General features: G+C 42.8%; 52 protein-coding genes and 1 other RNA gene (1 of these 53 running past the window's edge). 35 read left to right on the forward strand and 18 right to left on the reverse strand.

The features are described from left to right. The first annotated feature begins 192 nt into the window (after positions 1-192). Entirely contained in the window at positions 193-1,653 is a 1,461-nt protein-coding gene (locus Q0A12_RS08120) for a peptide MFS transporter (RefSeq protein WP_291292153.1), read from the forward strand. Positions 1,654-1,753: 100 nt separating this feature from the next. Next, on the forward strand, positions 1,754-2,611 hold the full coding sequence (locus Q0A12_RS08125) for a radical SAM protein (RefSeq protein WP_291292154.1): 858 nt from the start codon (positions 1,754-1,756) through the stop codon (positions 2,609-2,611). Between the two features lie 128 nt (positions 2,612-2,739). On the opposite strand, the gene abc-f is transcribed toward Q0A12_RS08125, so the two are convergent. From abc-f to Q0A12_RS08140, 3 genes are all read right to left on the reverse strand, one after another. Beyond that, positions 2,740-4,323, reverse strand: a complete 1,584-nt coding sequence (gene abc-f / locus Q0A12_RS08130; protein ID WP_291292155.1) for a ribosomal protection-like ABC-F family protein — start codon at positions 4,321-4,323, stop codon at positions 2,740-2,742. Between the two features lie 104 nt (positions 4,324-4,427). After that, the gene (locus tag Q0A12_RS08135) at positions 4,428-4,556 is read right to left on the reverse strand and encodes a hypothetical protein (protein WP_291292156.1); all 129 of its coding nucleotides are present in this window, start codon (positions 4,554-4,556) and stop codon (positions 4,428-4,430) included. 59 nt (positions 4,557-4,615) lie between these two features. Further along, positions 4,616-6,622: a KUP/HAK/KT family potassium transporter gene (locus tag Q0A12_RS08140; RefSeq protein ID WP_291292157.1), complete on the reverse strand. Its 2,007-nt coding sequence runs from the start codon at positions 6,620-6,622 to the stop codon at positions 4,616-4,618. Positions 6,623-6,892: 270 nt separating this feature from the next. On the opposite strand from Q0A12_RS08140, the gene Q0A12_RS08145 reads away from it, so the two are divergent. Both Q0A12_RS08145 and Q0A12_RS08150 read left to right on the forward strand, forming a co-directional pair. Beyond that, complete coding sequence (locus Q0A12_RS08145) at positions 6,893-7,654, forward strand: ABC transporter ATP-binding protein (RefSeq protein WP_291292158.1); 762 nt, start codon at positions 6,893-6,895, stop codon at positions 7,652-7,654. After that, positions 7,651-9,231, forward strand: coding sequence for an ABC transporter (locus Q0A12_RS08150; RefSeq protein ID WP_291292159.1), 1,581 nt, complete (start codon positions 7,651-7,653; stop codon positions 9,229-9,231). The genes Q0A12_RS08145 and Q0A12_RS08150 overlap by 4 nt, the downstream gene beginning before the upstream one ends. Positions 9,232-9,577: 346 nt before the next feature. Here Q0A12_RS08150 and Q0A12_RS08155 read toward each other — a convergent pair whose 3' ends face one another. The 4 genes from Q0A12_RS08155 to Q0A12_RS08170 form a co-directional block, all read right to left on the reverse strand. Beyond that, complete coding sequence (locus Q0A12_RS08155) at positions 9,578-10,060, reverse strand: universal stress protein (protein ID WP_291292160.1); 483 nt, start codon at positions 10,058-10,060, stop codon at positions 9,578-9,580. Positions 10,061-10,123: 63 nt separating this feature from the next. After that, positions 10,124-10,408, reverse strand: coding sequence for a hypothetical protein (locus Q0A12_RS08160; protein WP_291292161.1), 285 nt, complete (start codon positions 10,406-10,408; stop codon positions 10,124-10,126). Positions 10,409-10,525: 117 nt separating this feature from the next. Further along, positions 10,526-10,720: non-coding RNA, 6S RNA (gene ssrS / locus Q0A12_RS08165), on the reverse strand. A gap of 96 nt (positions 10,721-10,816) precedes the next feature. After that, on the reverse strand, positions 10,817-12,094 hold the full coding sequence (locus Q0A12_RS08170; protein ID WP_291292162.1) for a replication-associated recombination protein A: 1,278 nt from the start codon (positions 12,092-12,094) through the stop codon (positions 10,817-10,819). A gap of 176 nt (positions 12,095-12,270) precedes the next feature. Between Q0A12_RS08170 and Q0A12_RS08175 the strand changes: the two genes are divergently transcribed. From Q0A12_RS08175 to Q0A12_RS08265, 19 genes are all read left to right on the forward strand, one after another. After that, positions 12,271-12,891, forward strand: coding sequence for a DNA-3-methyladenine glycosylase (locus tag Q0A12_RS08175; protein ID WP_291292163.1), 621 nt, complete (start codon positions 12,271-12,273; stop codon positions 12,889-12,891). 17 nt (positions 12,892-12,908) lie between these two features. After that, entirely contained in the window at positions 12,909-13,397 is a 489-nt protein-coding gene (locus tag Q0A12_RS08180; RefSeq protein ID WP_291292164.1) for a DUF3013 family protein, read from the forward strand. Between the two features lie 11 nt (positions 13,398-13,408). Next, positions 13,409-14,350 carry a 50S ribosomal protein L11 methyltransferase gene (prmA, locus tag Q0A12_RS08185; protein WP_291292165.1) on the forward strand — a complete coding sequence of 314 codons (942 nt, stop codon included), beginning with the start codon at positions 13,409-13,411 and terminating at the stop codon, positions 14,348-14,350. 10 nt (positions 14,351-14,360) lie between these two features. Next, positions 14,361-15,116, forward strand: coding sequence for a 16S rRNA (uracil(1498)-N(3))-methyltransferase (locus Q0A12_RS08190; protein WP_291292166.1), 756 nt, complete (start codon positions 14,361-14,363; stop codon positions 15,114-15,116). Positions 15,117-15,120: 4 nt separating this feature from the next. Further along, positions 15,121-15,780, forward strand: a complete 660-nt coding sequence (locus Q0A12_RS08195) for a deoxyribose-phosphate aldolase (protein ID WP_291292167.1) — start codon at positions 15,121-15,123, stop codon at positions 15,778-15,780. Between the two features lie 206 nt (positions 15,781-15,986). Next, positions 15,987-18,197: a bifunctional (p)ppGpp synthetase/guanosine-3',5'-bis(diphosphate) 3'-pyrophosphohydrolase gene (locus Q0A12_RS08200; RefSeq protein ID WP_291292168.1), complete on the forward strand. Its 2,211-nt coding sequence runs from the start codon at positions 15,987-15,989 to the stop codon at positions 18,195-18,197. A gap of 7 nt (positions 18,198-18,204) precedes the next feature. Next, positions 18,205-18,663 (forward strand): D-aminoacyl-tRNA deacylase, encoded by a 459-nt coding sequence (gene dtd / locus Q0A12_RS08205; RefSeq protein ID WP_291292169.1) that lies wholly within the window; start codon positions 18,205-18,207, stop codon positions 18,661-18,663. 325 nt (positions 18,664-18,988) lie between these two features. Next, positions 18,989-20,518: an ABC transporter permease gene (locus Q0A12_RS08210; protein ID WP_291292170.1), complete on the forward strand. Its 1,530-nt coding sequence runs from the start codon at positions 18,989-18,991 to the stop codon at positions 20,516-20,518. Positions 20,519-20,530: 12 nt separating this feature from the next. Continuing rightward, a complete protein-coding gene (locus tag Q0A12_RS08215; RefSeq protein ID WP_291292171.1) occupies positions 20,531-21,205 on the forward strand; it encodes an ABC transporter ATP-binding protein in 675 nt (224 codons plus the stop codon). Beyond that, positions 21,198-22,682, forward strand: a complete 1,485-nt coding sequence (locus Q0A12_RS08220; protein WP_291292172.1) for a PASTA domain-containing protein — start codon at positions 21,198-21,200, stop codon at positions 22,680-22,682. Before Q0A12_RS08215 ends, Q0A12_RS08220 begins: the two co-directional genes overlap by 8 nt. Before the next feature lie 299 nt (positions 22,683-22,981). Beyond that, the gene (locus Q0A12_RS08225; RefSeq protein WP_291292173.1) at positions 22,982-24,721 is read left to right on the forward strand and encodes an ABC transporter ATP-binding protein; all 1,740 of its coding nucleotides are present in this window, start codon (positions 22,982-22,984) and stop codon (positions 24,719-24,721) included. Then, a complete protein-coding gene (locus tag Q0A12_RS08230; protein WP_291292216.1) occupies positions 24,660-26,582 on the forward strand; it encodes an ABC transporter ATP-binding protein in 1,923 nt (640 codons plus the stop codon). The genes Q0A12_RS08225 and Q0A12_RS08230 overlap by 62 nt, the downstream gene beginning before the upstream one ends. A gap of 116 nt (positions 26,583-26,698) precedes the next feature. Beyond that, a complete protein-coding gene (locus Q0A12_RS08235; protein WP_291292174.1) occupies positions 26,699-27,193 on the forward strand; it encodes a methylated-DNA--[protein]-cysteine S-methyltransferase in 495 nt (164 codons plus the stop codon). Positions 27,194-27,354: 161 nt separating this feature from the next. Beyond that, complete coding sequence (locus Q0A12_RS08240; protein WP_291292175.1) at positions 27,355-28,848, forward strand: phosphomannomutase/phosphoglucomutase; 1,494 nt, start codon at positions 27,355-27,357, stop codon at positions 28,846-28,848. A 21-nt stretch (positions 28,849-28,869) separates the two neighbouring features. After that, positions 28,870-29,076 (forward strand): hypothetical protein, encoded by a 207-nt coding sequence (locus tag Q0A12_RS08245; RefSeq protein ID WP_291292176.1) that lies wholly within the window; start codon positions 28,870-28,872, stop codon positions 29,074-29,076. Positions 29,077-29,223: 147 nt separating this feature from the next. Next, positions 29,224-29,898 (forward strand): response regulator transcription factor, encoded by a 675-nt coding sequence (locus Q0A12_RS08250; RefSeq protein ID WP_291292177.1) that lies wholly within the window; start codon positions 29,224-29,226, stop codon positions 29,896-29,898. Continuing rightward, positions 29,895-30,932, forward strand: coding sequence for a sensor histidine kinase (locus Q0A12_RS08255; protein WP_291292178.1), 1,038 nt, complete (start codon positions 29,895-29,897; stop codon positions 30,930-30,932). The genes Q0A12_RS08250 and Q0A12_RS08255 overlap by 4 nt, the downstream gene beginning before the upstream one ends. Before the next feature lie 118 nt (positions 30,933-31,050). Further along, positions 31,051-31,917, forward strand: coding sequence for a GRP family sugar transporter (locus tag Q0A12_RS08260; protein ID WP_291292179.1), 867 nt, complete (start codon positions 31,051-31,053; stop codon positions 31,915-31,917). A gap of 32 nt (positions 31,918-31,949) precedes the next feature. Next, positions 31,950-33,335, forward strand: coding sequence for an amino acid permease (locus tag Q0A12_RS08265; RefSeq protein ID WP_291292180.1), 1,386 nt, complete (start codon positions 31,950-31,952; stop codon positions 33,333-33,335). Between the two features lie 112 nt (positions 33,336-33,447). Here the strand turns inward: Q0A12_RS08265 and Q0A12_RS08270 are convergent, their stop codons facing one another. Beyond that, positions 33,448-34,641 (reverse strand): toxic anion resistance protein, encoded by a 1,194-nt coding sequence (locus Q0A12_RS08270; RefSeq protein ID WP_291292181.1) that lies wholly within the window; start codon positions 34,639-34,641, stop codon positions 33,448-33,450. 98 nt (positions 34,642-34,739) lie between these two features. Beyond that, complete coding sequence (locus Q0A12_RS08275) at positions 34,740-35,387, reverse strand: 5-bromo-4-chloroindolyl phosphate hydrolysis family protein (protein WP_291292182.1); 648 nt, start codon at positions 35,385-35,387, stop codon at positions 34,740-34,742. 217 nt (positions 35,388-35,604) lie between these two features. Here Q0A12_RS08275 and Q0A12_RS08280 point away from each other — a divergent pair, with 217 nt between their 5' ends. Both Q0A12_RS08280 and macP read left to right on the forward strand, forming a co-directional pair. Continuing rightward, positions 35,605-36,183, forward strand: coding sequence for an NUDIX hydrolase (locus tag Q0A12_RS08280; protein WP_291292183.1), 579 nt, complete (start codon positions 35,605-35,607; stop codon positions 36,181-36,183). Then, entirely contained in the window at positions 36,176-36,472 is a 297-nt protein-coding gene (gene macP, locus Q0A12_RS08285; protein WP_291292184.1) for a cell wall synthase accessory phosphoprotein MacP, read from the forward strand. Before Q0A12_RS08280 ends, macP begins: the two co-directional genes overlap by 8 nt. 99 nt (positions 36,473-36,571) lie before the next feature. Here macP and Q0A12_RS08290 read toward each other — a convergent pair whose 3' ends face one another. Then, entirely contained in the window at positions 36,572-37,201 is a 630-nt protein-coding gene (locus Q0A12_RS08290) for a class I SAM-dependent methyltransferase (protein WP_291292217.1), read from the reverse strand. Positions 37,202-37,292: 91 nt separating this feature from the next. Between Q0A12_RS08290 and Q0A12_RS08295 the strand changes: the two genes are divergently transcribed. Genes Q0A12_RS08295 through Q0A12_RS08305 form a run of 3 tightly spaced genes read left to right on the forward strand, consistent with a single transcriptional unit; the run spans position 37,293 to position 38,870 of the window. Continuing rightward, the gene (locus Q0A12_RS08295; RefSeq protein ID WP_291292185.1) at positions 37,293-37,988 is read left to right on the forward strand and encodes a 5'-methylthioadenosine/adenosylhomocysteine nucleosidase; all 696 of its coding nucleotides are present in this window, start codon (positions 37,293-37,295) and stop codon (positions 37,986-37,988) included. Between the two features lie 21 nt (positions 37,989-38,009). Beyond that, positions 38,010-38,555 (forward strand): isochorismatase family cysteine hydrolase, encoded by a 546-nt coding sequence (locus Q0A12_RS08300; RefSeq protein WP_291292186.1) that lies wholly within the window; start codon positions 38,010-38,012, stop codon positions 38,553-38,555. A gap of 15 nt (positions 38,556-38,570) precedes the next feature. Then, positions 38,571-38,870 carry a hypothetical protein gene (locus tag Q0A12_RS08305; protein WP_291292187.1) on the forward strand — a complete coding sequence of 100 codons (300 nt, stop codon included), beginning with the start codon at positions 38,571-38,573 and terminating at the stop codon, positions 38,868-38,870. Between the two features lie 193 nt (positions 38,871-39,063). Here Q0A12_RS08305 and Q0A12_RS08310 read toward each other — a convergent pair whose 3' ends face one another. Continuing rightward, on the reverse strand, positions 39,064-40,956 hold the full coding sequence (locus Q0A12_RS08310; RefSeq protein ID WP_291292188.1) for a M13-type metalloendopeptidase: 1,893 nt from the start codon (positions 40,954-40,956) through the stop codon (positions 39,064-39,066). 158 nt (positions 40,957-41,114) lie between these two features. Between Q0A12_RS08310 and Q0A12_RS08315 the strand changes: the two genes are divergently transcribed. Together Q0A12_RS08315 and Q0A12_RS08320 are read left to right on the forward strand one after the other, a co-directional pair. Beyond that, positions 41,115-41,663, forward strand: a complete 549-nt coding sequence (locus tag Q0A12_RS08315) for a C39 family peptidase (protein ID WP_291292189.1) — start codon at positions 41,115-41,117, stop codon at positions 41,661-41,663. Positions 41,664-41,735: 72 nt separating this feature from the next. After that, positions 41,736-42,701: a ribose-phosphate diphosphokinase gene (locus Q0A12_RS08320; RefSeq protein ID WP_291292190.1), complete on the forward strand. Its 966-nt coding sequence runs from the start codon at positions 41,736-41,738 to the stop codon at positions 42,699-42,701. A gap of 214 nt (positions 42,702-42,915) precedes the next feature. Here Q0A12_RS08320 and Q0A12_RS08325 read toward each other — a convergent pair whose 3' ends face one another. Together Q0A12_RS08325 and Q0A12_RS08330 are read right to left on the reverse strand one after the other, a co-directional pair. Beyond that, positions 42,916-43,935, reverse strand: a complete 1,020-nt coding sequence (locus Q0A12_RS08325; protein WP_291292191.1) for a LacI family DNA-binding transcriptional regulator — start codon at positions 43,933-43,935, stop codon at positions 42,916-42,918. Between the two features lie 114 nt (positions 43,936-44,049). After that, positions 44,050-46,314 carry a glycoside hydrolase family 65 protein gene (locus Q0A12_RS08330; RefSeq protein ID WP_291292192.1) on the reverse strand — a complete coding sequence of 755 codons (2,265 nt, stop codon included), beginning with the start codon at positions 46,312-46,314 and terminating at the stop codon, positions 44,050-44,052. Between the two features lie 252 nt (positions 46,315-46,566). Here Q0A12_RS08330 and Q0A12_RS08335 point away from each other — a divergent pair, with 252 nt between their 5' ends. Together Q0A12_RS08335 and Q0A12_RS08340 are read left to right on the forward strand one after the other, a co-directional pair. Continuing rightward, positions 46,567-48,741, forward strand: coding sequence for a PTS transporter subunit IIBC (locus tag Q0A12_RS08335; protein WP_291292193.1), 2,175 nt, complete (start codon positions 46,567-46,569; stop codon positions 48,739-48,741). 217 nt (positions 48,742-48,958) lie between these two features. Continuing rightward, the gene (locus Q0A12_RS08340; protein ID WP_291292194.1) at positions 48,959-49,771 is read left to right on the forward strand and encodes an endonuclease/exonuclease/phosphatase family protein; all 813 of its coding nucleotides are present in this window, start codon (positions 48,959-48,961) and stop codon (positions 49,769-49,771) included. Between the two features lie 128 nt (positions 49,772-49,899). On the opposite strand, the gene Q0A12_RS08345 is transcribed toward Q0A12_RS08340, so the two are convergent. From Q0A12_RS08345 to msrA, 5 genes are all read right to left on the reverse strand, one after another. Continuing rightward, positions 49,900-50,571 (reverse strand): adenosylcobyric acid synthase, encoded by a 672-nt coding sequence (locus Q0A12_RS08345; protein WP_291292195.1) that lies wholly within the window; start codon positions 50,569-50,571, stop codon positions 49,900-49,902. Further along, entirely contained in the window at positions 50,564-51,913 is a 1,350-nt protein-coding gene (locus Q0A12_RS08350; RefSeq protein WP_291292196.1) for a Mur ligase family protein, read from the reverse strand. Before Q0A12_RS08350 ends, Q0A12_RS08345 begins: the two co-directional genes overlap by 8 nt. A gap of 245 nt (positions 51,914-52,158) precedes the next feature. Continuing rightward, the gene (locus Q0A12_RS08355; protein WP_291292197.1) at positions 52,159-53,565 is read right to left on the reverse strand and encodes a TrkH family potassium uptake protein; all 1,407 of its coding nucleotides are present in this window, start codon (positions 53,563-53,565) and stop codon (positions 52,159-52,161) included. A gap of 354 nt (positions 53,566-53,919) precedes the next feature. Further along, complete coding sequence (locus Q0A12_RS08360) at positions 53,920-54,984, reverse strand: iron-containing alcohol dehydrogenase family protein (protein ID WP_291292198.1); 1,065 nt, start codon at positions 54,982-54,984, stop codon at positions 53,920-53,922. A 364-nt stretch (positions 54,985-55,348) separates the two neighbouring features. Next, positions 55,349-55,867 carry a peptide-methionine (S)-S-oxide reductase MsrA gene (msrA, locus tag Q0A12_RS08365; protein WP_291292199.1) on the reverse strand — a complete coding sequence of 173 codons (519 nt, stop codon included), beginning with the start codon at positions 55,865-55,867 and terminating at the stop codon, positions 55,349-55,351. A gap of 92 nt (positions 55,868-55,959) precedes the next feature. Here msrA and Q0A12_RS08370 point away from each other — a divergent pair, with 92 nt between their 5' ends. The 3 genes from Q0A12_RS08370 to Q0A12_RS08380 all read left to right on the forward strand — a co-directional run. Next, the gene (locus Q0A12_RS08370) at positions 55,960-56,514 is read left to right on the forward strand and encodes an AAA family ATPase (RefSeq protein WP_291292200.1); all 555 of its coding nucleotides are present in this window, start codon (positions 55,960-55,962) and stop codon (positions 56,512-56,514) included. 50 nt (positions 56,515-56,564) lie between these two features. Next, complete coding sequence (locus Q0A12_RS08375; protein WP_291292201.1) at positions 56,565-57,161, forward strand: GNAT family N-acetyltransferase; 597 nt, start codon at positions 56,565-56,567, stop codon at positions 57,159-57,161. A 122-nt stretch (positions 57,162-57,283) separates the two neighbouring features. Next, positions 57,284-57,671, forward strand: the 5' portion of a protein-coding gene (locus tag Q0A12_RS08380; RefSeq protein ID WP_291292202.1) for a thymidine kinase. Its footprint extends 197 nt past the window's final position; the window shows 388 of its 585 coding nt (coding positions 1-388); its start codon is at positions 57,284-57,286; its stop codon lies off the right edge, out of view.

Here is a 57,671-nt window from a genome sequence, read left to right on the forward strand (position 1 = left end):
AAATGAAGTTGATATAGCAGTCTTTTGTAATGAGTTAAAAAACTATTCTCATTTTTGTCTTATTTTGGCGCCATTTTTGAAAAATAATCTAAGCAAATTAACCTTGTAAAATTAGCAAAATGGGAATAAACTGGCATTTGTGAATTTTCAGAAAAATTTCTAAATTTGTTTTTTTATAAGGAGCCAGTAATTATGGAAAAAGAAAAGACTTTCCTAGGACAACCACGGGGGTTGTCAACACTATTCTTCACTGAAATGTGGGAACGATTCAGTTATTATGGGATGCGTGCAATCTTAGTTTACTTTATGTATGATGCTGTAACGAATGGCGGATTGGGTCTGCCTAAGTCAACAGCTGTAGCGATCATGTCCATCTACGGTTCATTGGTTTATATGTCCAGTATTGTTGGCGGCTGGGTCTCGGACCGATTATTAGGATCGAATAAATCCGTTTTTTATGGTGGGATCCTCATTATGTTCGGGCATATTGTTCTAGCGGCACCTCTTGGTATTGCTGCATTATTTGTTTCGATGATGCTGATTGTTGTTGGAACAGGTTTGTTGAAGTCGAATGTTTCAGGAATGGTCGGACATCTATATTCGAAAGAAGACGTCCGTCGGGATGCCGGATTTTCGATCTTTTATATGGGTATCAACATTGGCGGACTTTTAGCACCGATCATTGTGGGAATTTTAGGGCAAAATGTCAATTACCATTTAGGTTTTTCAATAGCAGCTATCGGAATGTTCATTGGTTTGGTGCAATATTATGTTCAAGGAAAAACCACTTTGAAAAATGTGGCGACCACACCAACTAATCCATTGTCTGCGCAAGAGAAAAAAGTCTTTTTCCGTAACGTATTCATCGTATTAGTGCTTGTAGCCTTGATTTTTGGTGGTGCGGCTGCGATGGGGTATCTGACCGTTGACTTCTTTATCAATTGCATCAGTATCTTAGGTATCTTTTTACCCATCTATTACTTTACCAAAATGTTGCGTTCTCGTGATGTGACAGCGGATGAAAAGAAAAAAGTTTTAGCTTACATTCCTTTATTTTTAGCGGCCATCGTTTTCTGGTCTCTAGAAGAACAAGGCTCATCGATTTTGGCGCTTTTTGCAGCCGATCGGACGCAAGATACGTTGTTTGGTATTACCATTCCAGCGAGTCTTTATCAAACGCTAAATCCATTATTCGTGGTTCTGTTGACACCCGTATTCGTTTGGCTGTGGACGAAGTTAGGCAAAAAACAACCTCGAACGGAAGTAAAATTTGCGATTGGGTTGATTTTAGCAGGTTTGTCTTTTGTTTTATTGATGTTCCCAAGCATGTTGTTTGGGGTTGATCAACGTGTGAGCCCATTATGGTTAGTCTTTAGTTTCTTTATTATGATTGCCGGCGAAATGTGTCTTTCACCAGTTGGACTGTCTGTGACGACCAAGTTAGCGCCAAAAGCCTTTGAAGCGCAAACCCTTGCGATTTGGTTATTGGCTGATGCTTCTTCCCAAGCGATCAATGCTCAGATTGCTCGTTTCTATACACCACAAACGGAAGGTGCTTATTATGGCATTGTGGGTGGTGTAGCAGTTGTTGTAGGGATCATTCTTTACATGGCAAGAAAACCAATTCGTAAGCTGATTGGGAATATTCATTAATCAACGGACTTGATCTTGAAAAGGATCAAGTCTTTTTTTGCACTTTCGGGCAAACTATGAGAAAATAAATGGGAACGTAGGTTCTGTAGGAGGGGATGGAATGCATCGACGACGCTATAAAACGATTCTTTCACCAAATAACACCATGAATCTCTATCGAGGGTGTACCCATGACTGTATTTATTGTGATAGTCGCAGCAGTTGCTATCAGATGGCCCACCGCTTTGAAGATATCGAGATCAAAGAAGAGGCAGCTGCGATTTTGGACCAGCAATTAAAGAAGCGCCGTCAGCCTTGTATGGTGGTTACTGGTGCTATGTCGGATCCGTATATTCATCTAGAGCAGCGTTTGAGACAAACGAGACAAGTATTGGAAGTAATCAAAAAGAACGGTTTTGGGGTTGCGCTATTGACTAAATCAACGCGGGTATTAGAAGATCTTGATTTATTGGTGCAAATCAATCGTCAAACGAAAGCAGTTGTTCAAATGACACTGACGACTTACGATGAAACGTTATGCAAGAAACTGGAACGACAAGTATCCACTACCTACCAGCGCTTTTTGGCTCTCAAGGCTTTTCAAGAAGCGGGGGTCCCTACAGTTGTTTGGTTATCGCCTATTTTGCCCTTTATCAATGACACAGAAGAGAATCTATTAGGTATCTTGGATTACTGCCGACAGGCGGGAGTGAAAGGCATCATCTGTTTTGGCTTTGGGGTGACGATGCGGGAGGGAAATCGCGCATACTTTTATCAGCAGCTGGATCGCGACTTTCCTGGGATGAAGGAAAAGTATCAGCAAGCTTTTGGTGATCGGTATGTTTGTAACAGTCCGAATCAGCAAAAGCTAATGGCAATTTTTTGTGCATATTGTCAAACCCACCAAATCCTGTACCGGCCAGAAGAAGTCTTTGCCTATATCCAGCGTTTTGAAGACCAGCAGTTGACCCTTTTTTAATTCACATCTTTTCAACAAATGAAATAGCCGTAGGGGTTGAGAGTGTTCCAGTTCTCTTACCTTGCGGCTTTTTTTATTTGATTTTTCTGCTATCAATTCCTTATGGTGAAAAAACGAACGTAATCCTCTTAAAGGGTCTGCCAATCGATGGGCTGCCGCGTGACTTCCTGGTCGCGGATCAGCAGCATGTCTTGGAAAGTTTGTTTTAGAAAATAGCGATCATGGCTCACAGCAATCAACGTCCCATCAAATCGTTGGATCAATTCTTCAATTTCTTCACGAGCATAGATATCCAGATGATTAGTAGGCTCATCTAATAGCAGGACATTGATTTTATTATGAAAAAGTTTCAGCAGATAAAGACGAATCTTCTCACCGCCAGAAAGATCCTGAATGCGTTTGGAAACATCTTCCTGATAAAAACCAATTTGTGCCAGCTGTTGTCGTGCAGATTGTTCATTGCCTATGAATTGATAGGCAAAGGATAGGACCCGCATAGCAGGATCTTGAAATGAGAGCTTTTGAGGCAGATACCCGATCAGCAGATTACTGCCAGATTTGATCGTTCCCGCGTCAAGCGCCAGAGTCCCTAGTAAAAGCTGGATCAGGGTCGATTTCCCAGTGCCATTTTCACCAATGATCGCTAAGCGCTCGCCCCGGTAAATCGAGAAACTACTGTCTTCAAAGAGTAGTCGATCGGCCATGACTTTACCGATGTTACGGGCGATAAAGACTTCTTTGCCTGTTCGATCACTTTGATTGACCGTGCGAATTCTTTTTTTAGGAGGCAGCGGGGGCTTGACGAGAGTGATCTTCGCTAAGCGCTTTTCAATTTCTTTGGCTTTACGGAAAAAGGCCTCATTGTCCCCTTCATTTCCCCATTGGCGATAACGGCGAATCATATTTTTAAGCCGCTGACATTCTTTTTGCTGCAGCTCATAGTTCTTAGTCAGTTCAGCGATTCGAGCTTGTTTCAATGACCGATATTGGCTATAGTTTCCCGGATAAGAAATCAATTGACCATCTTCAATCTCACAGATCCTAGTCGTCACTTTGTCCAGAAAAGCGCGGTCATGAGAGATAACGATATACGCTTTTTTCGTATTGATAAGATAGTTTTCCAGCCAATGCAAACTAGCTAAATCAAGATGATTCGTGGGCTCATCCAGTAAAAGCAGGTCATGCTCTGTCAATAGCAATCTTGCTAGTTCTACTTTGACTCGCTCCCCACCACTTAATGCCTGCAAAGAAGTTTCTTGCAACTGCGCTATTCCCAATCCTCTTAAACTAGCAAGAATCCGGTCTTCTAACAGATAGCCACCGTGTTCTTCAAATTGCAGCTGTAATTGACCATAGCGGTCCAATAATTTCGATATGTCAGCGGCAGGGTCGCTCATCTGTTGTTCACAACGTCGCATATTGCGACTTATCTCTTGCAGTCGGGGGGAAGAGGTTTGTAAATACGTCAGCACCGTTTCTGAAGAGGGCGAAAATTCTTGTGCCAAATGACCAATAGAAAGACCTTTACGTCGGCTGATCGCTCCAGTATCATTTTTCTCGGTTCCGAGTAATAAATCTAAAAAGGTTGTCTTACCAGAACCATTGATGCCGATTAAACCAATCTTTTCACCAGGATCAATTTGGAAAGTTAAGTGTTCAAATAGCGGAGTACCGCCAAAATTTTTACTGATTTTATTTGCTTGAATTAGCATGATCTCACTCCTTGAGACCACTCAAAAAGGCCATGGTTATCCATGGCCTGTGTTATTCTTATCTGATGTTATTCGAGATAAACACCTTGAGATGGCCATTGATTTTACGAATATTCAACTGTTTTAGGCAGACTCGTCCCTAAAACGGTTTTTGTAAAACCAATTGCATGGCTAAATGCGATATGGTAACGCTGATAGTTGACGTTACATGTTATTTTAGTCATGCGCATCATGGTGTTTCCTCCTTTGGCTTATTTGCCAATAGTGTACCGCAAGTGACCTTACTTTGCAATTAGTCAGTCAGTTTTTTCTTGACCGGAACAATTTCAGAAAGGTTACTTGCCTTCGGTTGCCCAATCACTAATGGAACGGTCTCATGGACCACATCGCTGTAAGTGAGTCCAAACCAACGTTCCGGTGAAATAGTATGCCGTTTGATAAAGAGTTTGGCTAACATTACTTGCCGCTCCCAGCGAGTTAATGAGGTGACATTCGACAACTCTTCTTCGATCAGAACAAACTGGAAGTCCCCAACTTGACGGCCTGGGGTCAGTGAGTATTTTTGCGGCTGTTTTGGTAAGCGACCGTCTTTCATCAATTCTTGAATGATTTGTCGGATGTAGACATTGACTTCTTGAGAAACCCGAAAGCCTAAGTAGAGTTTCAATTTTACGATGAAATCTGTCTCAGCCATCGAGACTTCGTACTGTTTTGTATAAGGTTCATCTGTGACTTCCACATTTACAAACCAATAAACTTTGGCGCGTTTCGGCCGTTTATCAAGGATCGAATAAATGAACTGACGGCCAATCGTATTTCCTTGCAGTTTCGGAACTAAAAAGACGACATTGGTCTGAGAAAATGGCAATGTCTCGTCATTCCGCAATTCCTGTAGTTGGGGAATGTATTCGGTCAAGTCAACTTCTTCGGCAGCTTGTTCTTGAATGTGGTTGCCCCATTCCCAAATCAGCATGATGGCAATAATCAAAGTGGCCATCAAAACTGCAACGAACCCACCGTGGAAAAATTTTGCGGCACTCGAGATGAAGAAGATGCCTTCGATAGCTGCAAAAAATAAGGTAATAAAAGGAGCGATAAAACGCGCTTTTTTGAATTGACGCAAAAAGAAATACAACAAGACTGTGGTCATCAACATGGTTACTGTAATCGCTAAGCCATAAGCGGCCTCCATGCGCGTGGATGTTCGGAACAAGAGAACGACACCAGAACAAGCGATCCACAGTATCAGGTTAAGCGCGGGAATATACATTTGTCCGATGGAAGAACCAGGATACATGATCTGCATCCGCGGCAGCAAGCGTAACTTAATTGCTTCCGAAACTAACGTGAAAGAGCCGGAAAGTAAAGCTTGGGAGGCAATGATTGCGGCTAATGCAGAAAAGCCGACGCCAAAAACTGTCCAACCTTGAGGCAAAGCCTGGAAAAAAGGGTTTAGGTTTTCAATCTGTTGATAGGCAGGATCTTGATAAACCTTTAATAACCAAGCAGCCTGACCAAAGTAATTAAGCATCAAACAGATTTTGATGTAAGGCCAGCTGGCATAAATATTCTTTTTGCCTACATGTCCCAAATCGGAATATAGTGCTTCAGCACCAGTGGTTGCCAGAAAAATATTTCCGAGAATGAACAAACCTGAAGTATTATCAGGACTAAACAGCAGTCCGATGGCATAACGGGAATCCAACGCGCGAATGACAGATAGATCACCAGAAAAGTTGATCAAACCAACGATCCCCAAAAAGGTGAACCAGCCAAGCATGATCGGTCCAAATGCTTTACCTACGAATTCTGTCCCAAAGCGTTGCAGGCTAAAAAGAACGAAAAGGATCGCTAATGTAATCCAAACAATAATGGATTGATCATTGCCAAAATGATTATAAAACATCGGAATGCCTCGCAACCCTTCAATGGCCGTCGTGACTGTGACAGCAGGAGTCAGTACGCCATCTGCCAATAATGCAGCGCCGCCGATGATTGCCGGAATAATCAAATAACGACTTTGCTTGCGAACAAGTGTATATAAGGAAAAAATTCCTCCCTCACCGTGATTATCCGCATTTAAAGCGATTAGGACGTACTTAATCGTGGTAAGCAGAGTCAGAGTCCAAAAAAAGAGGGAGACACTTCCCAAGACAAAGTCTGGGGAGAGTGTCTTCAACCCGCCGTTGTCTTCAACGATTGCTTTCATCACATAGAGTGGGCTGGTCCCGATATCTCCATAGACCACCCCCATGGCGACCAAAAGGCCTCCCGCGGTTAATTTTTTCATTTTGCTCATAGATTTTACCTCCAAATTGAACTGCAAAAAGACCTAAGAGGCCCTTTGCCACCTAGGTCTTGCAAGAAACATCATAGACCAGCGGATTCCCGCTTGCTGTTGATCTATGATCATGGAAAAACCCATGTGCTACTCCCCTAAATTGCTATAATTATCTTTGTTTTGCTGATTCCTGTCAACTTTTTTCATTTATAATGTAAATAAACATTTTAAATTTTCTGTTTATTCACGTAAAATTACGTTAAGTCTTATTTCTAAGGGGGATAGTAAATGATTGAATTGAAACATGTAAGTAAAACGTATGGAACAAAAAAAGCATTGAAGGATCTTTCTTTGACGATTCAGCAAGGTGAGATTTTTGGCTTTTTAGGCCATAATGGTGCAGGGAAATCAACGACCATCAAGAGTCTAGTTAGTATTTTACAGCCGACGAGTGGCGAAATCGTTTTTGATGGTAAAGCATTAGCCCAATACCGAGAAGAAATCAAAAAACAAATCGCTTATGTCCCAGATTCGCCGGATATGTTTTTACAACTGACTGCGGGGGAATATTGGGATCTGATCGCAGCTGCCTATGAGGTGCCGGATGCTCAGAAAAATCAGCGTTTAGCTGAGTTATGCCAGCTCTTTGATATGACAACGCATGTTGAAGAAACCTTAGCCAGTTTTTCCCATGGGATGCGGCAAAAAACCATTTTGATCGGGGCATTGGTACCAGATCCAGATATTTGGATTTTGGATGAGCCTTTGCAAGGCTTAGACCCGCAAGCTGCTTTTGACTTGAAGGAAATGATGAAAGCCCACGCTGCCAAAGGTAAAACAGTTATTTTTTCCACCCACGTGTTGGACACTGCCCAACAGCTTTGTGATCAGCTAGCCATTTTGAAAAAAGGCGAGCTACTTTATAACGGGTCTGTTGATGCGTTACTTGCGCAAAATCCGGACCTTTCTTTGGAAGCGATCTATTTAAAAATGACAGGTAGGAGTGCGGAAGATTCCTCTTTGATAGAACAAGGAGGCGAGGTTAAATGAACAAGCGTCAGTTACTGACATTGACGAGTGTCAATCTTCGATATGCGAATCCGCAAATCACAGATAAAGCGCGTAAAAAAGGAAAAAGCGGCAAACAGTTGACGCGTTATTTGATCCAGCAGTACCTATTATCTGGGCTCATTTTTTTACTGATCTATGGTTTGACAATGGTGGCACTGGACTTTAGCCGCTTACCAGGTTTTTTCACTTTTTATGTGGCCCTTTTTGGCGCTCTAGGATTTTCTCAAGGCATTTCGACCATTTTTAATGTTTTTTTTGAGAGTCAAGACTTGCCTGCCTATTTGCCTTTGCCCTTTCGACAAGCAGAAATTTTTACCGCCAAGATTCTAGTCGTCTTTTTAACAGTGGCGCCATTTGTCTTTCCGTTACTGGTTCTCTTTCTTTTAACGGGGCTGCGATCACAGGTTTTTATTTTGTTAACACTTGTATTAGCCGTTGTCCTCTTTGTCCTCGTTCTCGTGATTGTTTTTAGTATCTGCAGCTTGATCGTTTTTGGCTTGGCTCGAACAAAACTGTTTCGGGAACATAAAAAAATGATGACGAGTTTGTTGTTGGGAATTTCCATGATCGTAGTAGTGGTAGGGATCATGATGATGAATCAAACCAGTTCCTACGATACACAGATCATGGATCGCAGCGCCATTGCTTTTTTACTGCCATTTTTCTATATCATGAACAATCCATTAACAGCTGCCGGAATCGGGAGTTTCGCTATTGTTCTAGTGGTTTGTTTGTTGCTGTTAGGAGCAATTCGTTTCTTTATTTTACCGAAGTTTTATGATCAAGTAGCTGTGGCAGTGCCCGATCATGGGGGTGTGCGGCGAAAGCATAAGTCTGGACAAGGGTTGTCGCAATTGTTGTTCAATTACAATTCCCAGCTTGTTCGTGATCCCAACTTGATTATGCAAGTATTGTCCACATCTTTGATGACACCGATCATTTTTATTGTGACATTTGCTTTAAGCGGGGCACTGGATTTTGGGCAAATGGATGCTCGTTTTTGCGGGGTGTTCTTTTTGGCAGGTATGGCATTAGCTGTGATGATGGTCAACCCGTCCTCTTTTATCAGTACACTAATTTCGTTGGATCAGCAAAATTTTCAGTTTGTCCGCTCATTGCCGCTGTCCATGAAAAACTATTTGCAAGCCAAATTCCGATTTGGTCTGCTACTCCAAATGGTTTTGACTGGTGTGATCGCATTATTGGCAATCCTACTCTTTAAGATGCCGATTCTATTGGCAACGACTTTTTTATTGGGTGCTTTGTTAGGCTGTTACTTGCTGTGTTTAAAATATTTTGCTCGGGATTATCGCTTGCTCTTACTGGATTGGACCAATGTTAGTCAGCTGTTTACGCGAGGTGCGGGGAGTGTTGGATTGGTCTTTGGTATGATGGGGGCGCTGTTTCTGAGTGTCTTATTGTTGGCTGGCTATGGATTTGCGACCATGTTCTTTCCATTTTGGCTTGTAAATGGTCCGGTCTTTTTCTTATTGGTGCTGGGGAGTGTCTTGTGGTATCGCTATTACCAGCAAAAATTCTGGCAACTGATTCGCTAATATTACCGACAGTCAAGTTTGCTAGAAAACAAGGTGATCAGAAAATTCAGAAAAAACTTTACAAGCAGAAAAAAACATGATTAGATAATAAATACCTATTACTTTGCTTTTAATTTTTGCTAGCAAGCTTGCGCCACAAGCTTGTTGCAAGAGACTGTGCCAGAAGTTGTTTGACGTTGCTGAACAAATGCCAGAAGTAACTTGCTTCAAAGAAAGGCTATTTGAACAGTGTGAGGATCGACGGACTTCTGGGGCAGTTTTTTTATGGTGAAAAAGCAAAAAAATCTCTCACAAACGAGCAATTGTCCGTTTGTGAGAGATTTTTTATTTTGCTCAAGCCGGGATATTATACTTCCTCTTTATCACCGGCAGTTGGTAGTTGGTTATCGAGGTCTGTCCGTACGACCAATACGTCGCAGGAGGCATGACGAATGACATATTCGGAGACAGAACCAATAAAGATCCGTTCGACTGCATTGAGACCAGTAGCACCGATCATGATTAAGTCGATTTGATTCTCTTCAGGTATTTGTTTCGCAATGATTGGTTTCGGTGAACCATATTCAATCACCGTTTTCACTGTATTGACTTGATTCTTGCGGGCATAGTCTTCATAATCTTTCAATGTTTGCTTTGCCATTTCAGTTGCTTGTTCAGCTAGCATACCATCAAAGGAAGAGACCGTTTGAAAGGCACGAGTATCGATTACATGGGCTAGGACAAGCTCAGAATTATTCCGTTGAGCCACATTCACAGCTTTTTTGAAAGCTAGCTCTGACTCACTTGAGCCATCGACGGCAACCATGATTCGTTGATATTGTTGTAACATAAGAAACACTCCTCTCAGATAACTTCACCTTTATTGTAAAACTTTTTGACTAAAAAGAAAAACCTAATTATCTGTTTTTTTCATTTTACGGGCAAATAGTAAACTAAATGAGGCGGAACCAATCAGTAAAATAGCTAGATAGAACAGTGCGATTAGCTTTTTGTCTAAAAATGCAACGATGACTGCAAGAATACCTAAAATACCATGAAGATAGCCATAAATGCTCAAAAAAGTCTGATTTTTAGTATTTTCAGGAATAAGAGAAAAGAAAATAGCTTGTTTTGCTAATAGCAAGTAGCAGACGCCGAACAGTAAAATAGCAGCGACTAAAAATAATAAAAAAATCATCCGTGAAATCCGTCCTTCTCTTGTAAGATAGTTTTAGTATAGCGAAGTGTCAAAGGAATAGCAAAGGACACAAAAAAGCCACCTACCTAAGTAGATGGCACATTCAATAAAGAATGGGTAATATCCGTAGATGCCGTTCTTTTTCCCGTAGTATTGATCCCGCAAATTCTAGCAGGTGGGTTCCACGGTCTAAGCATCGAACTACCAAATGAAAAGGCATGTTACCAGCTTTGACACAAGACGGATCCCAATATATCAATAAAAATGTTCGGTCAACACACAAATGGGACAACTCGTACATCACAGATTTCCCACCTTCATAGTAGCATAGGAGAACAAAAGTAGCAATAAAGAAGATTGAAAACGGTGACAAAAATATCCCTCGCCCTCGCGAGACCTTTAGGCGGGTTAAGGACGTTTTTTTCGCTGTTGCAATTGCTGGTATCGTTGACCTAGCGCTTGCTCGTATTTCCCGGTAGCTTTTGGCTGATAATAGTGTGCCTGTTTGATTTTATCCGGCAAGTATTGCTGATCGACCCATGCATCCTCAAAGTTATGAGGGTACTGATAACCGACGCCACGATTCAAGGATTCAGCTCCTTTGTAATGGCTGTCTCTTAAATGGTCAGGGACATCTCCGGCATTGCCGGCACGGATATCTGCAATGGCAGCATCTAGTGCTAGATAAGCAGAGTTAGACTTCGGTGACAGACAAAGATCCACCACGGTATCTGCCAAAGGGATCCTGGCTTCTGGCAGACCTAGTCGTTCCGCGGCTAAGACGGCGTTGACTGTTCGGGCGGCAGCAGCTGGATTGGCTAGCCCAATATCTTCATACCCGATCACCATCAGGCGCCGGCAAATAATCGCCAGGTCTCCTGCCTCTACTAGACGCCCTAAATAATGCAGAGCCGCATCAACATCGCTGCCGCGGATCGATTTTTGAAAAGCAGAGATGACATCATAATGGGCATCGCCATCTTTGTCATGAGTCAATGCTTTGCGCTGAACGCATTCTTCAATAACCGATAAAGTGAGATGAATCGTGCCATCTAAACTTGGTGGCGTGGAGCGTGCCGCAAGTTCCAATCCATTCAAGGCACTGCGGAGATCCCCATTGGTGGCTCGTGACAGATGGAGACGAGCTTCTTCGGTCAACTGGATGGATGCTGTTCCCAAGCCTCGGTCTTGATCCGCTAATGCGGCATCGATGGCAGTTAAAATATCCGCTTCTTGCAGTGGTTTGACTTCAAAAATTTGTGTCCGGCTACGGATCGCCGGATTAATAGTGATATAAGGATTTTCAGTGGTAGCGCCAATCAAGATGATTTTTCCGCTTTCTAAATGAGGCAGTAAAAAATCCTGCTTGGTTTTATCCAATCGATGAACCTCATCTAAAAGTAAAATGACTGTGCCGCTCATTTTAGCTTCTTCGGCCACAATCTGAAGGTCTTTTTTCGTATCGGTGGCAGCATTGAGCATTCGGAATGCATAACGGGTGGAACCGGCAATCGCACTAGCGATACTGGTTTTTCCGGTTCCTGGTGGACCATACAGGATCATGGAAGAGAGCATCTTGGCCTCAACCATCCGGCGAATGATCTTTCCGGGACCAACTAAATGCTGTTGACCTACGACTTCATCAAGGTTTCGAGGACGCATGCGGTACGCAAGTGGTTGTTGCATAGTAAGCTCCTTTCGTTTTCTTTAGTATATCATAAGAACGTACATTCCCATAAGGAAGAGGACGGTTTCCCTCAGGAACTGAGCAAGCAGTGATCGAAAGGTCAAACAATTGATAAGATGATCGTAATCGATAGTAAGTTCCATGAGAATTGTGTAAAATAAAGAAGGTGAAGAAAATGAATGAGATGGAACAATTATTTGCCCAAAAATCTACAACGGCAATTGCTCGGCAATTATTAGGCATGTATCTGGAACATGAGACCCCCCTGGGAAAATTAGGTGGATATATCGTAGACTGTGAAGCTTATCTAGGACCAGACGATCTTGCGGCTCATAGCTTTGGGATGCGGAACACGCCGCGGGTTCGAGCCATGTATGAAAAGCCGGGAACGATTTATTTATATACGATGCACACCCATTTGATTTTGAATTTTATCACGCAGCCTGAGGGAATCCCTCAAGGAATCATGATTCGGGGATTGGAACCCGTCGAAGGAATTCTACAGATGGAGGCAAATCGCGGGAAATCCGGTCCAGATCTTTCTAATGGTCCCGGAAAGCTCGTAAAAGCATTGGGAATTACGCCGGATTATTATGGGCATTCGATTTTTAACAGTCCACTGCACCTGAACAGCGACAAACGGCGAAGGCCAAAAGAAATCCTCGCTGTTCCTAGGATCGGTATTCCGAATAAAGGAGAGTGGACCCACAAACCGCTGCGCTTTGTCGTAGCAGGCAATCCATATATTACGAACAGCAGAAAAGCTGCTGTCCAGCCGGATCATGGCTGGCAATAGGAAAGAAGGAATGTACAATGGCTAAAGAAACAATGCTGACTTATTTAGACAAACAATTGACCAAAAAAATCCCTGAGTACGATGTTGCTTTGGATTGGGACGCAAGGAACCATACTATTGAACTTGTTTTACGCTTATTTGCAGAGAACCCGAATCATTTGCAGGTAGATGATGCCCAAGGAGTCGCTTCAGAAGAAGAGGTTATCGAATTTGAAGATGGTATTTTATTGTTTGATCCTCAGAAATCTTCTTTTGCAGAAGAAGATTTTTTGGCAGTCATTCCCTATGCAGGAAAAAAAGGAATCCAAAAAGCTTTGTTGGACGCTTTAGTAGATTACATCAAAGAAATCTTAACTGAAGGGGAGAGCGATTTGCTGGACTTTTTGAACGATGTGAGTGAAGAGGCAGTCTTTGAACTGGCTTTTGATCAAGATCAGCTATTGGATCGCATGAACACCTATCAAGAAAAAGATGGGGAATCCTATATTCCTTATCCAAGTTATTAAGGAGCAAAGAAATGAAATGGAATGAAGTGAAAGTAGCTACTGCAAGTGAAGCGGTTGAAGCAGTTGCCAATATTTTGATGGAACAAGGGGCTAGTGGTGTGGCAATTGAAGATGTTCTTGATATTGAGAACTTTAAAAGCGATGCCTATGGCGAAATATTAGACAAAGAAACCTATACGACACTAGATGAAGGCGCTCAAGTAACGGCTTATTTTCCTGAGACCATCTTTCTGCCAGAAATTTTGCCATTTATTGAAGCGGCGGTCGCTCGCTTGCCGGAATATGGGTTAGCCATTGGCAAAAATGAGATTACTTACAGTGAAGTGGTGGAAGAGGAGTGGGCGACGGCTTGGAAGAAATATTATCATCCCGTACGGATCACGCGCTATTTAACGATTGTCCCTAGCTGGGAGAAATATGACACCACAGATCCTACCGAAAAAATCATTGCGTTAGATCCAGGGATGGCTTTTGGAACTGGCACACACCCAACGACGCGCTTGACGTTACAGGCACTAGAAATGTACCTGCGAGGCGAGGAAACGGTTTTGGATGTTGGGACGGGATCAGGAGTTTTAAGTATTGCCAGTCGTCATTTAGGGGCGAAACACGTGTATGCTTATGACCTTGACGAAGTGGCTGTTCGGGCCGCAAAAGAAAATATGGCACTGAACCCAGTTGCCGAAACCGTGACCGTTGCTGCCAATGACCTCTTGACCGGTATTGAGATTGAAGCAGATATCATTGTAGCGAATATTTTGGCGGATATCATCTTACTGATGATCCCAGATGCGTGGCGATTATTGAAGCCTACGGGAACATTGATTGTTTCGGGAATCATCGAAGCGAAAAAACAACTTGTGATCGATGCCATGACAGCGCAAGGATTTGTCGTGGATCAAATCTTGAACCAAAAAGACTGGTACGCGATCGCACTAAAAAAACCAGAGTAGGTAATGGCATATGCAGCGATATTTTTTGAATGAGGATTATGAGGCAAAGTCTGTTTATGAAGTAGAAGGAGAACCTTTCCATCACATGGTACGGGTGATGCGGATGGTTCCGGGTGATTGTGTCTATTTAGTTTTTCAAGACCAAGTAGCGATCATTGCGAAAATCCAGCAGATCAGTGAACAAATGGTCCAGCTGATCGAAGTTGAAAAGGAACAGCAGGACAAGGAATTACCGATTCATGTCACAATTGCCAGTGGGTATCCCAAAGGAGACAAATTGGAGCTGATCGTGCAAAAAGGCACGGAGCTGGGGGCCGCCAAATTTATCGGGTTCCCTGCTCAGTCTTCGGTGGTGAAGTGGGATCACAAGAAGCTGCAAAAGAAACAGCAGCGGCTGCAAAAAATTGCCCAAGAGGCTGCCGAACAAGCACAGCGGCAACGAACACCGATCGTTGAGTTAGCAGCGACGGACAAAGAGCTGTGGGATCGGTTGACAGAGTATGACCATGTGCTCGTTGCCTATGAGGAATCGGCTAAAAGCGGCGAAAATGCCAAGCTGGTGGAACTTTTGTCCACAGCCGCTCCTGGCAGCCGAATCTTGGCGATTTTTGGACCAGAAGGTGGTTTGACACCTGCTGAAATCACTCATGCGCAATCCCAAGGCGCGGTGATCTGCGGGCTAGGACCACGTATTCTGCGAACGGAAACCGCACCCTTTTATTTTTTGAGCGCTGTCAGCGTACTAACTGAATTGATAAGGAAGTGATCAGGTGAAGCAATTCAAAGACGTGCTTAGTTTTCGATTTTTACAAGCTGGTCTGACGGATTGGCTATTAAAAGATACGATTACTGAATTTAAAGCGCTAGGTGTCCAAGAAATCATTGTCTTGCCTAGTGACTTACGCAGAGTGAAGCAGTTGCTCGCTGGCTCTGAGATCCAAGTCGGCTGTGTCGTCGACTTTCCTTTGGCACAAGGGACAATCGCGAAAAAGGCTTTTGAGATTGGACGTTCTTTTATGGATGGGGCTGATTTTCTGGAAGTCTGGTTGCCAGCGACCCTCTTGGCGGAAGAAGAGCAAGTCGCTGATTTGGAAGAATTCATGGAGACGAGCCGCTCGCTAGCCCTGTCAGGCGGGGAGATTCGCTGGGCGATCAATACTGCATTTATGAATGAATTGGCAAAGATTCAAGTAGCCCAACATCTGAAAGCATGGAACTGGCCGAGTATTACTCTTGGTCAGACGCTATCTGTTTCAGAGGCTTTGCATGATGTGTCGATTTTTGCGTTAGATGGCGGTTCGCAACTAAGAATCCAAGTCAATGTGGCAGGTACTGAGGGAGATCAGCAACCCCTTGCAGCACTTTTGCAGGCAGGGGCGGCCAAAATTGGTTTGCCATTTACGGAGTCAACAGTCCTTTTGACTGAATAACCCTTGTACGGTCTTCTTTGAGCAGGATAGGGAGAATTGAAAAAAAACAGAAAAGTTTGTATAATGGCACTAATCATAAAAGAAGATGGCCAGGCAGAAGCGCATTGCTTCAAGAGTTCTGCTACTCAGAGAGTTTGGGATAGCGGGATTTTTTAGAAGCGGCTTCTGTCTTGCTTTTTGAAAATAGGAAAAAGGAGGCGCGTTTCATGGCAAAAGAAGTGATATTATCTGGACCTGGCGTGATCAAGCTTGTCGCCCACTATATGAGCGAAGAACATGTCGCATTTGTACAAAAAGCTTTAGATTATGCGACAGAAGCCCACAAAGATCAGTTTCGCAAGTCCGGCGAGCCTTACATCATCCATCCTATTCAAGTAGCAGGGATTTTAGCGGAACTGCAAATGGATCCTCATACAGTCGCCACTGGTTTTTTGCATGATGTGGTGGAAGATACGGAAGTGACTCTAGCAGACTTGAAAGAAGTCTTTGGTGCGGATGTAGCGATGCTGGTCGATGGTGTGACAAAATTAGGGAAAATCAAATACAAGTCCCATGAAGAACAACTGGCAGAGAATCATCGCAAAATGCTGATCGCGATGGCTCAAGATTTGCGCGTGATCATGGTCAAATTAGCGGACCGCTTACATAATATGCGTACATTGAAGCACCTGCGGGAAGACAAACAACGGCGAATCGCCCAAGAAACGATGGAGATCTATGCGCCATTGGCACATCGTTTGGGGATCAGCCGGATCAAGTGGGAACTAGAAGACATTTCACTGCGTTATTTGAACCCACAACAATATTATCGCATCGTTCATCTGATGCAAACCAAGCGAGAAGAACGGGAAGCCTATGTGTCAGAAACAGTGGAACAGATTCGGCTTGCTACCGAAGAATTAGATATTTTTGCTGAAATCTATGGGCGGCCGAAACATATTTATTCGATCTACCGCAAAATGAAAGATCAGAAAAAGCAATTCAATGAAATCTATGATCTTTTGGCCATTCGGGTGATCGTTGATTCCATCAAAGACTGCTATGCTGTTTTGGGAACGATCCACACAAAATGGAAACCAATGCCGGGTCGGTTTAAGGACTACATTGCCATGCCCAAGGCAAATATGTATCAGTCATTGCATACGACCGTAATCGGACCCAAAGGCAATCCGGTAGAAATCCAGATTCGGACCCACGAAATGCATGAGATCGCTGAGTTTGGGGTTGCGGCTCACTGGGCGTATAAAGAAGGTCGGACGGAGAAAGTCAAAGCAGACAAAATGACCCAGCAAGTTGGCTGGTTCCGCGAAATTTTGGAACTGCAAGATGAAAGCTATGATGCTTCTGAATTTATGGAAGGTGTCAAAGGGGACATTTTTAGTGACAAAGTATACGTGTTCACACCGAAAGGCGATGTCACAGAATTACCTCAAGGTTCAAGTCCGCTAGATTTTGCCTACAGTATTCATACCGATATTGGGAATAAAACCACCGGTGCAAAAGTAAATGGTAAGATGGTCCAGTTGGATTACAAATTGAAAAATGGCGACATCATTGAAATTTTGACATCACCAAATTCATTCGGTCCAAGCCGAGACTGGATCAAGCTTGTTGCTACCAGTAAAGCGAAAAACAAGATCAAACGCTTTTTCAAAGCCCAAGATCGTGACGAGAATATTATCAAAGGACATGAAGCAGTAGTCAAAACACTGTTGGATATGGGCTTTGTACCAAAAGAATTTTTAACAAAAAGCAAGATGGCGGAAGCTTGTGAACGGTTCAATTACCAAACCGAAGATGATCTATTTGCTTCTGTCGGTTTTGGCGAAGTAAGCCCGACCACGCTGGCGAATCGTTTGACGGAAGAAGAGCGCCGCGAAAAACAGATCGAAAAACAAAAACAACAAGTACAGGATATGATCAATCAGCCAGCGAAGAAGGAACCGGAGAAAATGAAAGTCCGTCACGAAGGCGGCATTGTGATCGAAGGGGTAGACAACTTACTGATTCGGATCTCTCGCTGCTGTAATCCAGTTCCTGGTGATGCGATCGTCGGCTATATCACGAAAGGTCGCGGCATCTCGATTCACCGCAGCGACTGTCCGAATGTCCAAAGCAAAGAGAACGCCAATCGACTGATCGATGTCGAATGGGAAGATACTTCTAACAGCGGCAAAGAGTATGATGCTGACTTAGAAATCTATGGCTATGATCGTTCCGGATTATTGAATGATGTTTTGCAAACGGTCAATGCAGTGACGAAACGCTTGGTCAGTGTCGAAGCGAAAACCAACAAAGACAAGATGGCGACAATCAGAATCACCGTCTCGATCCAAAATCTAACCCATCTGAAATCGATCGTAGATAAAATCAAACAGATTCCAGAAGTATATAGCGTTAGAAGAACGAAGGGGTGAGTCAGCTATGCGAGCAGTCATTCAACGTGTTAGTCAAGCTAGTGTGGCAATCGATGGTACTACTGTAGGCGCCATTCAAAAAGGGTTCTTGGTTCTCTTGGGAATCACCCATGAGGATACCCAAGAAGATGTGGATTATTTGATCCGCAAAATCTACAATCTGCGGGTATTTGAAGATGAAGCTGGAAAGATGAATCAATCCGTCGCAGCTATCAACGGCGCCATTTTGAGCGTTTCCCAATTTACATTGTATGGTGAAACCAAAAAAGGAAACCGACCGAGTTTTATTCAAGCCGCCCGCCCAGACGTGGCAATCCCCTTGTACGAAGCGTTCAATGCTGGGTTGCAAGCTGCTGGCATCGAAGTGGCTACTGGTCGTTTTGGTGCAGACATGCAAGTTTCTTTGATCAATGACGGTCCGGTGACGATCTTGATCGATACGAAAGAGAATGGTCCACGTAAGTAAGCAGAGGATGCTTCGCCAACAGTGCCAATGAAACGAAAAAGATGACCGCAAGTTCATTTACGAATTTGCAGTCATCTTTTTTTACGTTCCGTCTGTTTGGTCCAAATGAAACATTTCTTAATCTATCTTACGAAAATGTAAGATATTTCTAATTGTTTAGAAATAGTTATTTAAGAGCTGAATAGGATGACCTTCGCAATGGTAACCTTTGCAAAAAAAGTTATTTTTTGACGGGATTTCTAAAAGATTTTTCTTAAATTAGATTGTCCTTAAAGCGCAAATGTGAAATAATGGTTAAAAAATAATGTCACTGGAGGAAATGACAATGAATTTTTGGCAGCGTGCATTAAAAAGTGTTACTCGAAGGAAAGGGAAATCGTTCATTTTATTTTTAGTTATTTTTATTTTGGGAAATGTGATCGCAGGTGCGGTAGCCGTTCAACAATCGACGATGAACGTGGAACGGGAAACGAAAAAGAAGATGGGAAACATCGCTACAGTAGAATTTGACTACGAACAGTTTGAAAAAGACAATGAAGGAAAATCGGATGAGGAAAGGTATTCTGAAGACAATTATCCGAAACCGCCGACAACGGAAGACTACGACAAGGCAGGAAAATTAGATTACGTCAAATACTACGACTATACCATGATAGGCTGGTTGGAGACGAAAAAATTTAAAGCTTACACACCGGAAGATGAATCCTTTGGCATGGCTGGTGGCAACTATTTCAGTGTGAAAGGCGGCAATCGCTTACAACCATTAGATATGGAAGAAGGGAATATCAAGCTGATCGAGGGCGAGATTTTCAGTGAAAAAGACTTGTCTGAAGCAACAGGATCCGTTTTGATCAGTAAGGAAGTTGCTGAAAAAAATAATTTGTCTGTGGGTGACCAAGTCGTTTTGGATATGCGCAGTGAGATGTATAACGATGTGAGTGTAGATGACTCTGGGGAAGGGACAGAAGCAGATGAATCAACAGAAGCAGATGACCTGGAACAAAGCACTTCTCAAGTGGTAACTGCGGATTATCCGGTGAAAATCGCGGGTATTTTCAGTGTGGTCAAAAAGGAGTCAGACAACAGCAACGCATCCCAAGAAGAAAAGGCCAACCAAATCTGGCAAGCGGTTGACCAAATAAACACGGTCTATGCCACCAATCAATTAGTAAAAGATTTGAATAAAGTGCAAACCGAAAAAATGTGGGGAGGCACAGAAGCGGATACGAGTGAACAAGAATATTATCAGGCAATGTATGTGCTGAACTCTACCGATGATGTCGAAGCCTTCAAACAAGAAGCGAACCCATTACTACCTGATTACTATCAGGTAGTGGCTTCGACAGATCAATACGAACAGATTGCCGGTGGTATGAACCGTCTGGGAACGATTTCTCGTTATATCGTGATCATTGCTGCTATTGCTACTGTCTTCATCATTTCTTTAGTGGTTCTTCTGTTCTTGCGAGATCGCAAACAAGAGCTTGGAATCTATCTCTCTTTGGGAGAAGGAAGAGGAAAAGTGATTGGTCAAATCGTGATCGAAGTGGTACTGGTCAGCTTGCTTGCTCTCATTTGTTCATTGGTGACCGGAAATCTGTTAGGAGGCGCGGTGTCCAACACATTGATGCAAAGTGACTGGATGACAAATCTATCGCAAACAGACACTTATTATTCCAGTGCAATGATGTCGTCTACCCTCAGCTATTCGGATATTCAAAGTGCTTATAAAGTCACCTTCTCCGTAGGCTACATCGTCACTTATTTGCTATTAGGATTAGGTACCGTCTTATTGTCCGCAATCTTGCCGCTATTATATATTTTGCGGTTGAATCCAAAGAAAATCATGATGTAGGAGGAAGAAAAAATGGCTTTGTTGGAAACAAAAGAAGTAGATTACTATTATCAAGATGGCGACCAGCGGCGCTATATTTTGAAAGAAACATCCGTGGCGTTTGAAAAAGGAAAATTCTACGCGATTTTAGGCCAGTCTGGGTCAGGGAAAACCACATTTCTTTCCTTGATCAGCGCGTTAGACACACCAAAAAGCGGCGCAGTTCTCTTTAATGGTGAAGATATTCAAAAGATTGGTCATGAAAAATATCGTCGGGACGACATCAGTATCATTTTTCAAAGCTACAATCTGATTCCTTATCTGTCAGCTGTAGAAAATGTGCTGGTTCCGATGTCCATCACAGACAATCAATTACCCGATAACCAAAGAGAAGTTGCTTACAACTTATTGGATTATATTGGGATCACGAAAGAAAAAGCAGACCGTTTGGTCAATCAATTATCTGGTGGGGAACAGCAACGGGTGGCGATCGCTCGTGCATTGGCAACAAATGTCGATATTATTTTGGCAGATGAACCAACCGGAAATTTAGATGAAGAAATGGAACAGGAAATCATCGATATTTTCAAAGACTTGGCGCACGTTCATAACAAATGTGTGATCGTTGTGACCCATGCAAACGAAATTGCTCAACAAGCTGACGAAGTGCTCTATTTGCGTAAGGGTGTGTTGAATAAAGATGAGTGATTTTTTATCAAATTTCAGTCCGGATAATTATGATGGGAAAAAGAAGGAGATCGTACCTAAACCTTCTGATCCAGATGAAAAAACAATGCCGGCAGCAGAAATTTCTGAAGCCGCTACAGCGGATCAAAGTAGCACTGAGGAGACCGTAGAACCTTCGCCTGAAATGAAGCGAGCAACTCGGAAAGCGACCTCTTCTCAGCCAGTCAGTCGATTTGGAAAAGAAGAAACAGAGTTTGATCCCACCTACCGCAAGCAGCAACAAAAAAAATACTTGTTGATTGCCGGAGTGATCCTTGCACTGATTGCTATCAGTAGTGTGACCTATTACCAATTGACCCATGTGAAGGTTCCTGATTTTGCTAAGAAAGATTTATCGGAAGCCCGAACATGGGGCACGGAAAATGGCGTGGCGATCAAAGTAGATCAAGTCTATGACTTTGATGTGGAGACCAACCAAATCGTTAGTCAAAGTGTTGCCGCAGATCAGAAAATCAAAAAAGGCAAGACATTGACGGTCAAAGCAAGCTTGGGTCCTGATCCGGAAGAAATCATTGAATTGCCGGACTTTTCATCGCTGACAGCTGAAACGGCGAAAGAATGGATCGAGAAACAAAAGGCTGAAAATGTTTCATTGATCGAACAGTATAATGACAAAATCGAAGCAGGTGCCTTTATCAAACAGGAAGCCGCAAACAAAGAGCAAGACCTTGATGCGTACAAACGCAAAGATCGTCTAAGCGTCTATTATTCCAAAGACAAAGAAGTGTTTGAAAAGAATATCGAAGTCACTGACTTTACAGGCAAAACCAAAGGGGAAGCGCAGGAATGGGCGAAGAAAAATGAATTGAAATACAAAGAAGAAGCTGTTTTTTCTGATACCGTTGCGGCAGATGTCGTGGTTTCCCAAGAGCCGGTTAAAGGCAGTAAGCTAGCTAAAAAGGATCAGTTTCTTGTCAAAGTTTCTAAAGGGAAAGCGATAGTTGTTCCTGATTTTTCACAATATACGATCGAACAAGCACAAGAATTAGAGTCGAAAATTCCGATCCAAGTCAAGACGGTCTACTCGGATCAGATTGGCTATGGCAATTTCATCAGCCAATCGGAAGAAGCTGGCAAAGAATATAGTGACAGTGATACACTGCCGACGGTGAAAGTGGTTTATTCACTAGGACAACCTTATTTGAAAGATATTCGCTATCAAGCAACAGAAGGCGATCTGCCGAAACTGTTCTTTGATGAGTATAAATCGAAAGGGGCTTACGTTTATTACGATGTGTACTATGTGGATTCCGCAGAACCTAAAGGAACCGTGGTTGAGATGAGCCGTTATGGTGAATTTATTCCTATGGAACTATCGATCACGATTGGAATCAGTCGTGGAAACTTGCAAGGCAGTCCTGTAACGCCATCTACTGACAGTCCGGAGGCAGATTCGACAGAGACGCCTGCAGGAACGGACAGTTCAGCTAGTGAATGAGGTTCCCAGTGATCTTCCAGTAACGCCTACTAAAACCTAGCAATGAGTTAGTAAATTACCTAAATGAATGTGTTCCCTGTTTGTCGATCCCTTCAGATCGAAGCAGAAGAATCAGCATTCATTTAGGTAGTTTTTTTAGCTTTTTTAGGGAAGATTTTAAGGGCTACATCAGGACTCTGTATAGTCAAAAAATTCTGTTTTTTCAAGAAAGAGTGCTTGAAAACCTTGGATTGATAAGGTAAAGTTGATTTAACTACCAGCTGATAATCGGTATTTTATCTAGAGAAGGGACGAAAAAAATGATCAAGAAATTACTAGCAAGTGTTGGCGATTATAAAAAAGCCAGCCTATTGACGCCGGTCTATGTTGCTGGCGAAGTGGCACTAGATGTCATCATGCCGCTGATCATGGCAATGATGATCGACCAAGGGATTGAAAAGGGACACGCAGGCGTCATTTTACGCTATGGCGGTCTGCTTTTTTTGTGCTCATTGTTGGCACTATTGCTGGGGACTTTAGGCGGACGAACCGCAGCGATTGCTTCTGCTGGCTTTGCCCGGAATCTTCGGCACAACCTGTTTAGCAAGATCCAAGATTTTTCATTTTCCAACATCGATCGGTTTTCTTCTTCTAGTTTGATCACAAGAATGACCACCGATGTGACCAATGTGCAAAATGCCTATCAGATGATTATCCGAATCTTGGTTCGCAGTCCTTTGATTTTAGTTTTTTCACTGATCATGGTTAGTACCATCAGTCCCGAGTTGATGCTGATCTACTTAGTCGTCTTACCCATTTTGGCGATTGGATTGGCTTTAGTGATTCGCTTTGCTCATCCGCTTTTCTTAAAAGTGTTTCGTATCTATGACCGACTGAACAATGTGGTCCAAGAAAATCTGCAAGGCATTCGCGTCGTCAAATCCTATGTGAGAGAAGAGCAGCAAGAGGAACTTTTTGATGAAGTATCAAACGATGTCTACCGTAACTTTACACTGGCACAACGGATCGTTTCTTTCAATATGCCACTGATGCAATTTTCAATTTATAGCTGTATGTTACTGTTGTCATGGTTTGGAGCCAAATTGATCGTTGAACAAAGCAGTCTGACAACTGGTGAACTGGTCAGTATGTTCAACTATACGATGCAGATCTTAATGAGCTTGATGATGATGTCAATGGCTTTTGTGCAGATTTTGATTGCTCGGACTTCAGCCCAGCGGGTCGTAGAAGTGTTGGATGAAGAAAGTGACTTAAAAAATCCAGAGACGCCATTGACGGAAGTCAAAGATGGTTCGATCGTTTTTGAAAATGCGTGTTTCAGTTATGCCAACGACCAAACAAAATTGGCATTGGAAAATGTTAATTTACGGATTGAATCTGGCGAGGTGATTGGCATCATCGGCGGAACCGGAAGTGCAAAATCAACGTTGGTGCAATTGATTCCGCGCTTGTACGATGTGATCGAGGGCCGTGTCCTTGTTGGCGGGGAAGATGTGCGGTCCTATGATTTGGTCGCTTTAAGGGACCAAGTCAGTATGGTTTTGCAGAACAATGTCCTCTTTAGCGGCACGATCAATGAGAATCTTCGCTGGGGAAATGAAGAAGCGACGGATGAAGAAATCCAGCGGGTGGCAAAAATTGCCCAAGCGGATCCGTTTATCCAAGAATTTCCCGATAAATATGACACCATGATCTCTCAAGGAGGAAATAATGTCTCCGGTGGACAAAAACAGCGCTTAACGATTGCACGGGCGTTGTTGAAACGGCCGAAGATTCTGATTCTTGATGATTCTACCAGTGCAGTAGATACAAAGACGGATCGCAGCATTCGGGCAGGATTAAAACAAGAGATTCCCGGAACAACAACGATCATTATTTCTCAAAGAATCAATTCTATTGAAGATGCCGATCGCATCATTGTGATGGATGATGGCAAAATCAATGGGATTGGAACGCATGAAGAGTTGTTGGCTAACAATGCGATTTATCGTGAAGTTTACGATTCGCAGCAGAAAGGATTTGGTGAAGGTGAAGAATAGACAAGCAGCAAATCCCCAGCGCACGTTGAAGCGATTGTTGGCGACCATGTTTGGCGATTACAAATTGCAATTGATCATCGTAGTGGTCATGATTTTGCTCAGTGCGTTTGCCAATGTCCGCGGCTCGCTTTTTTTGCAAGTAGTGATTGATGATCACATCACGCCGCTGTTAGGGAAACCAAATCCTAACTTTAGCGGCTTGCTGACAGCCATCATTCAGATGGCCGTCATTTATCTGGTGGGAATCATTGCAGGATTGACCTATAACTTTATGATGGTCAAAATCAGTGAAGGGACGCAAAAGAAAATTCGAGATCAGATGTTCAAGCATATGCAAAAATTGCCAATTGGTTATTTTGATGGGCACTCTGATGGGGATATGATGAGTCACTTTACAAATGATACGGACACATTGCGTCAGATGATCTCGCAAAGTATCCCCAATCTGATGATGGCTGCCGTGACATTTTGTTCGGTATTCATTGCCATGTTTTCCATCAGTATTCCACTGACTTGCTTTGTCCTGTTCTCCGTGATTTTGATGCTAAATGTCATTCGAATCATCTCTCGTAAAAGTGGCCGCTTCTTCGGCGCTCAACAACGGGATTTGGGGGCAGTCAATGGCTATATTGAAGAAATGATGCATGGACAAAAGGTGGTTAAGATCTTTAATCACGAGCAGGTGGTCATGAAAGAATTTGATGCGTTAAATGACCAGTTGCAATCCAGTGCGACAAAAGCCAATGTCAATGCCAACACATTGATGCCGATCATGATGAACTTACTAAATGTTCAATATGTATTGATTGCCATCATTGGCGGTCTCTTTGCCATCAACGGTGTTTCGGGATTGACTGTCGGAATGATCGCTTCTTTCTTACAGCTTAGTCGTTCGCTGAATGGACCAATCAGCCAGATCTCACAACAAATCAACTTTGTGATCATGGCTCTGGCAGGAGCAGAACGTATTTTTCATTTGTTGGATGAGACCCCAGAGATTGATACAGGGTATGTCACGCTAGTCAATGCGAAATGGGAAGCCGGCCATTTGGTGGAAACAAAAAATCGCACAGGGCTTTGGGCTTGGAAACATCCTCATGAAGATGGTACGGTCACCTATACGGAATTGACAGGCGATGTCCGTTTTGAAGCAGTTGATTTTGGCTATGCGGATCATCAAATGGTTTTACACGACATCAATCTTTTTGCCGAACCAGGACAGAAAGTGGCTTTTGTAGGAGCTACCGGAGCGGGTAAAACGACTATCACTAATTTGATCAATCGGTTTTACAACATTCAAGAAGGAAAGATCCGCTACGATGGGATCAATATCCAAAAAATCCAGCTGGAATCTCTCCGCCGCTCACTAGGGATCGTTTTACAGGATACACATTTATTTACCGGAACGATTCGCGAAAATATTCGCTTTGGTAAACTGGATGCCAATGATGAAGAAGTTGAGGCAGCAGCAAAATTAGCAAATGCAGATATGTTTATCAATCATTTACCTGAGAAGTACGATACCGTGATCACGGGAGATGGCGAAGGCCTGTCGCAAGGTCAGCGGCAATTGCTGGCAATTGCCAGAGCAGCCATCGCTGATCCGCCAGTCATGATCTTAGATGAAGCCACGTCTAGTATCGATACACGAACAGAGCGGATCGTCCAATCAGGGATGGATCGGCTCATGCAAGGACGAACGGTTTTTGTGATTGCTCACCGTCTTTCAACGATTCAGAATTCCGATGTGATCATGGTGATGGATCATGGGAGAATCATTGAACGAGGGACTCATGATACGCTATTGGCAGAGAAGGGAACTTATTACCAACTGTATACAGGGAAAATTGAGTTAGACTGATTTTTTCCGAGGAAACGAAGACCAGATTTAACGGTCTTCGTTTTTTTTCTTGCCGCTGTGCTATACTAAAGAAAAAGCCTACTGCTGTTAGGTTCTAGAGGATGGGAGGAAACAGCATGCACTTAACGGTTTCAAAGATCCAACTGAAGGAAGAAATGTATGAGTTAGGCTATACGGATAAAGGTGTGGCTTATTTTGGTCGTTTAACAGAACATGCGGAGCTAGCACTTTTTTTTCCATTTGCAGAGATTCGCGAATCATCTCAGACTCCAGAGATTTATGCGCAGCCATTGACCGCCTATTTCAACGGGGAGCCAGTCGCGTTTTCGTTTCCTTTTGATTTTATCGGTACCCCATTCCAGCAAACGGTGTGGCAGGCTTTAACGGAGGTCCCTTATGGAACGACTGTCAGTTATAGTGAATTAGCTGCGAGAGTCCAACGACCGACTGCTGTTCGAGCGGTTGCCAATGCCGTTGGCCGCAACCCGATGATGATCATTGTTCCTTGTCATCGTGTCTTGGGAAAAAATGGTCGTTTGACGGGGTATCGGGGAGGATTAGCTGTCAAACGACAATTATTACAATTGGAAGGGATTCCTTTCAAAGAATAAATCCATTCTTTCTGGTGAGAAATCTGTAGCCATCTTTTTTGAATATAGGCGAATTTATGAGGCTATCGGTTTAAAAGTAAAAAATACTAAAAAGACGTTTCTTTTTGAGCTACCTTTGATATAATGGAATTGTTTCCGGTTACAAAAAAGGAGTGGAGAAAATGGAGCGAATGAAGTTGCAAAATGGTTCAGATATCCGGGGTGTTGCCCTTTCGACAGCAGAATTTACAGCAGAGTTAACAGAAGATGCAGTGAGAGAAATTGCTTCAGGGTTGCGGACGTGGTTGCTGCAGCACTATGCGGCACCGTTAAAAGTTGCTGTTGGTCGAGATAGTCGTTTGAGTGGTGAAGCACTGCAACAGGCGCTGATGACGCAATTGCAAGCAGAAGGCGTCACGGTTATCGATTGTGGTCTGGCTACGACACCGGCATTATTTATGAGTACCCAGTTTGCTGATTTTGATTGTGATGCCGGAGTGATGTTAACAGCGAGCCATTTGCCTTATTACTTTAACGGAATCAAAATTTTCAGCAAAGCAGGCGGAGCAGAAAAAGAAGATATCACCTTTATCTTGAGTCATCCTGAAGCGCATCTGGCAGATCAGCCCGGGACGTACCAACAGCGAGATTTGCTGACCCCCTATGCAGAAGACATGGTCGTAAAAATCCGTCGTGGGATGCAGACGGAAGAAGAGCAGCCATTGGCTGGCATGAAGATCATTGTGGATGCTGGAAATGGCGCAGGCGGTTTTTTTGCAGATAAAGTATTGCGACCGCTTGGAGCAGATACGAATGGCTCGCAGTTTCTGGAACCAGATGGTCACTTTCCAAACCACATTCCTAATCCGGATAATAAAGAGGCCATGGCAAGTATTACGGAAGCCGTTTTACGCGAGCAAGCAGATTTGGGCATTATTTTTGATACGGATGTTGACCGATCTGCTGTTGTGACTAAAAGCGGTCAGCCGTTAAATCGCAACAATATGATTGCTGTTCTCAGTAAGATCATCCTTTCAGAGCATCCTGAAACGAGTATTGTGACAAATTCACCGACCTCCAATCATTTAAAGACATTTATTGAATCGTTGGGTGGTCATCAAGTACGTTATATTTCAGGGTATCGCAATGTGATCAACAAAGCGATCGCCCTTAATGAAGCTGGGATCGATGCTCAGCTAGCGATTGAAACTAGTGGTCATGCGGCATTTAAAGAGAATTATTTTTTAGATGATGGCGCCTATGTGATTGCGAAAATCTTAATGTTGTTACCTGCACTTCGCAGGCAAAACATCAGTTTAGAAGACTTGATCGCTACCTTGAAACAGCCAGCTGAAACGCAAGAGTTGCGTTTTAAAATTCACGCTTCGGATTATCGAAGTACTGGGGAGCAGGTCATCGCGTCGCTGGCGCAAGAACTTCCAGCTGGTTGGCAGATTGACCATGAAAATGAAGAAGGTGTCCGGATACAGTTTTCGGCCCCTTACGGAGAAGGGTGGTTTTTACTGCGTCTGAGTTTGCATGAACCATTGTTGGTCTTGCAGATCGAAAATGATGAGGCAGGCCATTTGCCAGCGATCGTCAGCAAGATCAGTGACTTCTTATTACCTTTTGAAGCAATTGATCAATCAGCAATCAAACAGTTTTTTAAAAAATAATGAATAGAGAATGAAGGGTTAATGTTGGTATTTATTATGTTAGTGATCATGGTGGTCACTTATGGTGTGAATCTTTTTCTGATAGCATACATGAAAAAACGGCCGCACATCGATGTAGTTGAACGGTTGTCTATGTTACTGGGTGTCAATATGAGTGTCTTGTTTGTAGATGGGATCCTTTTATTTGTAGGAAAATTGTTATTGGAAGCTGCAACGATAATTGAATAGGCAAAAGACTCTTGAAAGGTCAGATGAAAGAAAGATTGATCTGACTGATTCGAGAGTTTTTTTGCTTTTTATAAAGCTGTGATTATCATTCGCTTTCGATTTAGATATTTGTTAAAGTAAAGAAAAGAAATGGAGGGAAACATTCCGATGGCAAAAATCATGGTAGTAGAAGATGAAGCAGTTATTCGCCAACTGATCATCGAAGAACTTGAAAAATGGCAATTTGAAACATTTGGGACAACGGATTTTCACCAAGTTTTTGACGACTTTGAAGAGCAAGCCCCCCAACTGGTTTTAATGGATATCAATTTGCCGGTCTTTGACGGCTATTACTGGTGTCAGAAAATCAGAGAGACATCCAAAGTGCCGATTATTTTTATTTCAAGCCGCAATACGAACATGGATATGATTATGGCAATGAACATGGGGGCAGATGATTTCGTGACGAAGCCATTTGAGATCGATGTCTTGATTGCAAAAATCAATGCACTGCTGCGCCGTTCGTACAATTATGTTGAAAGTAGCAGTGAAACGCTGGTTCACAATGGACTGACATTGAATATTGATAACAGTAGCATGCAGATCAATGACGAAGTGATCGATTTAAGCAAAAATGAGTACCGATTGCTGTATATCTTGATGAAAAATCATGGAAAGATTCTTAGTCGGGAAAAATTGCTGCGGGCCCTCTGGGACGATGAGCGCTTTGTTGATGACAATACATTGACGGTCAATATCAATCGCTTGCGTCGAAAAATCGAACAAGCAGGGATGATGAATTACATTGAAACTAAAGTAGGGCAAGGGTATATCGTACCATGAAAAAGCCATTGTCATTTTTTGATTTTTTAAAAGATCGCTGGTTGTTTCTGATTGGCTGGGCAGTATTTTTCATACTGATGGTGCTAGTGATGTGGCTGACACCTAACTTTCCCATCGACTGGGGAACTGTCGGTTACTTGCTTTTGCTGGAATTGGTCGTTTTATTGGTGTTTCTAGGTATTTCCTATATCATCAAGCGCCGCTTTTGGCAAAAACTGATATTCCATGAATCAGACAGTCTTTTGCAAAACTACATTCAAGGGGCGCGCTCATCTGAGGAAGAATTGGTTCAACGGTATATCAATCAGATGTTGCGTGAACACCAAGACTTGATGCAACAAGTGGTCAGCAACCAAGAAGAACAAAAAGAGTACATTGATTCTTGGGTCCACGAGATCAAGGTGCCTTTGGCGGCCACTCGTCTTTTATTAAATTCGATCGAATTTGATATTCCTGATGAAAAGTTTATTTTACTGGAAAACGAAATCAATCGGATCAATGAGTATGTAGAACAAGTACTGTATGTGGCTCGTTTGGATAGTTTTTCGAAAGATTATCTGGTCCAAGAAGTGTCATTGAAAGCCACGATTCAGCCAGTTATACGCAGTCAAGCCAATGTGTTTATTCAAAAAAATATTCGTTATGCGATCGAAGGAGAAGACCAACAAGTATTGACCGATGGCAAATGGTTAAGTTTTATTTTTCGCCAAATTCTTAGTAATGCGTTGAAGTATACCCCACAAAATGGTCAGATTCTCATCCATATTCAAAGGGATGGACAGGGAACACGTCTGATGGTGGAGGATTCCGGTATCGGCATTCCCCCAGAAGATTTGCGCAGAGTCTTTGACAAAGGATTTACTGGTGAAAATGGTCGCAAGACCGATATGCATTCAACAGGTCTAGGTCTTTATTTGGCTAAAAATCTAGCCAAAGAGTTAGGAATTGAGCTAACGATCTCTTCGGTGGTGAAAAAAGGAACGATCGTCACCCTTTACTTCCCTCTGCTAAGCTACTATCAAGAAACTCGCTAAGTGTCAGAAAATCGTTAAATGATTTTTTAAGGAAAAATTCGATTTTATTCTTTTTTTGCAACCTTTTTACTGATACACTATCATTTGTGTATAAATTGAGCAGATAAGGATGGATGGAATGAGTATAATTATTGCTTTGATCCCGATGTTTACTTGGGGAAGTATCGGATTAGTCAGCGGGAAAATGAAGGGGGATGCGAACCAGCAGACACTGGGAATGACACTAGGTGCGTTTGTCTTTTCAGTGGTGGTCTTCCTTGTGACAAAACCGGCAATCGATGGCTGGATCTTGTTGATTGGGCTGTTAGCAGGAATTTGTTGGGCCGTAGGGCAAAACGGTCAATTTCATGGTATGCAATATATGGGTGTTTCGGTAGGATTACCCATGTCAACTGGGATGCAGTTGATTTTAAGTACGATCATCGGCGCTTTATTTTTCGGAGAATGGACGCAAGTGAGAGATTATGTTTTGGGGATCGCTTCATTGATCTTGCTGATTTCAGGAGCATACTTGACGGCCCGCAAAGATAGCAACAAAGCTCCAGAGACCGAAAATAAGATGTTGGATTTTACAAAAGGATTTCGGGCATTGATTTATTCAACGATCGGCTTTGGTGCCTATATGGTCATTATTACTTGGGCAGGGATCGATCCCATTGCTTTTGTACTGCCTCAAAGTGCTGGGATGCTTCTAGGAGCGAGCTTTTTTGCTTTTGGTAAAACAAAGCTAGATGCAAGCGTTTTGAAAAATACCGTTTCAGGATTACTGTGGGAAACGGGAAATATCAGTATGCTGTTGACGGTACAACAGATTGGTTTAGCAGTCGGCTTTTCACTTTCGCAAATGGGGATCATCATCTCGACACTCGGCGGAATCTTTTTACTAGGTGAGAAGAAAACTAAAAAAGAATTCAGATATGTGGTTTTTGGTTGCTTGTTTGTTATTTTTGGTGGTATCCTTCTAGGGTATATGAAAGCTACATAATTAGCAAAAAGTAGTGAAATTTAGGAGGAACTATGGATTTATTTCGTAAAAAAACAATTGAAGCCAATCCAGTAAGCCATTTGAACAAAGATCTGAAGTTAAAAGATTTAATCATGTTGGGGATCGGAGCCATCATCGGCACAGGGATTTTTGTTGTGACCGGTACTGCTTCTGCAGTATATGCTGGACCAGCGCTGATCCTATCGTTTGTCCTGGCAGCCTTCGTCGTTATCTTATCCGGTCTCTCTTTTGCGGAATTTGCTTCTCGCATTCCCGTATTAGGCGGCGCCTATTCCTATATCTATGTCGTATTTGGCGAGTTTATAGCATGGTTGGCTGGTTGGTTTTTACTGTGCGAATTTATGCTGGCTGTTGCCTCGGTAGCTTCCGGTTGGTCCGGATATGTCCAGGGTTTTTTGACAAGTATCGGTGTGCAGTTACCCAAAGCGCTGACGGCTGGTTATAATCCTAGTCAAGGAACTTATATTGATTTGATCGCAGGACTCGTAATCATTTTCGTGACGATTTGGGTAAGTCAAGAAGCCAAAAAAGCTTTGCGCTTAAACAATGCCATGGTTTGGGTCAAGTTTGGGATCATTGCACTTTTTATCTTTTTTGGTGTATTTTTTGTGAAGCCAAGCAACTGGCAGCCTTTTATGCCTTTTGGGTTTTCAGGGGTCTTTAATGGTACGGCACTGGTCTTCTTTGCCTTTTTAGGGTTTGACGCGGTGGCGATGGCGGCAGAAGAAGTAGAAAATCCGCAAAAAGATGTACCACGAGGCATTATCGGATCCATTGCGATTGCCACCTTGTTATACATCGTGGTCACGCTGATTTTGACTGGCATTGTTCCCTTTACCGCATTGGATGTCAGTGATCCTGTAGCTTTTGCTATGCGTTATATTGGTCATGGGGTGATTGGCTCCGTGATTTCCGTAGGAGCGATCCTAACTTTGCTGACAGTGACGATCTCTATGATGTATTCGTTGGCGCGTCTGCTTTATGCAATCAGCAAGGATGGCTTATTACCAAAAGCCCTTCAGGAAATCGATCTGAAACAAAAGACACCTAAGAAAGCGACCTATATAGCGGGCATCGTGGCCTTCTTTTTTGCCGCAGCTTTTCCACTGAATATTTTAGCAGAATTAACAAATATCGTGGCGTTGTCTTACTTGATCTTAATGTCATTAGGCATTATCAAATTACGTAAGATGATGGGCATGCCCCAAAAAGGGGAATTCAAGGTACCCCTTGTCCCTTTGTTGCCACTGCTATCTGTCGCTAGTTGCTTATTCTTGATGACGCGGTTGCAGAAAGCAACTTGGATCGTTTTTGGAATTACGATTGTTATCGGATTACTGATTTACTTTATCTATGGGTACCGTAACAGTGCCTTAAATGAAAAACAGGAGGGTTAGCATTTGCTAGCGCTCTTTTTTTATGATTTGCTTCAGGAAAAACAGCAAGACAAAAAACTACCACTGGGAAGTTTTCCCAATGGTAGTCTAACAATACGTCAGTCGTCTAAAATTATTTGTTTCCCGTCAAGTCTAATAAGCGATCTTTTAGGTCTTCTTCCAAGTGACCCAATTCCACTTCGGCCGCTCGCCGTTTTTCTTTGCCTTCTTTTTGGATACGCAATGTTTCCTGGATCGTTTCGACAAGATCGTTTTGCGTTTTTTGCAGTGTTTCGATATCAACGATTCCTCGTTCGTTTTCTTTCGCTGTTTCGATCGCAGAGACCTTCAGCATTTCAGAATTCTTACGTAAGAGATCATTGGTTGTTTCCGAAACTTGGCGTTGTGCCGTAACCGCATCTTTTTGACGCAATAAAGTCAGCGCGATAACGACTTGGTTTTTCCATAAAGGAATTGCTGTATTGACAGATGCTTGAATCTTTTCTGCCAATGCTTGGTTGGTGTTTTGGATCAAACGGATCTGTGGTGCTTGTTGGATCGTGATCTGACGGGCCAAGCGCAAGTCGTGGGTCCGTTTATCTAAACGATCCAGAAACTGCGTGTAGTCATTGGCAATTTGAACATCCATCTGATCATTTGTTTCTTCGGCTTTTTTCATTGCTTCAGGAATAATGGTCGTTTGTAGTTCTTGCATTTTTAATTCACCGGCAGCGATATAGATATTCAATGCATCAAAGTAATCTTTGTTTTTTTGATAAAGTTGTTCCAACATCAAATTGTCTTTTAACAGACCATCTTTTTCTTTGTCCAATTTGACAGCGATTTTATCGATTTGGGCACCGATTTTTTGGTATTTTGCGGTGATCTCAAAGATCGATTGTTTCACTTTCCCAAACATTCGTTTGAAAAGATTGCCTTCGCCTGCGCGTAATTCATCCGGATTGGCTTCTTGTAAACGATACATCAACTCTGTCAATGAATCACCCACCGGGCCGATATCAGCTGCTTGAACATGATTTAGCATCGATTGCGAGAATTCTCCCAACTTGGTTTGAGCCGCTGCACCATAAGTGATGACGGCCTGTTGATCGGTTGGATCAATCTTATTCGCTAACTCTTGCGCTTGTGCTTGCCGCTCAGGCGGTAGTTTATCAATCAAGCGAGGGGCTTTTTGCTGTTCTTGCAATGCATGGATCTCTGCTTGTTGGGTTGTTGTCAATGTGTCTACAGGGGTTGCAAATGGATTGTTCAATAAATCATCAAGCGTATCATTTACAGGTTTAACTTGATTTGGTGTATCCGTCATTCTAACTCCTCCTAAGTCTTGTTTCGAAAAAAATCTAGCCTGGGCTAGATTTTTTCATTGGATCGCTTCATTCGAAGGTCGAACAAAGGCATCCATCCCTATTCATTATCTCGTTTTATGCTTTGTTTGGCAATGGATAACTCAATATCAAGATCATCTAAATCATCAGCCACAAACTGTTGATAGTCTTTAGCGATCAATGAGGCCATTTGCTCAATGATTTGGGTACTTTCTTCAATTTTTTCATAGGTTTCACGGCTTTTGATCTCATGCTCATTGATTTCAATAAACTTATCTGTCAGATCCACCATGTTCGGCAAGTGGGTGTAAAGAAAATGACTCGCCGAATGTAATTTCGTCGGTTCTTTGACCAATTCTTTGAAGAGTGCTTTCGATGCGCGCAATGCATCGTGCCGCAAATCGATTGCTTTCAATTTATTGTTGCGGTTGATGTTTTGTTGCAAACGTTCGATCTGTTGTTTGGTTTGATTCATTGTTTCGCGAAACAGTTCGATTTCACTTGGAGACATCCCGCTTTTCAAGTAATGTGCTTCTTTTTCTTTTGTCAGCGTAGGTAATACATTGGGGTTTGCTTCTACTTTGCGCCCTTTTAACCCGATGAACACCAAAGCCGCGCCAACGATCAGCAACAAGACAGTAAATAAATCAGTGCCTGTGGAACTGATAAAGGCCAAAAGAGAGATGACAGCGATCGCAGAAACGATCAGCCAAATAGTTTTTTTCATTTTTCCTCCTCCTAAAATTCTTTGGACAAGTAATATGGGGATTGTTCGACATCCTTATTTTAGCATGTTACTTAGTAGAAAAATATCAGACTTGGGGTGGATTTTCTGATATTTAGTAAAATCATAATCTTTCTTGTTCTTTCTTAAGAAGATATTTTGGCGAAACTATGCTAAAGTATTTTGTAGAAAAGACGTTAGATAAAGGTCAGGTGGAAAAATGTTAACCTATAAAGATTTTGAAGAAAAAACAATTTCAAGAAAAGAAATTTTTCACGGAAAGATTATTGATGTCGTTGTCGATGATGTTGCATTACCTAATGGAGGGACTAGTAAGCGTGAATTGGTTTTTCATCCAGGGGGTGTTGCCGTGATCGCTATTACAGAAGAAGACAAAATGGTCTTTGTCCGCCAGTTTCGTAAGCCTTTAGAAAAAGTGATCTTGGAGATTCCTGCAGGAAAGATCGATCCAGGTGAAGGTGCACAGCCAGAATTGACTGGAGCCCGTGAGCTTGAGGAAGAGACCGGTTATCAAGCAGGGGAGATGGAACACGTGAATTCAATGTATCTTTCTCCAGGTTTTGCCAATGAAGTCTTGCATTTGTTTCACGCGAAACAATTAAGAAAAGTAGAGAACCCGCTGCCTCAAGATGAGGATGAAGTATTGGAAGTCTATGAATTGACAATGGAAGAAGCCAAAGCAGCCATTGCAGAGGGAACGATCTGTGATGCAAAAACGATTTTTGCTATTCAGTTTTGGGAACTGTTAGAATTGAAACGGAGGAACAGCCGTGCCTAAAGAACCACTGATCACCCGCTCCGAATTGCGTCGACGTCGTGAAGAAGAACTGGCTGCTTCCGAGCGAAATCAAAAGATCGTTGCTAAGCAAGCAAACAAAGAGTGGAAGCAAAAGGAAAAACAAATCGACAATCATTATCGGAAAGTCCGTAAAAAAAATAAAGCAATCACTAAAACCAGAACAGAAGAAAATCAAAAGTCCCGCAACTTGAATACCTTTTTGATCAAGGCGATCGTGGTGGTGGCGTTGCTGCTGATTGTGGTTGCATTAGCAATCTTTTTGCTTTAAGGAACACGATTAATCGGGTTTAATCCGTTGATCAGCGCATGTATCTACTCAAAAACCAGCACGCAGAGCATCAGCGCTCAGCCTGCTGGTTCTTTTGTTTTATGGCTGGGATGGCTTAGCAGCACTATAGAGAAAAAGCGAGGCATCTTGCCTCATAAACAACTGTGGGCCTTCAAAAAACGTTTCATAACTCACTGAATCAAAACCTGCTGCTTCTGCTAGCTGAAGCAACGTATCCTGCTCAAATCCATTGTGTACTTTAGGATGTGAGACGGAGTGGTTTTTATTAAAATCAACGATCAGCAAACGTCCACCGGGTTTTAGCAACTGATACAGTTGTTGTAGCAAGTGCTGTGTATCAGGAATGTGAAGCATGACCAGTGACAATAGGACTATATCTGCTTCTTCATGAATCGATTCCTTGGTTAAATCATGAAGCGAACCAGAAACATTGGTCAGCCCTTGCTGAGTGATCTTCTCTTCAACAATCGCCAGCATTCTTTCTGCGGTATCCCAAATCTGTAGTTGCTGGACTAAAGGGGCTAACGGCAGACTAACAAGACCTGTTCCGCCACCGTAATCAATCAGTGTTTGTTGGCGGCTATTTTTCAATTGAGGTCTTACTGCTGCAGTAAGCTTTTCCGCTAGAGCAATTCTTGGGGGTGTATCATAATGGTTGGCCATATGATTAAAAATTTCAGACTTGAAAAACCTCCTTAAGGGTTTGATAAAAAACTGTTCCTTTGATTAAAACTAGTTTATCATAAAAAGAAAAGGATCTTTGATTAAGTAACGTATGAGATCATCAGGAGGCTACAGGATGAAAATTGGTATTATCGGCGCAATGGAGGAAGAAATCAAGATGTTGCGGGAAGCATTAGAGGCTCCCTTATCTTGGGAGCGAGCTGGAGCTTTATTTATTTCCGGCAGTATCGGCAATCATGAAGTGATCGTTGTTCGATCTGGAATTGGGAAAGTTGCCGCTTCACTGACGACAAGTTTGCTGATTCAACAGTATGGCGTCAATATGGTGATCAATACCGGATCTGCTGGGGGAATCGGTGCTGGATTAGCTGTCGGCGATCTTGTGATCTCAGAAAAGCTGGCTTATTTCGATGTTGATGTCACTGGATTTGGGTATACGTATGGCCAGCTTCCAGGGGGGATGCCGTTGTACTTCGAGGCCAGTCGCTACTTGATCAGTGAAATGACCAAAGCCGCACAAGCAACGAATCACCAGGTGAAAAATGGCTTGATCGTGACTGGAGACAGCTTCATCAATGACGGACAAAAAGTACATGAGATCCTTGAACATTTTCCAGACGCATTGGCTTGCGAGATGGAAGGCGCTGCGATCGCTCAAACAGCGAAGCAATTCAATATCCCTTTCCTTGTTGTAAGAGCCATCAGCGATACAGCGGATCATGCCGCAACGGTTTCCTTTGATGAATTCATTGTGGAAGCTGGCAAGCGTTCAGCAGAAATGGTACTCGCTTTTGTGAAAAGACTGAAATAGCAAAAATGGAGGAGATCGTAAATGAAAGCACTGCTCTCAATTGATTATACAGTTGATTTTGTTGCTGACAATGGACGGTTGACGACGGGAGCGGCGGGGCAAGCGATTGAAACAGCCTTAGTAGCGCAAACGCAACGCTTCATCGACCAAGAGGATTTTGTCGTCTTTGCAATTGATCGCCATGATGCAGCGGACGCTTATCATCCGGAAAATCGACTGTTTCCGCCCCATAATCTGGCAGGGTCAACTGGCCGGAATCTTTATGGAACGTTAGCTTCACTGTATGATACTCATCAAGCGCAAGAAAATGTGTATTGGATCGATAAGCGCCATTACTCGGCATTCAGCGGAACGGACCTTGATATTCGCTTGCGGGAACGAGGCATTACCGATATTTATTTGACCGGTGTCTGTACCGATATTTGTGTGCTGCATACAGCCGTGGATGCCTATAACCTTGGCTATCGGTTGTTTGTTTTCAGAGATGCTGTCGCAAGTTTCGACCCCATCGGTCATGATTGGGCACTGCGTCACTTTGAACAAACACTAGGGGCGACTATTCTCTAAAAGGAGATGACTGAAATGGGATTTATGGATCAATTAAAAGAACAGTTTAGTTTTAGTGAATTAACGGGATTGTATCAGTCCTATAAAAGTGGTGAACTAGATGTTGCCGCGATTTTGAATGACGAATTTATGCAGAAGTATACAGATTTTGATAATATGGCAGCATTTATGACAAAATTGGGGATTCAAGACAAAAATCAATTCATTGATTTTATGAAGGATAGAACCAATCGACAACATGCGGACCAAGTCGTAAAAGAGCATTCCCAGTTTGACTCTCTAATCGAAATGGCCAAAAAAGCACTGGAAAAATAAAACGACCGACCTCCCAAAGTTAGCGGCTTTTGCTAATTGTGGGAGGTCGGTTTCTGTCTGGTTTTGTAAGAAGGGGTCGGATTTCTGCTTGAGAGACCTCTTTTAATCAGTGCCCCATTTTTGCTAAAAGAGGTGGAACCACTCAGTTTTCATTCGTACACGCTGCCAAAGAGCGGATCAGTCAACCGGTGTTTTACCAGATGCGCACGCGGTCTTCAGGGGCACGGTACATACCATCTCCAGGTTTGATATCGAATGTCGTGAAAAAGGAGTCAATATTTTGGAGTTGGATGTTGGCCCGTAATTTTGCAGGACCATGGACATCAACTGCCAACAGCAATTGTTGGTATTGTTCTTTCGCTTTTGTGCGCCAGATTTTTGCCCAGTTGATAAAGAAATCTTCTAGTGATACGTCAGCTTCTTTTTCGGCTGCTTCTAGTGCACAGCTTAAACCACCAGCATCGGCAATATTTTCCGATACAGTTAGCGTTCCATTGACCGTACCGCCGGCAAAGGACAAGCCATCGAATTCATTGATCATTTCTTGCGCCAATGTCTCAAAATGAGCTAGATCCTCTGCTGTCCACCAATTGTTCAGATTGCCAAATTCGTCAAATTTGGCGCCATTATTATCGAAGGCATGAGAAATCTCATGAGCGATCACGGCACCGATCCCACCGTAATTGGCGCTTGCGGATTGAGACAGACTATAAAAAGGTGCTTGTAAAATCGCTGCAGGGAAGACGATCACATTTTTGAAAGGGTGGTAATAGGCATTGACTGTTGCTGCGGACATTTCCCATTCATCACGGTCGACGGGTGTTTGCCATTTGCTAAAAAGATCCTCTCGGAAAATACGGCCAAAACGCAGCGCATTTTGTAACAATGATGCATCAGGATCTGTTTGCAGCTGATCATAGATAGCTGGGATTTTATCTGGGTAACCGACATGGATCCCCAGTTTATTTAATTTAACGATGGCTTTTTGCTTGGTTTGTTCACTGAGCCATGTATTGTTCGTCAAACGATCTTGATAGACGCCAATCATGGTTTCTACCATATGCTTGACATCGTTTTTGGCTTTTTCACCAAAATACTTGCGGCCATAGTAAGCACCGACGACTTGACTAAATTGTCCGATCGTCAGGTAATAAGCGGCTTTTTCTTTCGGCATTGCTTCATCAACGCCAGAAAGATGCCGATTGTAGGCCCCGCCGAGTTGCCGTAGTTCTTCACTAAGGTACCCCGTGTAGCGTAAACTTTGATTCACGATCATCCAGCTTTTCAACAAGTCAAAGTGGGTTGGAGAGACAATGATGTCAAACGCTGCAAAGTACTCAGGTTCAGTTACGATCAGCTCTTCTGGCTCGGCCTTTAATAAAGCAGTTAGTGTCTTTTTGAAGTCCAGCTGCGCTGAATGTTGTGCAAAGGTTTCTAGGCTTTGCGGATTGTAGTTTTTGCTGTAATCGGCATTTTCTTCCGCACTGCGGACATGAGGAGCGATCAATTTATCAAAAGCGAGGGTTTGTTCGACCAATGACTCTGCTTCGGACTGTGATTTTCCTAATTTTCTCAAGAGCGCAACGGCATTGTCAAAGAAAACTTGCAGCAGCTCTTCTGCTTGCGGATGGTCCGTATAATACGTTTTATCCGGCAAGATCGTTGCTGGCGGATAGGCCAACAGTGTATTCATTTTGGCATTCTTCATATCGGAGTCGATATCAAAGGCAAATGGTAGTTGGATGCCGTCAAGGATGAATGCAGGTAACTGTGCATTTAATTCGTCATAAGACGCAAGAGCTTCGATTTTTGCCAAAATCGGCAATACTTCTTGACCAGCGCTTTCATCACGAGTAGTAAAATCGCTGGCTAAGCGATAAAAAGCAACTGCATCTTTCATTTTTCCTTTAGGTGTTGCTAAAGGATCTGCGGCCATATTCTTAAATTCAGCCATCATTAATTGCTCGATCCCGTCTACCAAATCTTGAAAACCACCAGTTGCTGGTTTATCTGCAGGGATCACCGCTGATTCCAACCAATCGCCATTCACATAATCGTAAAAATCATCTTTTAATAAAGTTGTCATATGCTTCGCTCCTTTTCATGCTTTCTCCTATTATGGAACAAAATTTTCAAGTACGCAAAAAAAGTTTATTTTTTTCTTAACCGAATCGTTTCTTATTGTCGGAACTAACGGATCTCCGTGGTACTATTAGAGTATAGTATGATGAGGAGGAATGGGTGATGGAAGGAATTGAGAAGGCAGACAACTGGCAAGGTATACCAGAGGAACGCTTCCGACGTTACAAAGGTTGGGTGACACCTTCCGGCTATTTGTGCGGAACCTATGCGGCAACCGTGTTTCTGGCTTATTATCAAGATTATATCGATGAGCAGATCATCCCTAAAACGGTGAGAAGAAAAAATCAGCTGCAGCCGGGGGCATTGGCAGAGATGCTGCGACTTTTGATCCAACCCAATGGATTGCCAACGATTGCTTGGCAGGTGGCGCATGGACTCTCCCGCTTTTTTACTCATTTTGATCAACCTTATCGGGGACGGGCTACTGTTGTCGGTGGTTGGCACCGAGCTTGCAAACGGATCGATCAAGGAAAACCAGTGATTGTTGGTTTGTTGAAGCCTCTAGGTAGTACCTATGGCAATCATTGGGTCGTTGCCTACGCTTATTTGGAAACAGAAGCTGGCCGGTATTTAAAAGTGCATGACAATTGGGGAAACTACAATAAAGTGATCCCAGCCAGCTGGATCAATGGGACCATCTCATTGCCTTAAATTAATTTAATGAAAAAAGCTCCTATAATGTGCTAGAATAAAAGAAACAATTCACTTCACTTGGAGGAAAACATGGGCGAAAGTTATAAAGATAGTTCATTGAAAATTTTCAGTTTGAACGGCAACAAACCGTTAGCCGAGAAAATTGCAAAAGTTTTCGGTACAGAGTTAGGAAAGTCAAAAGTAACACAATTTAGTGATGGAGAGATCGCGATCAATATTGAGGAAAGTGTTCGTGGCGATCATATTTTTATCATTCAATCAACCAACGAACCCGTTAATGATCACTATCTTGAATTGCTGATCATGATCGATGCCATGAAACGTGCAAGTGCGAAAACCATCAACATCGTTTTGCCATACTATGCGTATGCAAGACAAGACCGAACGGCCAATCCTCATGAACCGATCACGGCAAAATTGATTGCCAATATGTTAGTGGAAGCTGGCGCAACACGAATCTTGACATTGGATTTACATGCTGTACAGGTTCAAGGTTTCTTTGATATTCCTGTCGACAATTTATTCACGATTCCGCTTTTCGCGCATCATTATCGCGAGAAAAAAATGATCGGAGACGAATATGTCGTTGTCTCGCCCAAAAATAGCGGTGTTCAGCGGACCCGCAGCTTAGCCGAATACCTAGACACGGCCATTGCCATCGTTGATCAAGATGAGGCAGAGGGAGGCTATGTGATCGGAGATGTCGCTGGCAAAAAATGTATCTTAGTAGATGACATTTTGAATACAGGCAAAACATTGTCCAAGGCGGCAGATTTGTTAAAAGAAGCGGGTGCTAGTGAGATTTACGCCTGTGTCTCTCATGCTTTATTGTCACCACCAGCCAAAGAGATTCTTGATCAATCTGTTATCGAAAACATTTGTGTCACAGATTCTTGCTGGACTGCTGAAGAACGACACCCAGAGCGTTTGTCTTATCTTTCTTGTGCAGAGTTAATGGGAGAGGCAGTTAAACGTATCCATGAAAATACACCGATGAGTCCATTGTTTCGGTTAGAAAGCAAAGATTACAAATAAGCAGTTAGAAAGTCCGTTTCTTGCGGACTTTCTAACTGCTATTTTTTTTTGAACCATTGATGCAGACGGAACAAACGAGTTTTCCCAATGAAAATCTCTTTCGGCAGCCAATGCCGGTGAGGGCAACCGTCGTTTCATGAAAGGACGGTTGCCTGAGACCATCATAGCGGTATTTGCTGCCAGAACAATAACGCTGTTAACTCTTTAAGCAGCCTTAAGCTAAATCATTCAGGTTCAAGACCGTTTCGCGTTTGATCAATTTATGGGGCACTACAAGCTGAACGGCGTTGGATCCTTCATGATTGAGTTGCGCCATCAAGCTTTCTGTAGCGATTTTTCCAAGTGACAAGACATTGATATCAATGCTTGTCAAATAAGGATGAGTCAATGTAGCAAAAATCGAGTTATTGAAGCTGATCACAGATAGATCATCCGGAACTTTGTAGCCAAACATCGTGGCAAGTTGGATGATACGAACAGCAAAAAGATCATCGATCACTACGATTGCTGTCGCCTTTGTTTCTTTGATCATGGTCTCAAAATTGACATAGTCTTCAGCCTTTTCAAATGTCAATGCAGGGTAAAAAGGGAGATTGGCTAACATCATCGCTTTTTGATAACCAAAGAAGCGTTCAAAATACAAATTTTCGTGGGTCGTATTGGTAGCGAACAATATTTTAGAATGACCTTGGGAAATCAGGTATTCTGTGGCTTGTTTTCCCAGCATTTGGTTGTCGTTATCTACAAACACAATGTTTTCTTCATTGCTGTAAGGATGGCCAATCAATGTGAAAGGAACTTTCTTGCGCACCAAATAATCAATGATCGGATCTTTTTCATCGGAATAGACTAAGATAAAGCCATCCACTTGTTTTTGAAGGTGCATCCGTTCCACGTTTTTCAATAAGGTCTCAAAATCACGGGCAGAGGCAACCGCAACCGTCATTTGGTGGTGGCGAGCTTCTTCGTTGATGGCTTCGATGGTTTCTAAATAAAAAGGGTTTCCTAGCCGTTCCTTCGAGTCCAAAGGTGGTAGGATAACGCCAATCGCACTTGAAATCTGTTTGCCTAGATTTCGAGCAGCTAGATTGGGTACATAGCCCATTTCAGCCATGATTTTACGGACTTTCTTCTTTGTTTCTTCAGAGATACTAGGATGATTGTTTACCACCCGAGAAACAGTTGAAGTAGCCACGCCGGCTTTTTTGGCAACATCTTTGACAGTTACGCTCACTGTTTTCCCTCCTTTTTTAGCTTATAGTATCATAAAGTGGTCTTATTTTGGTAGATGGAAAGAAGAGAAAGAAGAAATGCAGGCATTTCTTCTTTCTCTGTTCCAGAGGGCCACTTAAGCGATAGCGACTGAGACTTCTTCTTCCAACAAGTGATTTTTGCCATAAAGTTGAACTGTCAGTGGTTCGCCACTGATTTTTTTCAATGTGACCGTGTCTTCTTTGACAGAAATGAACAATAAGCGTCCTCGGTAATTGATATGGAATGCGTAACTGTTCCAAGTCTTCGGTAGAAATGGTGCAAAACCTAGATGGGCATGATCGGTCTTCATTTGGGCAAACCCTTGAACGATCGCCAACCAGCTGCCAGTCATGGAAGTGATATGCAACCCATCATCTGTATCATTATTGTAGTTGTCCAAATCTAGACGAGCCGTTCGTTCGTACATTTCCAAGGCTTTTTCCTCCATTCCTAGCTCAGCTGCTAAGATGGCATGAATACTCGGAGATAGGGAAGATTCATGAACGGTCATTGGCTCATAGAAGTTGAAGTTGTTCCGTTTTTCCTCTTCTGTAAACTGATCCCCAAAGAAATAGATTCCCTGTAAGACATCTGCTTGTTTGATGAAACATGAGCGCAAGATATGATCCCATGACCAGTTCTGATTCAATGGCAAATATTCCGGATCCAACTCAGTGACCGGCATCAAATCTTTGTCCAAGAAGGTATCGTGCTGAACGAAAATACCGAGGTCTTTATCCTCTGGGAAGTACATCTTGTCAATGATATCCTGCCACCGGGCTTGTTCTGTTTCTGAGATCTTCACAATTGCTTCTGCTGCATATTTTTTATAGCTTTGCAAGGTATAATCGAGGACCCATGTCGCAATTTTATTGGTATACCAGTTGTTGTTGACATTATTTTCATATTCATTGGGTCCTGTCACGCCATGGATCATATATTTTTGCTGGTGTTTGGAGTAGTGGACACGATCTGCCCAGAAACGAGCGATGCCCGTCAATACTTCCAATCCTTCTTTTTTCAGATAACTCGTATCGCCAGTGTAATTCGTATAGTTATAGATGGCATAAGCAATGGCACCATTTCGATGAATCTCTTCAAAAGTGATTTCCCATTCATTGTGGCACTCGATTCCTGTAAATGTCACCATAGGATACAGTGCGCCAGCCAAGCCTTGTTTTTGCGCATTGATATGTGCTTGCGGCAATTGATTGTGACGATATTTCAACAAATTACGAGTGATTTCAGGTTTTGCCAATGCTAGATAAAGCGGGACCGCATAGGCTTCGGTATCCCAATAAGTAGCGCCACCGTATTTTTCACCAGTAAAACCTTTTGGTCCGATATTTAAACGCTCATCTTCGCCATAGTAGGTCGAGAAAAGTTGGAATAAATTGAAACGAATTCCTTGTTGTGCAGCAGCATCGCCTTCAATGATAACATCAGCTAATGCCCAGCGGTCTTTCCACGCATCGACTTGTTCTTGCCGTAACTCTTCATAAGGTGCACGGTATATTTGGAAAAGCTCTGCGACTTTTGTCACTTGGTCGTGAGGAGTGACATCGCGACTGGTGACAATGATCACTTCTTTTTGCAAGTGGAAGACAGCTCCTGCTTCCCCTGTGAAGGTAAAGGCATCTGAAATGGCTAATTGACTAGTTTCGGTAGTTTCAGGTTCTTGACTATGCCGCATCGCAGCAGTGACCGTAAATTGCTCGATGTCAAAGTTGTTTTCGACTGTGCGGGTCGTCAGATAACGATAGCTGTCCGTGCTGCCATGGTCTAATTCTTCCCAGAAACGTTCTTCATAATTGCTGTCTTCATTACGGACATTGTTGTCCAACTTCGAAAGAACCTTGATTTCTGCTGATCCTTCAAGAATCTCGGCATTCATCGTAATCACTGCGAGTTCTCGCTTAACGATGCTTAAAAAGCGTTCAAAAGTAAATTTAACCGTGGCGCCAGCTAAGGTCACCGTAAATGTCCGCCGTAAAATTCCCGTTTGCATATCTAATTCCATATAAAAATCACTTGGACTGACTTTTGCAAGGTCAACCGCTTGATTATTGATGAATAGATCCATAGCAATGAAGTTGACTGCATTGATCACTTTTCCAAAATAATCCGGATAACCATTTTTCCACCAGCCAACGCGAGTCTTGTCTGGGTACCAGACACCAGCCAGATAGGTACCTAGATGATGATCACCACTGTATTGTTCTTCAAAGTTTCCCCGCATCCCCATGTAACCATTGCCAATACTTGTAAGCGACTCTTGCAGTCGACGATTTTCTTTATCTAAGGTGGTAGTAGCGATTTTCCAAGGATCGATATCGAATAAACGCTGGATTTTTTTCATAGGTTTCTCCTCCAAAATCTTTTTGATAAGTCTATAATAAATGCAAACGATTGCGTTAGTCAAGCGTAAATCATTGCTTTCTCTGCTTTTTTAGGTGAAAGGGTGACAGTGGGCTGTTTTTGCGCATTTTTATAAATTAGTGACTGCGGAGATTATAAATTGAAATTTCTCGGTTTACAAAATTTTCAATCTCCGCTACAATGTGGTTATTAAGAAACCGATTGCGTAAAACGGTGGAGGAGGAAGAAAAGAATGAAGAAATTATTCAGCTTTGAATTTTGGCAGAAATTCGGAAAAGCCTTAATGGTTGTAGTAGCTGTTATGCCTGCCGCAGGACTGATGATTAGTATTGGGAAGACGATCCCCATGATCAATGCCGATTGGGCCTTTTTAGCAACGACCGGTGGTGTGATCGAAAATATTGGTTGGGCAATTATTGGAAATCTGCATTTATTATTTGCATTAGCTATTGGTGGAAGTTGGGCGAAAGAACGAGCAGGCGGGGCATTTGCTGCTGGGATCGCCTTTGTTTTGATCAATCGGATCACAGGTTCGATTTTCGGTGTGACAAGTGCCATGCTGACAGAAAAAGGCGCGTTTACTCATACATTGTTCGGTACGAAAATCATGGTGGACGGCTTCTTTACGAGTGTCTTAGAAGCCCCAGCATTGAACATGGGTGTCTTTGTAGGGATCATCGCCGGATTCGTCGGTGCGACTGCTTATAATAAATACTATAACTTTCGGAAACTTCCCGACGCACTCTCATTTTTTAATGGAAAGCGCTTCGTTCCATTTGTAGTTATTGCTCGCTCGGTAGTTGTTTCAATCGTTTTGGCGATTGTTTGGCCTTACATTCAAGCAGGAATCAATAATTTTGGTTTATGGATCGCACAATCACAGGAAAGTGCACCGATTTTAGCGCCATTTTTATTTGGAACATTGGAACGATTACTATTGCCTTTTGGCTTGCATCATATGTTGACCATTCCAATCAACTATACCGAATTGGGCGGCACCTACACGATCTTATCCGGTGCACAAGCAGGAACTCAAGTTTTCGGTCAAGATCCTTTGTGGCTGGCTTGGGCAACAGACTTAGTAAATATGCGAAATGCAGGGGATACGTCACAATATCAATTCTTAATGGAAAATTTTGTGCCGGCACGTTTCAAAGTCGGACAAATGATTGGTTCTTCTGGTATTTTAATGGGACTTTCTTATGCTATGTACCGCAATGTTGACGCTGATAAGCGTCATAAATATACGTCAATGTATTTATCTGCAGCCGTTGCAGTCTTCTTGACAGGTGTAACAGAACCGTTGGAATTCATGTTTATGTTTGCGGCTGTGCCGTTATATATCGTGTATGCCGTCGTTCAAGGGGCAGCATTTGCTATGGCAGATATCGTACATTTGCGGGTCCATTCCTTCGGGAATATCGAGCTGTTGACTCGTACACCCATGGCGATCAATGCCGGTCTGGGTCAGGACTTGATCAATTTTGTGTTAGTAACGATTGCGTTTGGAGTCGGTATGTATTTCTTAGCTAACTTCTTAATCAAAAAATTCAACTTTGCAACACCAGGGCGCAATGGCAACTATGAAGTAGACGGCGCTGAGGATACCGTAGGAACAACAGCTTCCGATGGAACGTTAGATCCAAACTCACAAGTTGTTAAGATTATTCAACTGTTAGGGGGACGCGAAAACATCAGTGATGTGGACGCTTGTATGACGCGACTACGGGTCTCCGTCAAAGATCCTAGCTCAGTAGGAGATGAAAAATCTTGGAAAGGCGCCGGTGCGTTAGGACTGATTGTAAAAGATAACGGGGTCCAGGCGGTATATGGTCCTAAAGCCGATGTCCTTAAATCAGATATTCAAGATCTTTTAGATTCCGGTGCAGCAATTCCTGAAGCAGTTATAGTAGAAGAAGTTGTTAGCGCTAAGAAACATGAAAGTAAAGGGATAACGGTTGAGGTTGCTTCTGTGGCCGATGGACAAGTGATTCCAATCACGGCTGTCAACGACCCAGTCTTTGCAGAGAAAATGATGGGGGATGGCTTTGGTGTGATTCCCGATAACACGCAGGTGTATTCACCGATTTCCGGGAAAGTGACCAGTGTTTTTCCTACGAAACATGCGATTGGCTTGCTGTCAGATGAAGGGGTCGAAGTGTTGGTTCATATGGGCTTAGATACGGTGGCACTTCAAGGGGCTCCATTTACGGTTGCTGTCACTGAAGGACAAAAAGTTGCTAAAGGTGATCAATTGGCTGAAATGGATCTTGCAGCTGTCAAAGAAGCAGGTAAGGATACGACAATCGTTGTAGCAATGACGAATACCGATCAAATCGATTCCTTTGAATTGACTCAATCCGGTCAGCAAAAAGCAACAGTAGTTGTTGGAATCGTCAAACTATAATAAAATGACTAGGTGCTGTGTCATCAGTGTTTTACCAAACCGAATATCCGAAAGTAAGTGTGTTCCTGCAGTCTGGTAGGTCCTCGTTGCAATGTTACGAGAAACACAGCCAACTCAGCCCTTGCGGATAGTTTCGTCTGGTTTATACTTATGGCACAGTACCTTTCTTTTAGCTACATTTTGAAAGAAGACAATCAAACGCAGAGGAGCGTTATTCATGAAGGTTTTGACGTTGAATACCCATAGCTGGTTAGAAGACAATCAAGAAGAAAAATTAAAAGTGATCGCACAAGAAATCGCCGCGGGGGAATATGATTTGATTGCGTTGCAAGAAGTCAACCAATCGATTGCCGCTGAAACGATCGTTCCAGATGGACTGTATTGTCCAACGGATGCAATCCTTGAAATTAAAGAAGACAATTTTGCATTACGTCTAGTAGAAGAACTACAGATTTTGGACCATGATTATTATTGGTCATGGACTTACAGTCATGTAGGCTATGATATCTATCATGAGGGGAATGCCTTGCTATCCAAAAACCCGATCATTGCCAAAGAGTATTTGGCTTCTGAAACTAGCGATGTCTGGGATCACACCACCCGCAAAAACCTTAGCGGTCTTACAGAAGTAGACGGCAAAATGGTTCAGGTGTTAAGCTGCCATTTTTCTTGGTGGCAGGAAGGTAAATTTGCTTATGAGTGGCAGCAGACGGAAGCTTTTTTAGCTGAGCGTGCAGCATCCTTATTGCTTTTAGGGGATTTCAATAATGATGCCGACAGCCTAGGCTATCAATTGGTGAAGGACAGTTCATTGCAGGTGCAGGATAGTTTTCTTACTGCAGCAAAGACGATTGGTGAAGCTTCTGTGGTAAAAGCAATCGATGGCTGGCAAGACAACCGTGAGGCGCTACGGATCGATTATGTCTTTGCCTCACAAAATGAACAGCCAGTCGAATACGAAGTGGTTTTTGATGGCCAACGGTTGCCAATCGTTAGTGATCATTTTGGTGTCCGAGTTGTTTTTGAATAACCAAGAATAGAGAAGCCGGCTCCGATTATTTGCTGACCATCGCTTGAATCAACTAGAGATTCCGGAGTAGCCAATCAACAAAAAAGGATGAAACCAGAAATGAATTTCTGATTTCATCCTTTTTTTGATCAAATGTCAATCGAACCATAGCGATTTTTTAGAGCAGTACGAATCAAGCGTTCGGCTAAATGTTCATTGCGAGCAAGTAATGGTCCATGGAAATAGGACCCAAAAACATTGCGGTAGACTACGCCTTCTGTTTGATCTTCGCCATTGTTTCCTTGGCCTTCAATGACTTTCCCTAGTGGTTTTTCTCCTTTGCCGAGGAATGTTCGGCCATTATGATTCTCAAAACCGTAATAGGTCTCATCGAATTCTTCATTGTGGATCACGATATCACCGATGAAGCGGTTGTTTTCTTGACTTAATGTGTAGTGATCCAAAGCACTAATTCCTTTGATCTTCTCTCCGTTAGCTCCCATGTAGTAATGACCTAACAACTGATAGCCGCCACAGATGGCCAGCATGACTCCATCGTTTTCGATGTATTCCGTCAATGCTTCTTTTTTTGTTTGGATATCTTCAGAAACGATCAGCTGTTCAAAGTCCTGTCCGCCGCCAAAGAAGACTAAGTCATACTTCTGCGGATCAAAGGGTTCGTGGATGCTGACGACTTCCGAAATGAATTCTACACCCATTTTTTCGGCTACATAACGTAACATCAGCAAATTGCCATTGTCTCCGTAAGTGTTCAATAAATTTCCGTAAAGATGAGCAACATTCAAGCGATAGTTAGCCACGATCCATCCCTCCTTTGATATAGCCTTTTTCTGCCAATTTTTTGCGTAATTGCAAGACAGCTGTATAAGTTGCCAGAATATAAACTTTTTCAGTTGGTAGATCAGCGATATCTTTAATGACTTCATCAAGGTCTTTTGTTTCGGTGATCTTTTCTTCAGGGATCCCAGCTACTTTTAAGCGCAACGCCATGTCTTGATGGCGGTCTCCGCCGGCAATGACTTGTGGGATCGCCATTTCAGCGAAAGCTTCGTGGTTGCCGTCCCAGATCCAGCTAACATCAATACCGTCCGCATAATTGGCATTCAAGAGACTGACAAGAGAAAATGGATAAGGAGACAGACCGATCATATCGATGACTTGATTCAGTCCTACCGGATTTTTGACTAACACCAGTGTGCATTCTTTGCCATCGATAGAAATAATTTCTTGACGGCCAAAAACTTTTTCATCATAGGCCAATCCAGCTCTGATTTTTTCAGGTGCTACTTGATAATATTCCGCTACAGCAGTTGCTGCCAATGCGTTATAGACATTGTACATCCCACCAACTTCGATACCATAAGAATTGCCGTCGATGACAAAATCAGCAGAAGTATTGTCCATGGCTGTGATATCCGTCAATTTATAGTCTAGTTCCGGACGTTTGAAGTCGCAATTTGGACAATAGTATTTACCTAGATTTGCGTAAGTGATCATTTGGTAATGTAAGATATGGTGGCATTTCGGACAAAGGACGCCATCTGTATTGTAATGCGCCATTTGCTCTTGGTCAGGCAAGTGGTCAAAACCATAGTATTTTCTCGGATTAACTGTTGTGACAGAATTGAATAACGGAGAATCACCATTGCACAAAATGGTTGCGGTAGGTGAATTGGCTGCCCCTTCAACGATCATTTTATAGGTTGTATAGATTTCACCATAACGATCCATCTGATCACGAAAAATATTTGTGAAGACAAATAGCTCGGGTTTGATATACTTCGTTACTTTGCTGAGACTAGCTTCATCGATCTCTAGTACTGCAAACTTTTTGCCGCCCTTCGATTTGGCAGATAAGAAGGTAGACACGATTCCTTGGACCATATTGGCACCTGTTGGATTTGTCAGCACATCATCAAATTCTTGCCGCAAAATATTCACCGTCAATGCAGTGGTCAAGGTTTTTCCATTCGTACCAGTGATAACGACAACTTGGTAATCTTTTGCTAAATGATCTAAAATATGCGGATCAATTTTTAATGCTATTTTCCCAGGTAGACTGGATCCGCCTTTAAAAAAGTTTTTTAATACCCACTGAGAGGTCTTACCGACTGTGACAGCCAGCTGACTTCTTAACCCCATAGTTGAACCTCCAAACGAGATGATTGTCTTTTTAGTTTAAATTCAATTTATCATACCATATGTTCTAAAAAAGGTTAAACGGCTTTTCGATTTCTTTAAGTTTCTGCAAAGAGTTCCGTTTATTGTACCAAAAAGGCAGAGACATTCGTTACAAACAAAATGTCTCCGCCGCTTCAGTGAGGAACAAGGATCGTTTCTCTAGGATTGCTCCCGCAAATTCCTCAATCACGCAAATCTGCTAGCTTTTAACCGATAATGATCTTTTCTGTCGGGTACTCATAGCCCAAATCTCGGGTTTCTTTTGGTACAAACAACAACAATGTGTAAAGCATACCGACACGTCCAATGAACATCAATAGGGCAATCACTAACTTACCTACGCTGGAGAGATCATCAGTGATTCCTAAGGACAGACCGGTGGTCCCAAATGCAGAAGCGACCTCCACAATGATGGCAATCAAAGGGATGTCCTCTGTAGCCGTCAAGAAAAGTACGCAGAAAAAGCACATTCCCAAGGACAACATGAAGACGACCACCGACTTACGGACATCATCTTCATCGATCCGGCGTCCAAAGATGTTGATATTGTCTTCACTCTTTAAGAAGGCATAAAGATATAGTCCGATGATGGCGATGGTTGTCGTTCGTATTCCACCACCAACTGAACTAGGACTACAACCGATAAACATTAGGAGGGAAAAAACGATCAATGTCGTGGTCTGGAAATTTCCTAGATCATGGATCTGCAAACCCGCATTACGGGTAGTCATAGAATAAAACATACTGTTGATCCAAGTGCTGGTAAAGCCATAATCTTTGAATAGATGGTCTTTTTCCAGGAAAAAGATCGCAATCGTTCCACCGATGAACAAAATCACAAATGCCAACATCGCAATTTTTGTAAACAATGAAAAACGAAAAGGCAGTTGTCGCCGATTTTTTTTCAGCTTGAAGAGGACCCATTCCCGGAAATCCATAATGACGGGAAAGCCAATTCCACCGATAAAAATCAAAAACATGATACAGATCAAAAAGAAATAATCGTGGGCAAAGGGCAGGATCGAATTGCCTGTCACATCAAATCCAGAGTTGGTGACTGCTGAAACAGCTTGGTAAAAGCCATAAAAAAGGGCACCACTCCACGTGTCATAATAGCCGTTAAAATAAAAATAAATAGAAAAAATAGCACCGGAAATGACTTGGCAGAGCAGGATGATCGTAAATGTGATGCGAATCATTCGCACGATCCCACTTAGTTTGGGCTGATTCATATCCGTCATGATCAGCTGTCGCTGCTTTAAGGAGATTTTTCTCCGGGAAACGATGGCAAAAAAGGTTGAGATCATCATGATCCCCAAACCTCCGACTTGAAAAAGAACTTCAAGCAGGATCACACCACGGTCATTAAAGACATCATCGATGGGAAACGTCGTCAATCCGGTCACACTGACGGTACTGACAGCCATAAAGAACATATCGATGAACGAAGCGTGGGAGTGAGGCTCACGAAAAAAAGGCAGATAAAATAAGCCTAAGGAAATGATCGTCATCAGAATATAGTAAAAAACGATCACTTGGATCGAAGACACATTCTGTGCAATAAAAAATTTACTTCTACGTTGTGTCAAACGAGCAAAGCGCGTGAAATTCATAACTGGTCTCCTCACTAAATAAATTACCCACAGTATACCAAAGAACGCCGCAGTTTAAAAAGAAAGCGAGATGTCAAAATTCTCAGAAAACGGAAACTAGAGACAGTCACCCAAAGGATGCTTTCAACTGGTCGCCAGTCTCATCAAAGAAAAGGCTGTTCCCGGTGTCACGATTCTGTCAATCCTGAGAGAAAAAGTATAAAAAGAAGTAAATGATTCCTATACGGATACTGACGAATAAAACCTCCGATATTTCCCAACAAAATGAAGCGACCCCCGAAAGTTAGATTTTTGGTCTAACTTTTGGGGGTAACTACAAAATCAGGAAAATACCGGATGTTTTAGAGGAATGTTTTATAATGCTTCTACAGCTTCAATGGCACGAAAGACTTTTTCCGGAGTGATCATCGGGTCAATCAAGATAAAGGTTTCTTCTTCTTTTACAGCGTAGGTCAAGACAGGTGCAAAATAGTCCCGGTCTAATCGAGTGACATGCAAGTCTTTTAATTTCATCGGTAAGTGCAGTGCTTCGTAGAAGGGGCGCAGTTCTTCAATCACAGCAAAATCATTGGTGTAGGCAAGCTGTACCCAGATGCAGTAGGCGACTTTGTTGCCGTGTAGAACGCTATGGGTTTCACTCAAATAAGATAATCCATCATGTAATGCGTGGGCCCCAGAAGTCCGTCCGAATTCGACAGCGAATCCGCCAACTTCTCCTGCTAAAGCGATAATGGCATCTGTAATTCGCGCAAAAGCAGGCGTTAAGCGACCGGCTTCTAAATCACTGACGGCTTGGATCGCATCAGCAATCAAAAGCTCCTTGATCAGTTTTGCACTTTGAAAACCAAGACGAACGAGGGCAGTTTTATCATCTTCTGCCATTGTGCGTACAATCGCTTCCATCTCGTAATACTTTGCTAGTGTGTCTGCAATGCCAGCGATGAAATAATCCACTGGTGTTGCCAGTAAGAACCGAGTGTCGACAATCGTCATGTAGGCGCCTTTTTTGGCATAATCGATTTTGCAGATCGTATGGTCTGGATAATAGGCAACGATTACCGGTGTGAAAGGCGCGCAGTTGGAGACCAATGTAGGGATAACGATCAGCTCTGCGCCCAATCGTTCAGCGGTGATTTTTGCGGTATCTGCAACACGACCGCCTCCAATCGCTAAGATTGCATCCGCATGCTTAATTTTATCTGCTAGCTCCTGCGCATTCTCATAGCTAGAGGAACCGTCATAGCGATAAACGGGATAATCAAACGGGTGGGGATAATAAGCTTGAAAAACGTCAAAGGAACGCTCTCCAGTAATGACAGAAACAGCATTAAATTCATTGAGGTATTCCGGTAAATCCAAAAGCACAGATTCCCCAGTAATATACCGGTTTGGTCCAGGTCGAACTTCATTGGCTAACATAACACAACACTCCTTGGCAGTCGTCGGAATTTTCTAATTAGTGTAACGCGGAATAGCGCTTGCTGTCAATTGTTCTTTGAGAGAATTAGGAGGGACAAAGACAAGAAACTGCAGTCAGTTCTTGGGGACAATTGGAGGGCTCAGAGATGGAATAGCGCTTGTTGTCAATTTATCTGGAAAATCGACTAGTCAAAAGTGTCCTTTTATGAAGGGCAGGCATGAAGAGCATGGACGCAAAAAAGACCCCAACAAATGAGAGACGCTCTAGGAGGGTCCTCCATCTGTGGAATCAATTGATAAAATTCTGTTCTTCCGCGGTTGCCATAGTGAAGCAAAAGATCTGAATTGGTTTTCTGAAAAAAGTTTATGCCCAGTTTTGGCGAATAAAGCCAGCGCGTCCGGAACCTTCACGATAAGCGTTGTAATGCGCCGCATTTTTCTTATAAAAATCTTGATGATAGTCTTCTGCTGGGTAGAAAGGTTCTGCAGGTTCGATCTTCGTTACGATCGGACGGTCAAAGCGGCCACTTGCCTGCAGTGCGGCTTTGGAAGCTTCTGCGATTTTTCGCTGTTCTTCACTATTGTAATAAATGACTGGACGGTAAGAATCCCCGCGGTCTGCGAATTGACCAAATGCATCTGTGGGATCCGTTTGTTGCCAATAGATAGCCACGAGTTCTTCATACGTTATTTGTTCTGGATCAAAAGTGATTTCAACCGCTTCTGTATGTCCAGTGGTTCCAGTTGTTACTTCTTGATAGGTAGGATGAGGGACATGTCCACCGGTGAAGCCTGAGACTACCGAGAGAATTCCTGGCAAAGAATCGAAGGGTTTGACCATACACCAGAAGCAGCCACCGGCAAAAATTGCAGTATCTTTCATTGTGATTCCTCCTTTGGTTTTATGGTATGCTTCTTATAGAGAAAGACAAGCGATATGCTTACAAGAAATTGCCAAAGGAAGTGAGGTTCGCTGTGGACACAATACTCATTTTATTGCGAGGAAATTCTGGTAGCGGAAAAACGACAGTGGCAAAAGCGCTGCATCAACAATTAGGGGCAGAAGCGGTGTTGATCTCACAGGATGTATTTCGCCGAGAAATTTTTCACGTGAAGGATACGGCTAATAATCCTGCTGTAGGCCTAATGGTTGAGGCTCTTTTATACGCACAAGGAAAGGTTTCTTTCATTATTGTTGAAGGGATTTTTGCCCGTGAGAAATATCATGATTTCTTGCTGTTTTTACTGGAATCATTTGAAAAGTGTCTCATTTATTATTTTGATATTCCTTTTCAAACAACCCTTGAGAGGCACCGTTCAAGGCCACAGCGAGCATTTTTTTCTGAAGCATCGCTGCAAAAATGGTGGCTGGAAAAAGACCTTCTCTTTGGGGAAAAAGGCATAGCGTCCAACAACAATGATCTATGTAAAAAATCAGTCCTCGCAAAAGAGCAGTTGATTACAGAGACACAGACAATATCCGAAATTGTTGCGATGATCTTGGGGGATTTGAAGCAATTTCAAGAATAGCTTTGAAACAAACTGTCTGTCATTCCAAAAAACTAAAGGGAGGTATCTCTATGTTAGACAAATCAATTCCCTATGCCGAAATTTGGATGAAACGTACGGCTGAGGATAAAGTAATACCGGTTCCTGATTCAAATCACTACGTCATTCAACCTTATCAATCTGGTGATGAGAGTGAGTGGGCACGGATCGAGACAGCAGTGGGAGAATTTGATACAGAAGCTGAGACGCGTGCATATTTTGAAAAGGAGTTTCTACCCTATGCATCTCAATTGCCGCAACGGATGTTTTTTGCAGTAAATCCAGCAGGAACAAAGGTAGGCACAGCGACGGCTTGGTGGAAGAAAAAAGACGACGGCAGCATGGTTTCTCTGGTTCACTGGGTAGCAGTCGTACCCAGTGCGCAGAGACAAGGAATCGCGCGGGGGCTTGTCACCAAAGTTTTGGAAACTTTTCAGAAACAAACAGCACCCGGAGCAGCAACGACGGCTATTTATCTTCATACGCAAACATGGAGCCATGCTGCAATCAACCTGTATCAACAACTAGGCTTTGAACTGATTGCCACCGACTATCAGGGACAGATAAATCCCGAGTACGAACAAGTATTGGCTATTTTGAAAGAAGTGACCCAAAAAGAAAGCCAGTAACGCCAATCATCGGCAGACTGCTTTTTGTTAATTACGCCTCCTGCAGGCTTCTGAATTTAAACCTGTAAAAATTCCTTGTTTTCAAGTATAATACCAAAGGAGTAAGAGGAAGGATGGGCAAGATGGCACAACTTTTTTTTAAATATGGCGCGATGAATAGCGGCAAAACAATCGAGATTTTAAAAGTTGCACATAATTATGAAGAACAAGACAAGCCGGTCGTGATCATGACTAGCGGCATCGATACCCGTAGCGGAGTGGGAACTGTATCCAGTCGGATTGGTTTAGAACGTGACGCCATTCCGATTTTCGATGAGACCGATTTGTATCATTTAGTAAAAGATCTGGGCTATCAACCTTATTGTATTTTGATTGATGAAGCACAGTTTTTGAAAAAACATCACGTCTTGGCGTTTACTAAGATCGTAGACGAATTAGGCATTCCTGTGATGGCATTTGGTTTAAAAAATGATTTTCGCAACGAACTATTCGAAGGCTCTAAATATTTGC

Source organism: Enterococcus sp., from assembly GCF_022711995.1.
GTDB lineage: Bacteria > Bacillota > Bacilli > Lactobacillales > Enterococcaceae > Enterococcus_D.

Excerpts from the sequence above, each read along its gene's own strand:
- Q0A12_RS08120 (WP_291292153.1), top strand. The coding sequence starts at position 193 with ATGGAAAAAGAAAAGACTTTCCTAGGACAACCACGGGGGTTGTCAACA.
- Q0A12_RS08125 (WP_291292154.1), top strand. The coding sequence starts at position 1,754 with ATGCATCGACGACGCTATAAAACGATTCTTTCACCAAATAACACCATG.
- abc-f (WP_291292155.1), bottom strand. The coding sequence starts at position 4,323 with ATGCTAATTCAAGCAAATAAAATCAGTAAAAATTTTGGCGGTACTCCG.
- Q0A12_RS08135 (WP_291292156.1), bottom strand. The coding sequence starts at position 4,556 with ATGATGCGCATGACTAAAATAACATGTAACGTCAACTATCAGCGTTAC.
- Q0A12_RS08140 (WP_291292157.1), bottom strand. The coding sequence starts at position 6,622 with ATGAGCAAAATGAAAAAATTAACCGCGGGAGGCCTTTTGGTCGCCATG.
- Q0A12_RS08145 (WP_291292158.1), top strand. The coding sequence starts at position 6,893 with ATGATTGAATTGAAACATGTAAGTAAAACGTATGGAACAAAAAAAGCA.
- Q0A12_RS08150 (WP_291292159.1), top strand. The coding sequence starts at position 7,651 with ATGAACAAGCGTCAGTTACTGACATTGACGAGTGTCAATCTTCGATAT.
- Q0A12_RS08155 (WP_291292160.1), bottom strand. The coding sequence starts at position 10,060 with ATGTTACAACAATATCAACGAATCATGGTTGCCGTCGATGGCTCAAGT.
- Q0A12_RS08160 (WP_291292161.1), bottom strand. The coding sequence starts at position 10,408 with ATGATTTTTTTATTATTTTTAGTCGCTGCTATTTTACTGTTCGGCGTC.
- Q0A12_RS08170 (WP_291292162.1), bottom strand. The coding sequence starts at position 12,094 with ATGCAACAACCACTTGCGTACCGCATGCGTCCTCGAAACCTTGATGAA.
- Q0A12_RS08175 (WP_291292163.1), top strand. The coding sequence starts at position 12,271 with ATGAATGAGATGGAACAATTATTTGCCCAAAAATCTACAACGGCAATT.
- Q0A12_RS08180 (WP_291292164.1), top strand. The coding sequence starts at position 12,909 with ATGGCTAAAGAAACAATGCTGACTTATTTAGACAAACAATTGACCAAA.
- prmA (WP_291292165.1), top strand. The coding sequence starts at position 13,409 with ATGAAATGGAATGAAGTGAAAGTAGCTACTGCAAGTGAAGCGGTTGAA.
- Q0A12_RS08190 (WP_291292166.1), top strand. The coding sequence starts at position 14,361 with ATGCAGCGATATTTTTTGAATGAGGATTATGAGGCAAAGTCTGTTTAT.
- Q0A12_RS08200 (WP_291292168.1), top strand. The coding sequence starts at position 15,987 with ATGGCAAAAGAAGTGATATTATCTGGACCTGGCGTGATCAAGCTTGTC.
- dtd (WP_291292169.1), top strand. The coding sequence starts at position 18,205 with ATGCGAGCAGTCATTCAACGTGTTAGTCAAGCTAGTGTGGCAATCGAT.
- Q0A12_RS08210 (WP_291292170.1), top strand. The coding sequence starts at position 18,989 with ATGAATTTTTGGCAGCGTGCATTAAAAAGTGTTACTCGAAGGAAAGGG.
- Q0A12_RS08215 (WP_291292171.1), top strand. The coding sequence starts at position 20,531 with ATGGCTTTGTTGGAAACAAAAGAAGTAGATTACTATTATCAAGATGGC.
- Q0A12_RS08220 (WP_291292172.1), top strand. The coding sequence starts at position 21,198 with ATGAGTGATTTTTTATCAAATTTCAGTCCGGATAATTATGATGGGAAA.
- Q0A12_RS08225 (WP_291292173.1), top strand. The coding sequence starts at position 22,982 with ATGATCAAGAAATTACTAGCAAGTGTTGGCGATTATAAAAAAGCCAGC.
- Q0A12_RS08230 (WP_291292216.1), top strand. The coding sequence starts at position 24,660 with ATGCGATTTATCGTGAAGTTTACGATTCGCAGCAGAAAGGATTTGGTG.
- Q0A12_RS08235 (WP_291292174.1), top strand. The coding sequence starts at position 26,699 with ATGCACTTAACGGTTTCAAAGATCCAACTGAAGGAAGAAATGTATGAG.
- Q0A12_RS08240 (WP_291292175.1), top strand. The coding sequence starts at position 27,355 with ATGGAGCGAATGAAGTTGCAAAATGGTTCAGATATCCGGGGTGTTGCC.
- Q0A12_RS08245 (WP_291292176.1), top strand. The coding sequence starts at position 28,870 with ATGTTGGTATTTATTATGTTAGTGATCATGGTGGTCACTTATGGTGTG.
- Q0A12_RS08250 (WP_291292177.1), top strand. The coding sequence starts at position 29,224 with ATGGCAAAAATCATGGTAGTAGAAGATGAAGCAGTTATTCGCCAACTG.
- Q0A12_RS08255 (WP_291292178.1), top strand. The coding sequence starts at position 29,895 with ATGAAAAAGCCATTGTCATTTTTTGATTTTTTAAAAGATCGCTGGTTG.
- Q0A12_RS08260 (WP_291292179.1), top strand. The coding sequence starts at position 31,051 with ATGAGTATAATTATTGCTTTGATCCCGATGTTTACTTGGGGAAGTATC.
- Q0A12_RS08265 (WP_291292180.1), top strand. The coding sequence starts at position 31,950 with ATGGATTTATTTCGTAAAAAAACAATTGAAGCCAATCCAGTAAGCCAT.
- Q0A12_RS08270 (WP_291292181.1), bottom strand. The coding sequence starts at position 34,641 with ATGACGGATACACCAAATCAAGTTAAACCTGTAAATGATACGCTTGAT.
- Q0A12_RS08275 (WP_291292182.1), bottom strand. The coding sequence starts at position 35,387 with ATGAAAAAAACTATTTGGCTGATCGTTTCTGCGATCGCTGTCATCTCT.
- Q0A12_RS08280 (WP_291292183.1), top strand. The coding sequence starts at position 35,605 with ATGTTAACCTATAAAGATTTTGAAGAAAAAACAATTTCAAGAAAAGAA.
- Q0A12_RS08295 (WP_291292185.1), top strand. The coding sequence starts at position 37,293 with ATGAAAATTGGTATTATCGGCGCAATGGAGGAAGAAATCAAGATGTTG.
- Q0A12_RS08300 (WP_291292186.1), top strand. The coding sequence starts at position 38,010 with ATGAAAGCACTGCTCTCAATTGATTATACAGTTGATTTTGTTGCTGAC.
- Q0A12_RS08305 (WP_291292187.1), top strand. The coding sequence starts at position 38,571 with ATGGGATTTATGGATCAATTAAAAGAACAGTTTAGTTTTAGTGAATTA.
- Q0A12_RS08310 (WP_291292188.1), bottom strand. The coding sequence starts at position 40,956 with ATGACAACTTTATTAAAAGATGATTTTTACGATTATGTGAATGGCGAT.
- Q0A12_RS08315 (WP_291292189.1), top strand. The coding sequence starts at position 41,115 with ATGGAAGGAATTGAGAAGGCAGACAACTGGCAAGGTATACCAGAGGAA.
- Q0A12_RS08320 (WP_291292190.1), top strand. The coding sequence starts at position 41,736 with ATGGGCGAAAGTTATAAAGATAGTTCATTGAAAATTTTCAGTTTGAAC.
- Q0A12_RS08330 (WP_291292192.1), bottom strand. The coding sequence starts at position 46,314 with ATGAAAAAAATCCAGCGTTTATTCGATATCGATCCTTGGAAAATCGCT.
- Q0A12_RS08335 (WP_291292193.1), top strand. The coding sequence starts at position 46,567 with ATGAAGAAATTATTCAGCTTTGAATTTTGGCAGAAATTCGGAAAAGCC.
- Q0A12_RS08340 (WP_291292194.1), top strand. The coding sequence starts at position 48,959 with ATGAAGGTTTTGACGTTGAATACCCATAGCTGGTTAGAAGACAATCAA.
- Q0A12_RS08350 (WP_291292196.1), bottom strand. The coding sequence starts at position 51,913 with ATGGGGTTAAGAAGTCAGCTGGCTGTCACAGTCGGTAAGACCTCTCAG.
- Q0A12_RS08355 (WP_291292197.1), bottom strand. The coding sequence starts at position 53,565 with ATGAATTTCACGCGCTTTGCTCGTTTGACACAACGTAGAAGTAAATTT.
- Q0A12_RS08360 (WP_291292198.1), bottom strand. The coding sequence starts at position 54,984 with ATGTTAGCCAATGAAGTTCGACCTGGACCAAACCGGTATATTACTGGG.
- msrA (WP_291292199.1), bottom strand. The coding sequence starts at position 55,867 with ATGAAAGATACTGCAATTTTTGCCGGTGGCTGCTTCTGGTGTATGGTC.
- Q0A12_RS08375 (WP_291292201.1), top strand. The coding sequence starts at position 56,565 with ATGTTAGACAAATCAATTCCCTATGCCGAAATTTGGATGAAACGTACG.